We start from the raw sequence: 57,671 nt of genomic DNA, 5'->3' as shown, positions 1-57,671 counted from the left end.
GCAAGACCCCGAATTTCTCCGGCAACTACAGCAAAGCCGCGTCCATGTTCTCCAGCTCTCGCTGCTTCAATAGAAGCATTAAGCGCCAGCAGGTTCGTCTGTGTTGCAATTCCGTTAATCGTTGTAATAATTGTATTTATATCCTGAGACAGCTGCCCAAGGTTACTAATAATCTCTTGGCTCTGAGTTACGCCGGAGTCGATTTCCTTCATCTGTTCAATGATGTTATCTACGGCGATTACCCCTTGATCTGTTGAACCAGAAGCGACTCCCATAAGGTCGGACATTTCAAAACTGCTACTTTCTACGGCCGAAATATTATTGGTCATAGCTTGTATAGACTGAGAGGTACGATTAATACTTTCCGTCTGTTCATCAAACCCCGCTGCAATCTCTCCAGAAGCTTCGGCGATCATTTGCGAAGCCAGCGAGGTCTGCTCAGCACTAGCGCTCATCTCTTGCGATGAGGCTGATAACAATTCTGCACTCTCCGCAATGCCTTGCATCATCTTCCGTAAGCTCTCCAGCATATTGTTAAATGAGCTATTAATTTGGCCGATTTCATCCTTAGCGGTATATGTTGCTGTGACGGTTAAATCCCCATTTTCCGCCCGCTTCATTAAACCTTGCAGTTCCTTAAGAGGTTTCGTAATCAGTCGAATGATTGCAACACTAAGCACGATACAAATGATCCAAGAGAACGATATCAGCACTATACTTTTAGTCTTCATGCTCTTAGCGGTAGCCGTAGACTCTGAATTATGATCTCCAGCTCCCTTTAGCAGCGAATCGCTTATTCCTTTAAGCATATTGATCATTTTCTCACGAGAATTACTAAACTCACCTGTGAATACTTGAAAGGCCTCTTGACTACCTTTGCTATCCGCAACCTGAATAATACTATCTCTTTGTGCACGATAGTCTGTTAAGGAGGACTCATATTCCTTTATTTTATTCACTACCGCACTATCATTGTACTGGACGGTCTTCAACTTGTTCAAAAGATTATTATTTTCCTGAACTTTCTCCGTAATGCTCTCTTTCAGTTGTTTGTTCTTGTTTACATCAACGCTCATCAAGCGCTCCAAGAGAAAAGCTTCAATGGCCCGATTGTTTGTACGCATTTGTCCCACGTAAGAAACAGGCAACAAGTTTTCATTATACGTCTCTGTTGTTTTTTGGGCCATTTTGTCCATGGTGATAAAGCCAGTTACCCCCACAATGTTCAACATGACTACAGAAAATACCAATAGAATCCCAATTTTGAATTTCACTTTCATATTCTTCATCTGCACTCCGCCTTCACATGATCTTACTAACTATCTATTTTTATCGGTAAGAAAGGCGAATAGTGTGATGATTTTTAAATAAAATCATGAATAAAATGTCGAAAAAAAGTTTCTATTGTCAAATAATGCAACGAACGAAAACAAAAACGGACACTCGATCCGCTAATACTCCGAATCGTAGTGTCCGCCTAACGAATAATCAGCCCTACTTATTCACCCGATGAATAGTACCAATATAATATATCACCATTCTCTAAAATGTAGCTGTCCGCGCTGATACTTGGATCAGCATCTCTATTCGTCTTATACTTCCATCCACTGCTAGGTCCGCCATCAAATTCGGACAAACCATCTATTGATTTCACGTATTTACTTCCAGCGTTTCCGGATGATACTACCTTATCGCCCAATTGACTAATCAATAAGCTATAAGCCGTTTCGCCTTCTTTTAGCGATACTGTTGTACTGTTCAGAATCGTACCCTTCTTGTTATCCCCAACGACTGAAATGGTAGCCGTAGCTTTAACAGGAGCAATAACATCTGAAGCAATGTTTAGTGACTGAGTATAACGCGCCACACTAGGCACTCTATCTTTAGCATATCCGGTAACAATGATCGTATAGGTATTCGCTGGTAGACCTTGGTCAAATGCAGCTACACCCTTAGCATTTGTGATCACCTTCTGATCACCGATCAAGACCTGCACGCCAGCGGCTGGAGAAGTCACTGGATCGGAAGTAAAGGTATCCTTATTCCACACCCATTTTTTCTGAGAAACTGTTACTGTGAAAGCTTCACCCGGCTTCGGTTGTGCAGAGGATACAACCGCAGTATCAACAACCTGTGTGGTTTCTCCAGCATAATATACAAGAACACGGTCGGATTCCTGTAATTCAAAAGCGTCCATACCCACACTTGGATAGATCCATTCACCGCTACGCCATACTACGAAGCTCCACCAGCCATCATAAAGGCCTTGAGTAACTCCATGAATGCCCGATACAAAATTACCATACGACGATTTCGTGATATCTACTTTAAAATCATTGGATAACCCCAATTGCTGCAAAGCTTCAAGCGCATTGGAAGCCTTTAAAGTCCCCTCACCGATCAGTCCTTGCGGACCCTCAACGGTAAGTGAAGCCGTTACATTCTTAGGAATTACCTTTAGATCTTGAGTATATTTAGCTATCGATGGCGCTTTTCCTTCACGATAGCCTGTTACAGTCAGCTTGTAATCACCTGCTGGAACATTCCCTGAGAATAGCGCCTCGCCTTTAGCATTTGTTGTTACGATGCGATTTCCAATTTGGACCTGAACGCCAGATGCTTTGGCAGTTACCGGGGAGGATGTATTCGTTACAGCGTCCCATTTCCATGTCTTACTAGTCACTACTACAGTAAAAGAATCGCCCTCTTTAAGGCTTGCTTTGGACACCGTTACCGAATCTACAAGTTTAGTATCATCTCCAGCATAATAAACCAAGACCTGATCTGAATCTTTAAGCGCAAAATCACTCATTCCAACATCAGGGTTGATCCATTGAGAGTTACGGGATACGGCATACATCCATCCGTCATAGCCGCCATAGCTTCCGGCGGGAATGTTTCCAATTCCTGTGACATATGCACCGGAAGGATTCGTGATCGGCAAATTCGTCTGAAGAGCCAATTTCTCTAATGCACCAAGCACGTTGCTAGCATATCCATATCCTTGTGCTAAAGTACTCTTAGGACCCTCTACAGTAACAGGTGCATAGATTAAGGCATTCTGAACGGATGACTTAGAAAAATCGTATAACTTACTGTTACTGCCTTTATAGAGTAGATTGTAGGCTACAAGCGCCTGAAGGCCTTGCTCAGTAGCTAGAATATTACTGCTTCCGCCACGGCTATGAGCGAAGCTTCCGTCAGCTAGACGGTAGCTCAGCAGGTTACCGATCAGATTCACTTTATTCTTGGTATATTCTAATCCACTTGGATCTACACCGAAGGATGTGAGACCTAGAATAGCTTGTGCAGCACTCTCAGCACTATCTCCGTAACCTCCATGACTATCCTGAGCATTAGAGAGCCAAGATATGGCTTGTAGCCCTGCTGTGTAAGCTTCTGCATTACGCTTATGTGCCGCTAGAGCGGTCAAAGCTATCGCTGTCATATCTGGCTCACTAGCGCCTGTCGTTAAGGCAAAGCCGCCATCTTGATTTTGCTTGGAGAGAATCTCAGCAATGAGCTTATCCGCTGTCCATTTCGCGTTATATGGAATGTTATATTTACCAGAGTCCAGTGCGAGCAAAGCATATACTGGATTATTAAGTGTCTGTCCACTGATTTTGTCATGATTATAGATCTTCTCTATTAAGTTATAGCCAGGTGTTGTTCCGCTTCCAGCAAAGTTGGTAGGATCAGCACCTACCGCTCTTACTGCGAGTACAATTCTCGCATAATCCGTTACGTTCGCGAAATTCCCCTCTGCATCTTTCACCTTTTTCTCAAGAGCTAGACGGTAACCTGCTGGCAGTTTGTATCCCGCTTGAGCCAGCCCAATCGCTTGCCAATCCGACTGCACGCCACCCTTTAGAATAAATTCTGCAGCTGTATAGGTCGCATCCGCAACATTAATCCGCTCTGCCTGAGCAGCTGCATCGCTAGATTCATCTAGTCCGGTGCTAACACCCGCCTCTGCGAAGATGGTTCCTGCCGGAGCAAGGGATGTTCCTAAAATTGAAATGACCATGAATATGGCCAGTCCAAGTACAAAAAACTTGGAGGTGACTATTTTCTTCATTGTTCAACCTCTTTCTATAAAGGAATGGATACTACATAAAATAAGAGCGCACAACATAAAGACCGCCCCTAGAAAGGGCGGTATAACCTTATTTTCATAATCATATCTATTAATACATAGCATGTCTATAGAAAAGCTTTGTATGAGTAACAAAAAAAAAGAACAGCAGAACCAACCTTTCGGTATTGTTCTGCTGTTCAGAAATTCCTTTATTCAGCTGTTCCTTCCGGACTTGCAGTTGGAGAAGGTTCAGCACTTGCGTTAACACCCAGTGTATCCTTTGGAGCGGGATCTACAATCAATGTAAATCTTCCCGCCTTGATCATACTTTTCTCTACGATGGTCGCTCCCGGTTCTAAGGTAACCTCCACCTGATAGGATGGCTGTACCCCTTCTGTGACAGCTGTCGCGGATGGATCAACTGTGTTATTCTCCGCATCAGATGAAGGCGTTGGAGACGGTGTGGCATCGGCTCCTGCGTTAGCAGCGTCCGCACCTTCAGCCGGTTCAGAAGTAGTGCCTGTTGCATCCGCTGACGGAACTGGACAAGTTCCATGGCTAGCAGCGACTTTAAAGCTCTTATCCACCACATTGGAAGAAGTCATCAGACTAATCTCCGGCGGATTAAATTGCACACAATCATCAGCTTTGGCAAACGTGAACACCAATATGCTGCTCCCCTTATCTCCTTCGACGCTCTGATCCTTCAAGTATACTGAAGCCGGAGGCAGCTCATTGCCTGCACTCTGAACGGGTGTCGGCTCAGGGCTTGTCCCCGGCAGAGCCGTCTTTGGATCATCCGGACGCAGCATACTGAATACGATAATTGCGATAATCACCAGAATGCCCGTGATGGAACCGGAGATCAGGAGTCGAAATCGACTGCGGCTGATCCAGCGCGCCAGCGGGGAAGCGAGCTGGGAGCGAGCTTCATTGTACACATTTTGAAGAGCAGGGCGTGCTGTAGCAACATAGCTTTTACGGAACTCACGATTCTTGAAGGCTTCGCGGTCACTGCTCTGGAAATACTTCAGAATCGCCCGGCGGTAACCCGGATAAAGCTTTTTATTCGATATCGTAAATAAAGAATTTCCTTGAGACCATGCAAAAAATCGATAGATAACATCCTTATCGGTACCGGCTTTATGCTTTACTAATTCCAAGAGTGCGTCATAATCCAGTGGACCACCCTCGCGCTGACTGGTGTAGTAGAAAGCTAGAGGCAGACGTTCAAAAGGCTCTAGCACTCGGGCTTCCTTCAGTAAACGGCGACCGAGCAGTTGTACATCGTCCAGCTCCTTTGGAGATAAGCCTGCAAAAATCTCTTCATTCGGCTTCTCTTCACCAAACCAGCGATAAGCAGCGCGGAGCGCATTTTCTTTCTGCTTGCTAATTCTATCTAGTGGCGGCTGCCAATCCACGACATTGCCATAACGTAAGAAAACAACCTCCAGTAAGTCCTCCTGCGTCATTTCAGTAAGGGATAGCCGGTTCAGCAAGAATCTGTCTGCAGATGCTGCCAGATCCTGCATGAGCGAGAGTACTTTAGGAGATACGCCTGTCCCTCTACGTCGATCTTTCTCCGCTTTATCTACAGTGCCATGAATTTCCGCCACCGCAGCAACCGGATCAGTCTCCAGTTGTAGCTTTTCTAGCAAGTAATCCCTTACTGCATCCTGAGCAAAAGGTTGCTCTAACGCAGCCGGCAGAAAACGGCCCCAATGGAGTACAAAATTCAGAATGTCCATAGATTTAGATGCAGCAACTAGTCTTGATTCCATATAAGGTTCTAATAACTGCTTACGGAAATACGCTTCAGACATTACCCGTTGAAAAAAAGCAGCGCTTAGCTCATCATTACTCTCAATGATACCGTAAGCTGCATTGAGAACATCTTTGCGTCCCGCTTCCACGCTATGAAGCATACCATTAATGAAATAATCAACAATTCTGACTTTGTAATTATGATCCTTGAGCACAAAATAATCCTTAAAGCACTCCATAATTGCAGGATCCGGGACATTCCTTTGCCGGACTAAATCAAATTCTCGGTCGAACCGCTCCAAGAAAATATCATTCAGTCGGATTCTGGAATGAATCGCCCCCTCCGCTTTAAGATAAGAGAGTAAACCACTCAGCACCGCGCTCTTGTTCTCTGTATATAAGTGCTCATTCCCCTGCTCAATCTCATAAAATACGGCTAACTCATTATAGAGAGCGAGCGATAGTTTATGCTCAGGACTTTCTCCGCGAAGGATCTGATCAGCAAAACTTACGAAATCGTCGAGATCCCCTGGATTCAGAAGTAAAAGCTTCCAAACCAGATCAGCATACGGCTGACGGGACTCGCCAAAATCTACATTCCCCATCCGACCCGAAACCAAATCGAATGTGAAGTCCTTCTCGATGCTGCGATCACCGGGACGGAGCGAGCCTTTTTCCACAAAGCTAAGATGAATATATTTACGGCTTTGCGGTTCATTCGCATACGTAATCACGCCTAATCTGCGGCGGAATTCATACGGCAGCACGCTATATAAAATCTCTGTAAGCTCCACCGCACGTGCGGACAGCTCCGTGATAGGTACATTTAGAGCGATATAGATTTTTTTCTTACCTGCCACAGAGAGCATCACCGCTTGCAGCAATGCCTTAAATATCCCTTCATCAATCCCTAACAAGCGTAAACCCGCTATAGGATCAGGGCGACGATCCGTACGTATAACTGGAATAGCTGACAGCTCCGGTAAGGTTCCGCCCAGCTCTCCTTCATAACTTTTTGCGAAATCAGCATGCAGAAAGTCGCCGTAGCTCTGAATAATCTCCTCTGAACGTGAGGCCGGAACTACAAAGTTATGTGCAAAAAAGGCGCTCCGCTGGCCCGTAAAATCCGTTGCTTGATAACGACTCGTCCCAAGAACCGTGTCGCCATTCTCTGCATGGAACAGGTGCAGCGCACTAGGATATAGAGTCTCATCCTTCTCCCCACGCGCGGCCAGCTCTGCTGGAGCATCGTAGAGACAGAAGGGATGCAGTGTTTTTTTGATAAAATTATTGTCCAGACTGTCCGATTTCGCTACTGTATCAAAACCTTCAGTGGAACGAAATAATCCGCGGCGTTCGCGGGTATACATTTGTTGGGCGATCTTGGACCCTGAGAAAACATTCACGGGCCGTCGCTCCCCTCAATATACTTCAGCTTATGCAGCAGCCAAATAAACGGCTCGTCTACACGAATCGGGCTTACTACACCCTCAATCTTCTGATTCACAGGATTACTGCCCAACGCAGATACCGCAAAATAGCCCGTATTCGAGAAGTACACATCCATCGTATCTTTAAAAGGTCTGTCCACCTTACCAATAAATCTGCGGATTTCTCCGTCGATGTTATGGAATTCATCCATATTCAATGTTTTGCGATGGACATAGTTATTGAACACATTACTGTTGGACTTGATGTAATCGCCATCCTCATCCTTTAGCGAATGCAGCATATCACTTTTCGCAAGAACGACTGCTGTTGGAATGTCAGTTTTGCTCTTTTCCTGATAAGCGATAAAATCACCGAACATCGTCAGCACAACATCACGCGGCTCGTCATATTGCGAGACCCATTCGCCCGGGCGATCACCGATGTTAATATGAATCTTCTCACGGATCGAACGGATTTGCAGCGGATCGACCATAAACAGAATACCGGCAGAGTTCTTAATATGTTGACCGTGTAGTCCGAGATAATCCTGATCCACCATGCCCTCACCCGCTACATCAAAGAACACAAGTGTCAGCGGCGGCTTTTCTTCATCCTTAAAAACAAATTGAAAGATAAACGGCTCCTGCATTTTCTCCTTCTGTGTGGAAGCTAGCAGATCCCCGCGTTCAAACAGCGGTTCTTCATAGAGCGTACGGAACTTACGGCTAATCTCCGCGTTGAGCGGCATACAAGCGGCATCGAAATGACCTGCTGTCGTATGCTGCAAGGTATGAATCAGCGCGGTCATATATACCGACTTCCCGACTTGGGAAGCTCCGATAATCGAGATAATGTTACTTGGAACCTTACCTGCAGTCACAGGCAGCTCGTTATGGCAAGATGGACATAGCCGTCTGCGTGTAAGCACTCCATAACGATCCGTAAGCCCTGTTAACACATGATCGGTATAATGATGGTATTCTTCCGGAATATCCGCCGGATTAATGATTGCTTCTATGTCATCCACCGTATCGAGCCCAAAGCGCTCACGGTATTTATTCAAGGCATCATCCTCGCCCAGCGCGTAATTCTCATCGTCCTCTCGGCTATGCATAGCCCGAAAGACTACATCCTCCGGAGAGAACTTAGTGAAGCAATACGGACACACAATATCATAAAAAAGCGGCCTTGGCTCCGGCTGATTCTTTTTCATAAAACGGCTAAAAAAAGACATCTACTCATCCTCCCAAAAGTTGTATCTGCGTATCTTGCTATGGACAGGCATTGTCCAACACTCGCTTGTACGCATAGACTGATCTTACTCCGGCACCAGCTCGTAATAAAGCCCATACTTAGGACCGTCGGTGAAAAAGATGCGTACAAAATCATCCTTACCGATCTCAATCGGCGGGAGTACATTGCGTCCAGGGGCGAAATCCTGTACAAAGGGAAAGAGAATACCATCCTCTTTCCCTGCCGGATGTCCTCCCCGTTTCTTAACATAACAGAGGACATCTCGAGCCACTGGAACTTCTGCCGTAATCGCCATATGTACGGTCTTTTGTTTTCCGAATAATCCTCTTTTTTGTTGAACGGAATAATAGATTCTGGCTTTGCCTGCACTGACCACCACACGGTTCGCACCGTCACTTTGCCTCACCAGCAGTGTCTCTCCGTTCTCAGCAAGGCGAGCGTATATGGTATAGGAGACTAGGCCGATCTCATCCAATCGATCACGGTATCCATTGTTAGATTTGTATTCCTCACGAGTGTAGAGCTTCATTCCGACCGGAGGAATATCCCCGGTGCCAATAGAAGCCTCTTCTGCGGAGGTCTTATGGATGTACACCGCCTGCACGCCGTCCGGCCATCGCCATCTCAGCGTACAGAACCGTTCATCCACTTGAGATGTCACATCCGTTATTACCAGAGCGGAAGCATTATCCTCGGCGTACCTCATTACTGTAAACCCCTTTCAACTACTAGAATCCTTTGCTATTCCGATTTCTCCGTCGATCAGGAAAGCTTTCTGACGATGGATTAGGAGCTGCATTATTTCTTCTATTACGGTAAATACGTCCTTCACCTACCGGAATGACGCCTGTAAATAATGAGATGATTGCAGCCAATATAAGAACAGCAAGGAGGCGAATTAGGCCGTCAGTGAAATTGTGCCCGCTAAGTCCAAATTCCAGAATAAGCCCTGCGAACAACCCTGAGATTACGCCGCCAATCCCGAAGCTTTTTGCTAAATGACGGTTATCAAACATAATACCAAGACCGAGTCCAAGTGCAGCACCGATTAACATCAGCGACAAAATACGAACTGCAGCATAGTATGGACTATCTGCCGTAGCATCACTACGCACCGTAAGCAATGTCCGATCTCCCAAACGATCATAGATTTGCTGGAATACATCACCCAAAAGAGCCGTATCTGTCACATCATAATAGTGACCGCCCGTTATTTTCGCAATATCCTGCAGCAACTGGGTACCGGCAGGATCCTGCATCCCCAGACCAATGGTATTTACGGCAATTCCACGATCTATATAGGTCTGTAGTTCTCGTGAGGTGTCGAAATTACTGACTCCGTCCGACAGCAAGATGACCATAGCGCCTTGATTTTTTCTGCCGTCACTGTCTATCTCCTTAAGTGCTTCCGAGATCGCACCACTAATGTTCGTGCCACCCTCAGTTGGTTTCAGATTATCAATGGCAGTCAACACCTTCTCACGATTCTGCGAATCCGAGAGTGGTGTTAACGGCTGGACGACTACAGCTTCGTGGTTAAATGTCACCACCGCTACCTGATTGTCATTGTCCATTCTCGCAATTAACGCCTTAGCGGCTGAATAACGGCTGTTATCAGGATCACTCTGCGCCATACTGCCAGAGTCATCGATAGCCATTACAACATTTTTAACCGGTTTAGCACCGCCAAAATTCAGCTCATAAACGAATTCTGTTAATGCTCCAACTCCAAGTGCAAGGACAATCATCAGAGGCAGGAGCTTCCAGGATAAACCTAGGTAACGCTGCTTCCACGAGGCTCCGTTCAGCCGTGGCGAGATCATTTCTGCAAGCAGACAACCGATGCCGATACCGAGTGCTACTATGGCAAAATAAATGCCAACGAGCAAGATGGAAGGCAGATCGTTGTACCAGCTTAGCAGCCACTCGCCAAAAAGAAAGGCGACCCCGCCGCCGATCAGACTGAAGAAGAGCAGGAGCAGATTGATTTTTCTCTGCATCGTTATACTTCCTTTCCGGGAGAAACCTGAATTGTACTCTTATGGCCTTAACATTGTTCGGGGGTTATGTAGCCCGATTAACGGGCTGCCCGGATGTGTAATCATCCCCCAGATTGCACTTTGTGCAATAGAATGGAATAAAAGAAACATCTATTTCTATTCTATTGCATAATGTGCATTGGAAATAAGGAGAAATGTCCCTATTCCAGAAATCTACTTAAATCTATTGTATCAAATACAACAGAACTCTAATTAAAGGTTATATCCGATGATTCTATTGCACAAAATGCAATAAAGAGACTCAAAGTGAGGGTACCCATCTATTACGCCATCAGCGCATCTCGGGAAGCTGCTCTTCACTCACCCCATGAAGCTGATAGCCATTCTGAGCATAGGTTTCATAATAAACCTTACCATTACGGTAGTAGAGCAGGTCTTCTAAATGGAAACCACCCATCAGATTTAGCTTCTCCACTCCGCTCCTGCGCTGTTCATGCACAAAGCCTAAGCGATAAATGCGGGTCGTCTCATCCACACCAAATGCATAGCGCAGGAATTCAGATGCGCTGTCTCCGAAGAAATATTTTTCCTCATGACGATGCTCTTGCGTGTATTCGAACAGACGAACATTGATCGTCGCGCTATCCTCCAGATTATGGTACAGACGCTTGAACAACTCTTCCTTGGATAGAACCTGACGGTTCTCATAAGCAGCCGCAACATTTGCACGCCGCAGCAATTCTTCTTCGAAAGATAGAGCAAACGGATCAGCCGTTAATATTTCCCGCTGACAAATGCCAATCAAACGCTCCGCTACCGCTTCTTTGCCTTGCTCTAAAAGCTTAGAAATGCTACCCATGTACTTGTCACTAAAGAATATCCCTGGCCCACGCCGGGTCTCGATCTCTTTCATTACATCTTCTGTGACAACTCGATAGTATTCCATCACGTTCTGGCCAGTGGTTTCGTTCGTTCGCCCAATGCTGTCCATCACAGTAATACGTAACTCTTCTTCGAGCGTCTCCATAGCTTTCACACGGGCCACACATTCCACGTGAAGCTGCTCAAGCGCAGATTCCAAACGACTGCACAGCGCAAGCTCACTTTCCATACATAATAGCTCATATTTTTTGCCATATACCGCAGAGAATAAGTAATGAATGAAGTTGCGTACCGTTCGTTTGTCAAAAAGCGGCACACGCTGGAACGGTTGGCGCTCCACACTTTCCGCATAAAGATCCTCAAGCTCATCCTGCGCGGAGACAAGTGCTGAACGCAATCCAGTCATATGCTGACGCAAAGCATGCAGCACACTGCCACCCTCATCGCGATCAGCTGTCCACTCCGCAAGCTGATAGAATGTTACTGCTGGCGTAGCTGTTTCCTGTGCCGCCAATAGGGTGCGCCATCCACGAAGAGGATGAATACCTTCTACTCTCCGGTTAGACTCTGCGACAAAATTATTACGGAAATAAGCTTCGCCCCCATCACCGAACAGCTGCTGTTCAGCTTCACGAAGTGACAACTGCTTCAGCTCATTGTAGGATGGACGTCCATGGCTCATTAGCCCCGTCATTTCACCAAGGCCGTCTTTCTCTGGGACTAGCTGCTCCCTATGCTCCCGCAAACTATCAGGATCCAGCCCTAATAGAGATTGACGCTCGCGCATAGTCCATGGACTACCTTCACGCATATCCGCTGCAAGGCGCCGGAAGGCGTGATACAGCACCGCCAAGGCAATTTGGACATTAGGTCTTCTCACGCCAGAAAAGCCTGCGGAGGCGTAGCCTTGTCTTCCTGTGCTACCTCTAATACCGCTTTTGAAGGTCATATTGTTATAACCACCGTGTCCTGTAGCTTGATCAGAAGTCGGGCGGACACGATTCTTAAGTAGGCTAATATGGGAGATGATCTCATAGTTATCATCCATGCCGTGAGCCGACATCATGCCGCGCTCATTCTTATCGGAGAGCAGATACACAAGGTCAAATAAAGCGGAAGGACCATGACTCACTGGAATCGACAGACCATCCTCGGTTACAAGCAGCGGTGCATTAAACGTATAGTCCGTAGCTTGCATTCTGTCCAATTCACGCAGAAAAGCCAGCCCTACTGAGCTGGAATATCCAAAATTATCCCCTTGCTCCCGCTCATTGATTAAAGCGTAGAGATCCGTCTGTACCGACTTAAAGGACTGGCTGAGTATTGCTCGAGCCAGCAGTGTAATTTCTGGCAACAATACATTAAGCGGGTCATCGACCCGCGTAATGATAGAGAGATGGATCACGTCAAAAGATGAATATAGCCGTCCATAATCCGCTATACTGTTGCTCAGCCGCCGAATAACTTTATTCATTTCAGCAAGATAACGTGTATCCTCATGAAACTTGCGGTAAAGTTCATGACGCACAATGCGTGGATCTGACCCTGCCATATCCGGCAAGGCCATGGCCAGCACCCGGTCTTTTCCTCCTGCATCAGAGCCCCTCTTGCTTCTGTCTGTGTCCTCACTCTTCGTGCCTGACACAGCATGTAATGCCATAACACCGCCGGCGTTATCCCATTTTCGTTCGCAGCTATCCAGCACCGGACCGATGGCCGGAGCAACCTTGTCGCCTACGAACAGAAACAGGGCAGGGTAATGGATGCTGCTGCGTCCATCCCCTTTGCTGCGCTGTGCCTCTTCCTGTACCGCATATTGTTCACCATAAGATAATGCCAGTGTTTTGATCATAGGCCTATTTCAACTTTCTGCGGATGCTGCCGAGTTTGCTAGTCATACTCTTGTAGAAACTATACATCTCATCGCCGCTCTCATACTCTACCCGTTCATACTCCAAGCTGTCGCGTGCTTCAAGGAAGGATACATACAGCCCTTCCAGCTTATAGAGCAATGGGGTTACGTCTTCAGCGGCAGTCATTTCACTCGCACGACGAGCTGCCTTACGCAGCAGAACGCTGCGGCTCTTCTCATCCAGCTCCCGGAAATGACGGTACACGGCATATTCCACGTAGCTACGTTCTTTCATCAAGTTGGCAAACGGCTCCCAAGCGTCCTCTTCTTCATCACGATCATAAACGTAGAGTGCGCCTTTCTTGATAATGCTGTCCGTATACAACGCCTCGATGAATTGGTCCATCCACTTGTCTTCGTCCAGATATTGATGGAGCAGCCCTTCAAGCTCCGTTGCTTTTGCAGTCAGTTCAGCATATTTGGCTAGCTCAACACGAACACGAGAAATCAGTTGCGGTGAACGAATTAGATTCTCCTGTGCCATTTCTTTGTTAATGCTGCCAAAAATATCTTTAATGCCTTCGCGTTCCAAGCCCTTCTCGCGCAGATTCTTAAGTTCATCAGCCGCCTTCTTCACTTCTCCGAGATTCGGACGTGAAGAATTTAACTGCATATCAAATCCACTCAATAGAGCATCCATATCAAATGGTTTCGTGAACACAACAGAGTATCTGTTGCTTGTGTTCTCGTCTACACCTTTTTCGATGATCACTCCGCTTGCCAACGCCTTTGCAAAGTCTGCACGCACACGTGCGTTATAATCACGTACACGAGAATTGACGTAGGTGTCACCCCATGATTTTTCCGGAATCGGAGAAGGCAGATACGTCCAGTTGTTCTTATCCGTCATCACCAGATGGCGGCCGATCCCTTCCTTATCGAGAATGGTCCGCTCATAGTTCTCTTCAAACACCCGCAGCGGCGTGTATACGAAGAGTGGCACACCATTACGTGTGTTAAGCCAGAAAATACGGTTTTTTACTTGGCTTTCTTTGATCGTAAATTGCGACTTGCCAAGCGCATTATTCTGATAATTACGAATCCCTTTCAGGATGCCAGGTGCTTTAACAGGTACGGAAACGAAGCCCCATGATGGGAAATGCAAGCTGCCCGAGCTGTTGCTAAGGTGGAAGGTAGGCACAGCCTCTTCGTCCAATTTACCGGCAATAATCCGCTCTACGAACTTATCCAGCGGCTCTTCATGGCCGAATTTCATCACAAGGAAATCTTCCATCGAACGGGTGATCAGATCCCCGAACTTATCACTAAGGAACTCTGAAATCGAGCGAACGATATCAATCTCCTGTTCCTTAACCCAGCGTCCGGAATGCTTCAGCATTTCACGGGTGAAGTCGCGAATCAAGTCGTCGCCGTCCTTCTGATCCATGATTTTGGAGATCGTCGCCGAAATATCCGGCACATTAACAATGTTCCAATAATAAGTTTTGTTTCCTTTATAATCCGCTTGCTCTTCACCATTGATAAGGATGTCCCCATTCTTGGCAAAAATCGAGCTAAGCGCACTAAGAATCTCCGTAAACACACCATAAATCCGGCTGTTTTCATCGTTTAAGAGCTCGTATAAGTCCTCATAAAATTGAATCATTTGCTCAGTACGTTCTACATCGGCATGCAGCCAATACTCATTGATTTTAGCGTCAATATAGGCATTTTTCTTCTTCTCTTTGGATACAAAAGCACTGCGTGCATCGCTCAGCTTCTCATCCGCACTGTCCTGCGCCGTCTCAATATCGCGTGGCAAACGCAGCAAGCTTTCACGTAAAGCCTCAATATAAGACTGAATCAGCTTCAAAATACAGAAGCCCTTCTCGGTATACAGCAGGCGGGAAACGTAGAACGGCCCTTGCTCTGGGTGCAGGAAGATGCGCTCCAGCTCTTCACTGAAACGTCCTACAATTTCGCCAGGCAGCTGCTTTTTCGATTTGATATATTCTTCACGGGCACGAGCCAGGAAGTTCTGCTCCAGCTCTGTATCCATACTTACCACTTGATTCTTGACTACATTGGCATGACTCAGACGTTCGCTGTTCTCGTAACCTGGCAATGGCTCAGGCACTCGGGATTCAAAGGTTTTAATCATACTGTCGAGATCAATCCCAAGCTTACGTGCGAATTTCTCTACATCCTCTTGACCAGGCGCCTGCTGGAACATTTTTTCCATTTTATCAAACAAGCGGAAAGCCAGATAAGTCGTCATTTCCTCAATCGGAAGCACGGCAGACGAGGCACCGATAATGTTGTACTCATAGTTAGCTGGATAAGTCTTATTCATCTGCGCAATATTGGTGCGGATATTACTGATATAGTCATGGATGGCGAATTCTTCACCAGACTGTTTTTCTTCACTTGCCATAAAGTTCGTGATGTTCTCAGCCGTTACGTTCATACAGTAATCATACGCATTCTCTAACAGCTTACCTTCGGTATTCGTTGCAGAGATCAAATGGCATAAATTAAACGGAGGCAGTGGAGAGTTTACCGTCAAAATATTCCCGTATTGCTGCTGGAATCGCTCCCCACGACTATCTACATTCATCCAGTAATCCAGCTCTTTTAGCGCCGCATAACCGTTCTTGCGAATATATTCACGCGTATGCTCACTTAGACTTTTATTAGACAGGTTCACGTCCGGTGTAAAGAGATAACCCAGTGTGTTCACACGGTCAATACCGGCTGATCCATAATCACGTTCAATAATACCGCGTACGATATAGGCAATATCAAGGAACGCTCCACTACCTGTACCCCCTGACAGACCTGTCAAAAGGAAGACCATCAGCTTTTTGTTCGTGCCTACAGATAAGGTCTTGATCTTCTTATCAATCGCTCCTACAACCTGATTAATCTTGGTGAACAAGAGCAGACGCCCAGCCTGCCGCACACCAGCGGCACCGTTCATACCATCTGTGATACTCAGCTCGGGTGACAGCCAATCCGTGATGTACGAATCAAGGATACTGCGGTTCTGCAGCAATCCGCCGATTTCAGCATTCGCCAGCAATACAAATTCATTCTGTGGATCGAGTCCGATCCCTTTGTATTTCTTTCCGCGATCCTGTTCATTCGTTTCAAAAGCTAGAAACTCTACATTATCCGGCTTGTCCCGCTTCTTCTTGGATATCGGATCTTCCGGCAGCTTAAAGCGGCGGTTGATCTGATATTTAAGACGCAGCAGGGCATCAATGCCCGTGCCGCCTAGTCCAATAATCAGGATCGGATTATCAATCGTATCCACCCTGATCTTATCGCTGACAATCCCGCCGCCTAGTGATACATCCAATTGCTGTATATGCTCTCTTACTACTGGTTTCATATGCTTTATCCTCCTAAAAGTTTTGCGGAAGCTGTACTTCAGATTTCTTGCAAAACCACTTCTATACTAAATATTCGAGATAAATCGTCTTATCTACCGTGTGCAGGGACACTGAAACGCGGTCACCACTCTTCAGCTCAAGACCACGCGAGGCATCCGCAGCACGTCCGGATCTCTCTACAGTAATACCTTCTCCACTGCGTAACAGCAATCGGTCATTCTTAGCTGGTGTGAAAATAATGCTCTCGCTTTCCTTCAGCTCAGGCGCTAATTGCAGCAGCTGATGAAGGGTGAACTTGCCTTTGAATCCAGCAAGTTTCTTATATTGTGGGTAGGTCTTCTCACCCGTATTGCCGTCTTTAACCTCAATTACCAGCTGTCCAACAAAACCACGTGCCGATTTCTTATTCAGCACATACCATGCGGCAGCGGCTGCCAACACCAGAAGAATACCACCAATAATGTAATACAAGGTATTGGATGAAGCTTCTTTCAGAGGTTCTTCTTTGCCCGTTCCTGTCGAAGGACTGGTAGTTGCAGCGCCACCTGCCTTCGCGCTGATTTTTACAGGAGCACTTTCACGATAGAAACTGCTTTCCTCTGCACGAACCTTCAGCTCATAGTCATGGCTTTCTTTTACCTCGAAGGTGCCCTTAAAAACATCCCCGGAGTTATCCAGTTCGATTTCCTGTACATCGCCTGTATCGATATCTGTAGCAAGCAGTACCGCCTTCATATCTTGATACAAATTACTGAGCGTTACCTGAGTACCATTGCTGAACAGGTGAGAGGTAATATCAATTTTATCACCTTTTTTATAGGTTGCTGATGGCAACGCATCGATCTTAAGCTCCAAATCGTAGTTAAAAACTAGATTAATATCAATTTTATCCTTTGGCACACCTTTGACCTGAAGCTTCCAATCTCCTTCTTGCGGTGACAACAGCTTGATCAAGCTATAAGTAGAAGACTTCGACAGCACAACATCCTTGGACGGGATGGCGACAGCATTTCCTGAAGGATCAGTTAGCTTCGCGGTCACAGGCTGTGACGACATAATTGAGATATTGGCTTCCAAAACACTGCCGTTAGGCACGTTAACGGTCACATCCTGATAATCCCCATTTGCAGTGATCGACTGCACAGGTACTACCTTTAGCTTCAGATGACTAGCAAAAATTTCACTAAGTATTTGCGGAAGATCATCTGCGGAGTCCGTCGAAAATGCTTTACCACCTGTCTCAGTGGACAGATCAGCGAGTTTCTGTTTATTCAGCTTGCCGTCTGCGTTAAGACCAATCGTATAAATGGGATAGCCATTCTTTTTAGCGACTTCCACGGCTGCATTCAATTCTTTATCCGATTCGCTTTGCGTCCGGCCTGTTGATTTGTTGAAATCGTTATTGCCGTCAGCTAGCATTACGATGATTGGCTCATGTTTCGGATCGCTACCATTCTGGAGCACCTTCACAGCTTCTTCCACACCGACAGCAATGTCGGTATAAGCTCCACGGTCCAGTCCATCAATAAAATCCTTCAAATCCTGTTTATCTGTCTCTGAGTTAATTTCCAGCAGGGCCTTCTCCCGCTGCACTTTGTCGGTATAGGCAACAATACCTACTTTATCACCTTGAGTGGATAGCATATCTATGAACATTTTCATCGCTTCGTTCGCGACCTTGTTCTTGTCACTAGTCTTCATGGAGTTACTGACATCGATAAGAAGCACCGCATCAATGTGAGATTGCGCCGACGTAGCCGCATAGGCCTTAACAGCTGCAAAAGGCGAGGCAGCTAGACAAAGAGCCAGGAGCAATGCCGGAAAGATACGTAGAAAGAGAGTCTTGGTTGTTCTAATACTTTGATATTTACGAAGCATAAATAGGGCTCCTCTTGTGTTATATTAGGCACATATGACAGCTTCAGCACTGTCGCTAAAATCTGTAAATAGTATGCCATTATGATATAATTAAACCTTGTAAACTTCAACTTTAGGACCGCCGGACCAAAGTAGCAATGATGCATAGAGTGATCATTCTATGAGACATCCGATCTGCAAGGCGTCCATGAGAAAGGACTGTTCCATGATTTCATACGTCATTCTTGGGATTACGTTCCTAATTGCCGTAATTCAGATTTCCATTTATGCTGCACATCAGCGCAAACCACTGACACGTGATGATATTAACGATCGACTGCTAGCCGCTTTGAACGGAGGCGATAAAGGCCGTGAATAAGAAAAGACCCGTTACCTTCCGGCCTTTCAAGGCCCCGCGTTATGCTTATGACAAGCTTCGTATTTGTCGCCACTGCGGACAATACACCGCTCTCGGTGAAGATCGATGCACCAAATGCGGTAAAGACTCACTAATTACGGTAGAAAAGCAAGCTGCATCTATTGCAGGAAGAAAAATGCATACGCGCCTCCTATTCATCTTACTGCTTACACTAGCCTCCGTCTATTTTGGGAATAGCATAGAGCAGATGATGTTATGTGGTGCCGGAGGGATTCTCCTCGCTGGACTATTGTACTATACGCAGCGAAAAGCACGGCAGAACGAGAATCTTCGTTCTCTTAACGAGCTGCTTGGACGAGGGATTGGCATCATCAAAGAGGGACTGGAGATCAACCGTCAGGAGGCTGTCTCCGTACTCCGTGAGGATGATGTGCTTGCCTACGAGAAGCTGCGCGAACTCTCCATCCTGCTTCGTGGTGACCGGATCGCACGGCAGCGTATCGCCTTGCTGCATGGATTTTTGCTTCGCAAGGATATGGATTTAGAACTGGAGCAGCTTCTTCTTAAGGATTTCGAGCCGCTGCTAGCCGAATATATCGGCGAGATCGCTAAGGTCCGTCCTGATCTGATCAAAGATCGTACACTACGATACGTAAAGAACTATGAAGTAGAAATTCGTCATATGAATAATGGTATGACCATCCTTACGGGAGTTGCCGGAGCTGCAGTAAGAATGAAGCGTTATGCCCTGCTCTATTCCAGTATGATCGGCCGATACGTGCAAGATCTGCCTAAAGACCGCTTTATGCGGTTATCCAAACTCATTGCTGCGAATCCCCATGAACCGTGGAACGGCTTGGACCAAAGAGTAGCTGACATTCGTGAAGCCAAATACCGCTGGGACCCCGAAGTTCAATAGAATAAAGAATGATGTGAAACTATGCTTTCTTATATTTTGAAAAAGAGGCTACTCTATATGACGTTCAAACAATTAATAACCCTGCGAAACTTTATGATCATTTTGTGTATAAGCATGTTTGTGATGCTTGGACAGAAGGTTATTCTCATCGCCGACAAAATACAAATAACCAAGGAAGCCGACCGTCTCTATGCTGCTGGCGATCTGATAAGTGCAGAGAATCAGTATCGCCTAGCGGCGGCAAACCATTCCATTCTTTATATGGAAGAAAAGGTTACGAAGCGACTTGATGAGCTGTCACCAATCACGGCCATCCGCCAAGGTTTGAATGCCTTGGTATCTTCCACTAAAGCACAAGCTGCGACTAAAGATTTCACCGGATTTATGAAAAGTTATGATACTCTCCTCAGCTTAAAAGCTACATATATGAAGCCCGGTGGTCCTTATGAATCCTATTATCGCCAGTTATCGACCGATTCAGGCATTTCTGACCAGTTCACAACCTACTTCCGAGAATTTAAGGAGCAGTTTCTTACCGAACTTGCTCAGAGCCAAGATGGAAACAAGAGTGAAGAAGACACTTTTAAATGGAATCTGTTGCAGATTCCCGATGCCTATTACGGAAGCGCTGCATCCAAGGAGGAGTTGCTAGCCTCCAAGTTCAAAAGTCATGATACAGCTAAACTAAAAGCCTTAGCAGGCACAGGAAACTTTACAGGCATGCTGGAGAGCACCCTCTCCATGATGAATGCTTACAGCCAGCATAGTTACGAAGCGCCATGGGTACTTGGGCAGGCAGAAAGTAGCGGAAAGATCATCCTGAACAAAGATCTAGAGAGCGATAACATCACCGCCTTTGCTGGGCATGCTGTTGCTTATCGTAATTTTGCAGGATCGGCAGGAATTACTTCATCCAAAGTACTAACCTTAGTAGATACTAGTAAAGCTAAACTACTTAAAAATGCCAAGCGCATGACCAGTAAAGGTCAATATGCTGAAGCTATTCAACTATACAGTGATCTTGCTCCGTTAGAGGATACTTCTTCAATCATTGCCGCTACAAGATTGGCTTGGAATATTGCCGAGCCTGTGCGCCTTCTCCCGGGCGGTGAAGAGCAAGGCAGATATGGGAACATCATCTCCAGCAAGGGACTACACGATAAGAAGGTCATTGTGGCTGGAACGGATAGCAATGGTGTCCTCTATTATGCAGCAATGAATAGCGACGAAAGTGTCATAACTTTAACTGGAAATATTTTACCAAAATTCGAGAGTCTGCGCAGTCTAACTTTTAATGACCAGCTTGCTGCCTCTTCAGGTTCTGGTGCCCCCGTGGTTCTGGCTGAATCTGAGGTCGAAGGTGGACGTACCCTTTTTACAGCATATGAAATGAAATCGGATGGTATTTCGCAGTTGTTTTCAGTGTCTGGAGATAGCTATGAACTGCAGTCCGATGATTCCTTACTCGTATCTAACGCGGATCTCGGAGACGGTGTCGTTGGACAGACGGCACGTTATCGTAAAGTAGATGGCAGCTATCAATTTGCTGAGATTGTTCAGGAGTATGCGGTAATTTCAGCTTCCGATGTAGCGCTTCATCCTTTTGAAAAGGTATCTTTTCACTGTGAAATCGTCGCAGATAACTTCGGTAATATGCTGGCTTATTCGAATGGGGTTTATATTTTGCTTCAAGGAGACTTGGGTTCCGTTACAGGTAACGCGTTAGTTAGTGGTCAATATCAGAACGGTTATCAGCTTGTTGGAACGGACATGGGAGAGCAATATGTACCTGTGTTTGTGGTGGAATCCGTGGGTAGTATGAGTTTTGGACAGTAGAATATATGAGATAACTGCTTAGTCGAATTGAGAGATCGCTCATCGTGACGAATGAGAAACTTTATATATACATGAACCTAGGATCACCATGTCCGCTTAGTTTTTTTGTCCAAGGGGTGTCGGTAGCCCGTCTATACTTGTGGTGTTCTTCTCTTGTCTATATTCTTTCAGACCTGCTTCGCCCTTTTGGATAGACCAACGTTGTAACGTCTCTCGCTCACCGTCATAACTCATGAATGGGACCGAAAATCCGCAGGAAGTCTGTACCTTATGAACATCAATTAAAATGATCTGTCTAGCTCCAGGCAGAGGTGTAAAAATAGGGTACAGTGCTTCCCATTCAAATGAACCAGGCAGGATTACTGTCCCTGTTCCATACAGTCTCAGAATATTCGGCGGTCCTTCAAACGCACAAAACATAACCGTCACTCTTCCATTTTCCAGCAGATGTGCGCTCGTCTCATTACCACTACCGGTCATATCGAGATAAGCCACTTGATTAGGAGACAAAATCCGCAAGCAATCATGACCCTTAGGTGAAAGATTAACATGCCCTTCTTCAGAAAGCGGCGCTGACCCTACGAAAAAAAGATGCTGCCGAAGAATAAACTCCTGATGTGCAGGTAATATAGCCGTGAATTGTTTTCCCATTTGGTGTTCTCCGTTTCGTTTTGGTTTGTGTGTGATTTGTATGTTGGGTCTGTCATGCTCCATCGAACATATAAACTAAACCAGCTACTTCAGCTACACTTCCTTAGTTCAACTCCATCAAAGCTCATCCACTTCACTCACTCAACAAGTTATTTCATTTACACTCCACTTGCTCCATCTCCTTCCAAACGGTTTGGAGCATCATTAGAGTAATGTAGGGTACTTTTACCCCTCTTACTTGCTTTTTGGGCTCTTTCCGGTAAATGTAGGGTATTTTTACCCCTCTTTCTCGCTATTTGAGCTCTTTAGGGGAAATTAAGGGTATTTCTGCCCCTCTTTCTTGCTTTTTGGGCTCTTTGCGGCAAATGTAGGGCATTTCTGCCCTTGAAGATTGCAACTTCGGCTAGACGCAGCTAATGTGGGAGATTTTTACCGTTCTGTTGCACCACTTCAGCCTAACACAGCGAATGGTACGAAATTTTTACCGTTTACTGGTTAACGACACATCCGCATTTAAATATGAAGCGTATTTACTCATTCCTTCTATTGATATATATTCGTTTTAATCGTTGAGTAACCCTTCACCCTCACCCAAGGGATTCAGCTCATCCGCGAAAAAAGGAACTGCCTCTCGGCAGCCCCCAAATCCCCACGAAACATTTCTTTTAGCTAAAATATCTTTCACCCGATCTACTCAATCGCAATATAAATCTCAACCTGCGTGTTAGCAGGATCAAAATTCCGCGAATCGTAAATTTCAAAATCGCCCGTATAAGTTCTTACCTCTGTAGAGCCCTTAAAATAAGCCCAAATCTCCCCCCATGCTTGCGAGACTACTTCAAATACCGGACCTTTTTTCGTCGTAAATACCATATACTTGCTCTCCGGAACAGCCGCACTCACGATGCCGCTATCCGCTAAATGTCTCTCCCCAGCCACTTCATGCCCAATCACAACGGTATAAGCTCCTGACGCATCACTCTCATAATCTGTATACAAGGCATAGATATACTCAGGCTTAACCGTATCCATCTGCCCCGCAATATTACTCTGAAAATACGTTTCCCACAGCCATGACAAGCCCCCATCAGGCCCCATTTCCACTTCATTTGTCGTACGTATGCTAACCCCAGCCAAGGTCATTTTCGGTTTTTGTACAAAATAAGTATTCATTATTCTCCCTCATTTCCTGTAATTGAGTTCAGTATACACAAGGGAAGTGGACATCTGTCTGTCCAGTTAGAGCAGAATTATCGATTTGGGTTATAAAAGCATCAATGGGGTAATTAATAGTATGGAACTACACTCGAAGGGAATGACTCCAGCATGTCAAAAATTAAATTAGCCGTCATCTACTACAGTGCCACAGGAACTAACTACCAGCTAGCACAATGGGCCGCGGAAAGTGCCGAGAAAGCGGGAGCTGAGGTAAAACTGCTGAAGGTGCAGGAGCTGGTTCCCGAGGATAAAATCGCAGCAAATCCGGCCATGAAGGCCCTGGCTGAGAAGACAAAAGATATCCCCGTTGCAACACCCGATGATATTGTGGAGGCCGATGCGATTATTTTCAGTTCTCCAACCCGTTACGGTAACATCGCTTCTCAAATGAAGCAGTTCCTTGATACGACCGGAGGGATTTGGGGCAAGGGACTAACCGTAAACAAAGTCGTCAGCGCCATGAGCTCAGCACAGAATCCACACGGTGGACAGGAAGCTACGATTTTGGCACTCTACACATCGATGTATCACTGGGGAGCGATTGTCGCTGCACCTGGTTATACTGATCCCGTCACATTCGGTGCGGGAGGTAACCCTTACGGAACAAGTGTCAGTGTAGATGGAGACGGTAAAATGATCGAAGAGCAGGATCGGATCCGTGATGCTGTTTTTCATCAAGCGAAGCGTACTGTTGAAGTGGCTGGATGGGTCCAAGCAGGCAAAAGTAAAAACGCCAATAGTCAGAACTAGACGCCCACCTTCGATCGATATAGCAAACACCCCTCGGAGCTACCTTAGTAGCACATAAACCGAGGGGTATTACTATTTTTAAAATTTACTCTCCAGGATACTTAAGACCCCACTGCGCACGTATTTGATCCAGCAGTTTCAGAATCGCTAACGATTCATCCAGTGACATAACTGGGCTTTCTGTTAGCCCTGCTTGTAGACAACGTCCTACTTCCTCTGCTTCAAAACAATATCCAATAGAAGCTCGATCATCCACAAAGCTCTCTACCTTCTCATCCCCTATATAAAGCGAAGCAGATTTCGGGTTCACTAACGTCCCTTCAACAATTATACGGCCCTCTGTTCCAAACACATGCGCTTCCTCCAGCGTATTAAGACGAATACCACCGTTCAACGAAGCGGTTTTTCCATTGCCATAATTCAGCAGAATGGAGAAATGCTCGTCCACTCCGGTCTCACCAATATGCACCGTACTGGAGATAGATTCAGGATGAGGTCCAAACACCATCGAGGCAAAAGAAACCGGATAAATCCCAACATCCAGCAGCGCGCCTCCGCCCAGCTTCGGATTCAGCAATCTGCTTTCCGGATTCCAGTCGGTGCGAAATCCTAAGTCTGCCTTCACCAAGCGAACTTCACCGATTCTACCCTCGGCGATCCATTCTCTAACCTTCACAATCGCCGGGATGTAACGACTCCACATGGCCTCCATCAGGAACAACTTATGATCTCTAGCGTAGGCCACCACTTCTTCCAATTCTCCGCTATTCACGGTAAAAGGCTTCTCACATAGGACAGCTTTGCCTGCACGTAGCGCCAATAATGCATTTTCTTTGTGAAAAGGATGTGGCGTTCCAATATATACCGCGTCTACATTCGGGTCATTTACCAATTCCTCATAAGTAGCATAAGCATGTGGTACTTCATGATCCCTCGCGAATTTATCTGCACTTTCCTGTGAACGCGAACCCACGGCATATGCCACGCCATTGCTGGCGTGAGCTAAATCAGTAACAAACTGATGGGCAATCCAGCCTGTACTGAGAATTCCCCATCTTACCTTGTAAGCGTTATCCATTTTCATATGCATGTTCCTCCTAATCCTTCTGCTAAGTCTCTTTTAATTCTATCAGACCATTCTAATAAATGTATAGGAACTGATGCCAGCAAACACCACCGTCACCACCAAAATAGCAATATTCCAGATCCTGCTCAAAGCCGCTGAATGCTCGTTCGAGCTCTGAATAAACGCTTTTTGCAAAAGGAACTGCAGGAGTTTCATGATTATAAATCCCAAACATCCAAGCCCGCTTTGCAAAATAACCTCCAGACTAGACTTACTTACAAATCTATCAGCCATGTTCCCATCGTAATGGATCGGGACCCTATCAGGCATTTTGGAATATAGGAATAAATAAATAGCTACAGGAATTAAGGCTACCACACCGCTTAAGATCATCATCAGTTTGGTTTTGGACAACATTAATAACCTCCTTATACGGAACAATAATCTCTAGTTATTCTCCTTCCACTTCAATTAAAAATATCCGTTCCTTAAATCCACCACGACTTTCAGCTTTCTCCGCACGAAGCTCCTCCAGCTCTGCGCTATTACTTCCATGGGTCTCCGCCAGCGCTTGAATTACTTCCAGCATGTCGGCAAGCTCCTCTAGAGCTTCTTCATTACTCACTGCCCGAAAATACTCCTCCGACTCTTCTTTCAATTTTTTACGTAGTTCAGTTATGTATTCTTTGGACTCTAATATTCTTGTTGTAAAGTCTTTACCTTGAGAAGCTATCAGGTTAGGGATTCCATCACGCACTAGCTTTTCATATACGGGCACTTAAGTTCTTCCTTTCTACTTGATGTTCAGACTGCCTTCACACTTGATCTGACCCCACCATTAGCCGTACTACAAAAGGAATATCTGCAGGAGCAAAAGTGAACTGACCGAGTGCAGTTGGAAACACCCACCTATATTCATCGTGATCGAAAAGTTCAATTACACCTCCCAGATATCGGGCTTTCCAAGCAAACAGTCTGATCTCGACACTTCCATAGTTGTGCTCGTTCACGCCAAAGCTTTCATAGGGAAGGATTGTTATCCCCATCTCCTCCTGAAGCTCTCTTTGCAGACAATCTGCGATGCTTTCATCCTGCTCTATTTTGCCGCCAGGAAATTCCCACAGACCTGCCTGAGATTTACCTTGCCTGCGCCGAGCAATAAGAATCTGTCCTTCTTCATTATGTATAATCGCTGCCGCCACCTGGATCACAAGGAACACCTCCTTTATTGCTTTTTATTAGACAGATACTTCTATTAAAACATACATTTCATTCCAAACCAAAGAGACTCTCCCAAAAGCTATTAGGCCCGGGAAAGTCTCTTCCGTACAGTTTCTCTATAAATTGACAGCAACATCTTCCTTAAGGAAAGACTGCTGCTATTTCTTCAGCACAAGCTCTAATCGAACCTCAAGATTGTTCTCCGTATCCAGCACAACGGTGTGTGGATTGCTTAAGCCAAAATCAGAAAAAGCCACTGTTGTTGTACCCGACAGCATCAGCTGTCCACCACTGTACGCTGCTTGAGACTGGAAGGAAACGTCCTTTTCCACACCCTTCACTGTAAGCGTTCCTTGCATTTCAACCGGCACAGCGGCTCCTTCGGTCCATTCCGTTGGCAGCTCCGAGAATGATTTAACGACAAACGTAGATTGTGGAAATTCCGTAACGGCTAGAAAGTCTTCCCCTTTTACATGCTCATCTCTTTGACCATTACCAGAGTCCAGAGCGCTCATATCTACTGACCCTTCTCCAACCATCGAAGTAGAATCTTCTATATTAACTTTCCAGGTACCTTGAACTTTGTTATCCACGAAGTTTACTGTTTCTTTAGAGGTGGTTACTGACCAATATACTTTAGAAGCATCCGTAACCGTCCAATCACCGTTTAATTGGTCGGCTGTGACCGCCATACCTACTGGTGCTCCAGTGTTAGTCGTGTTTTCTCCATTACCGGCTGTTGTGGCTTGCCCTGGAATCACGGACTCGATCTGTACATTATTGCCCAGCGATTTATCCAGCAATGTATAACCTGTGACTACTCCTACGATAATGACTCCGGCCGCGATCAAGGCTATTCTTTTTCTCTTCATCCTGTTCCCTCCAATATTCAAAATATTCTGTATATTTTCAAGCTCGTCCCTCATTCTAACAAAGCAATAAGTCGGGAAGAAGTCAGAGCAGAGCGAGCTATGATGTGTTAAACTTGTCGTAATTTTATAGATTGGAGGACCACCACATGATGAGATCCATTCTAATTGTTGAAGATGAGGAAGCTATCTCCAGGGTCCTCAGTGCCTATCTGAAAAAAGCAGGCTTCCATGTCACCCGTGTAGCCGACGGACGTGCTGCGCTGGAGTCTTTTGCTATAACACCTCCCTCATTAGTATTACTCGACATCATGCTGCCAAACATGGACGGCTTTGAACTGCTAAAGCTGATCCGTGAAAAAAGCAGCTGTCCCGTGATCATGCTCACCGCAAGGGACGGGATCAATGACCGACTAGCCGGTCTCGACGGTGGTGCGGATGATTATATGTCTAAGCCCTTTATTCCTGAGGAAGTGGTGGCACGCGTGAATGCTGTGTTACGCCGTCCTTCGCAGTGGTCCGATGGCAGCCGCAAACGGCATTATGGCAGTTTGTTTATCGACTTTACTGCACGAGCTGTCTTTTTAAACGGGGTTGAGCTGAGTCTTAGTCCACGTGATATGTCGGTCATGTTATTTCTGGCTGAAAGACCTAATCAAATATGTACTCGCGAGCAATTAATAGAACATGTCTGGGAGATGGATTACGAAGGAAGTGACCGAGCCGTGGACTTGTCTATCAAAAGACTTCGCCAAGCGCTGTCGCATTGGCCAGTAGATGAGGGGGAAATCCGTACCCTGAGAGGGACAGGATATCAATTATGGACAACCTAAAGAAAAGCAGCCCCAAACGTACTTCGATTCTCTCCTATTGGACGATTCGTTACCTGCTCATCATTAGTGTTGGCCTCCTGCTAACTGCACTAACGACGTTCTGGTGGATCCAACAAGAAGCTATGAGTAACCGGATGCAGACTACTGGATTATTAGCACAGGAGATTGCCGACCGGAGCGTAAATCGTGAGGGTTCAATAGAGATCAGCCAAAATCTTGGAATGCTCATTGAAGACCGAAAACGATTCTTCAAGTTAACCGTAGAAATGTGTGTAATCATTACGGATCAGCAAAATCAGATGCTGTTCTCTATGCCACCACTAACTGAAGATGAGATGAGGCATAAACTTAATGATAGTCTTAACGACTCTCGCAGTCCGGAATTCAAAGCTGCAGTAGCGTCCATAAAATCGGATGGAGAAGCACTGGGACAGGTGATTGTCCTTCAATCCAAGAAATCGCTGAGGCATATCCCGCAGGAGGAGATCATTTTTTTCTCCATTCTGTTGCTATTTCTAATCATATTAAGTTGGCTAACCATTTACCTCTTGTCTCGTAAACTGGCAAAACCGATCCAGAAAGTAGCCAAAGCAGCCGCTCAAATCAGCCATGGCCGTTATGATATCGTTCTGGATAAGGACGCCAAAGAACGAGAAATCCATGAACTGATGTTGTCTTTTGAAGAGATGGCAGGCAAGTTACAACAATTTGAGCAGTCCCGTGCGGTTATGTTAGCCGGTGTATCCCACGAACTAAAGACACCAGTGACCTCTATTAAAGGCCTAATCCATGCCGTTCGTGAAGGGGTCGTCGAAGACGATGAGGCGGTGGAATTTCTAGATATTGCTTTGCAGGAAGCTGGACGATTGCAACGGATGGTTGCCGATCTTCTGGATTACAACGCACTGACTGCAGGAATCGTCTCTGTCCGTCACGATCGACTGGATGCCGTGCCACTGTTATCTGAAATCGTGTATCAATGGAAGCTGACACAAGCGGATGAAGTTGCGGAGCCTATGCTCCATATGCCAAGAACTCCCTTATTTTTGTGTGGGGACCCGCTACGTATCCAACAAATCATCGTCAATTTACTTAATAACAGTGTACAAGCCAAAGCCCCAGACCGAATGGTGCAGCTTACAGTAGAGTTGCTTGAACAGCAAGGTCATGGCATGGCGGAGATTCGTGTTCAGGATAATGGGCTGGGCATCTCATCAAATCATAGTGAGCATGTCTTCGAGGCTTTTTTCCGAGGTAGCGACAAACAGAGCACACTACGTGGTCTGGGACTCGGTCTCACCTTCAGCCGTCTTTTGGCCGAATCTATGAACGGAAGCCTTGTGCTTGAGAAGCACTCCGGGGAAGGCTGTACCTTTGTGCTGTCTCTGCCGCTTGATCACTAAAAAATAGTCTGCGGGCCATCGTCATGGTATAATCATGTGCACAATCACACCGAAAACCGGAGGCTGTATATGCTTACTTTTGAACAAAAATTAGCGATTCTCGACTCTTACCCCCAACTGGAACGTAAAAACGTATCCCTTGGGCGCGTGAACTATCACTACGAGGAAAGCCAGCATGATAAGAAAACCGTTGCTTACCATCTGCATCCTAATGGGAATGGTTATGTGTTCGCAGGCTTATTGCGGGGCTATGAGGCAGATGATAAGGGCTTTGTGAACATTCGCGACTACTCGGAAGCCGAGCTGCGGAGTCTGCTGGATGCCTCCATCACCTCACTGTCTATCTACATTCCAGACGCCCCTGTAGCCAGCAAAAGAAAGAAAAAGGCTGCGGCAGCCGCCGACTCACTCTGGACTAATGATGAGGGCCATACACTGACTCTAAAGCTTGAGGATGATTTATGGTATGTCTATGCCGACCTTAATCTAGAAATGGCCTTTGAGACCCTTGAGGAAGCTAAAGAATATTTAGCAGAAGAGGGATTTACAGCACAGGAGTAAGCAGGGGTAATAATAACTCCTATCAGAAAAAAATAAAAAGAGGTGTCCTAACAGCCATTTATTTTGGCCATTTGGACACCTTTTTTCAGTTGCGCGCTTGCAAGCTCTACCCAAAACTTCGCTAATAAAAAACATTAATATCCCCTCTAACTACCGAGACCATCATTCAATAATTTGTAGTATAAAAAGAATACTACCACTAAAACCCAAATTATGGTTAGATGAAGGGGAAGCTATATCCTAAAGGGAAAGAAGCGTGAACGCACATGAGTTTTGAAATCGTAGAAGCCACTATACCGGAGATCCAAGCTGCATTAGAAGCCGGAGAACTTACGTCAAAACAACTAGTTCTCATGTATTATGAACGCATAGCTGATCATGACAAAAATGGCCTGACGATTAACTCTGTGCTGGAGATCAATCCTGATGCATTATTTATCGCAGAATCTCTAGATGTTGAACGTACGATCAAAGGCTCCCGGGGACCCCTGCACGGCATACCTGTGTTATTGAAGGATAACATCAATACAGGGGATAAAATGCATACTAGCGCGGGCTCGCTGGCTTTGGCGAATTCTTTTGCCGGGGAAGATGCGTTTATAGTTACCAAACTGCGTGAAGCCGGAGCAATCATTATGGGTAAAGCCAATATGACCGAATTCGCCAATTTTATGACAACCGGCATGCCCTCCGGATACAGCTCCCGCGGCGGGCAGGTCCTTAACCCCTACAATATATCTACACCAACAGGTGGCTCCAGTGCTGGTTCCGCGGTAGCTGTCGCTTGTAACTTTTGTACAGTCTCTGTCGGCACAGAAACCTCGGGATCGATCCTTAACCCTGGCAACTTGGGCTCCATTATTGGCATTAAGCCAACCGTTGGACTGCTCAGCCGTTCGGGAATCCTTCCGCTATCCAATACACAAGATACTGCTGGCCCTATGGCCAGAACCGTTCGTGATGCCGTTCTGCTGCTAAACGCTATGCTCGGCAATGATACTCAAGATGCAGCAATGGGAACGAATATAGGTAGAATCCACAAGGATTACACTGTATTCCTAGACCAGAATGGCTTGCAAGGCGCTCGAATAGGTATCCCGCGTGATTATTATTTCGAGGAGCTGACAGAAGAACAACTTGCACTGTTCAATGCTTCTGTAGATAGAATGAAAGAGCTTGGAGCTACTATTATTGATCCTGCGGATATTAAGACCGCCCGGGAAATTAGTTATTCTTCTGTGGTATTGAATGAATTCAAAACAGCTTTGAACGCTTATTTATCTCGTTTGGGCCCTGGGGCACCGATGCGAACGTTGAAGGATATTATTGATTTTAATCATGAACATCCTGTGGAGACTTTGAGATATGGTCAAGCTACGTTAATAGATGCGGAATATACCTCTTCCGGCACACAAACCGAACCAAAGTATTTGCTACACCGTGCGACTGACCTAAAACTATGTAAGGAAGAAGGCATCGACGCCACCATGAAGGAGCACAATCTGGATGCCCTGCTGTTCCCTGCCGATTTCGGCGCCAGAATTACCTCCAGAGCAGGATATCCGTCCATCGTTGTGCCTTCCGGTTATACATCAGCCGGCGCCCCCTTCGGTGTAACCTTCTCAGCGAAAGCTTATCAGGAGCCTACACTCATCAAGCTCGCCTATGCTTATGAACAAAACTACAAGGTGCGAAAAGCACCATCGCTAAAGAGTTTTATCTGATCACTTCTTATATCAAAAAGCCCGTAAACGGTGATGGTCTCATTCACTGTTTACGGGCCTTTACTTTTCCAAAATCTACATATACTTACTCATAGTCACGTTGATTCTCTTCATCGGCAATATTCTGAATTTCATCAGAGTGAATTAGAAACAACTCATACTCTCCTTCAGCATGCAGCTTCAGCGCCCGCTCTTTAAAAAACTTCGGACTCCCCTCCGCCGCATCCTCATCATAAAAGAGCAATATTCCGTCACTTTTGCGGAACAACAAATCGTCTCTAGCCCGAAACTGCCAGCTACCGTCATAAGGAGCATTACTGACCGCCCCGAAGAAATCCGCACCCGCAATAATACGCCGATAATCGTTCTGCTTTTCTTCTTTCCATTTCTCTTCCTGACCAGTATGCGCTGTAATGATCCCAAGCTTCAAGTCCGGATATTGCAGCTTAAGTTCGCTCACCACTTCGCATGCCCACAGATCCACACCATACTGGCCGGGCGTAATCACCCATTCCACGCCTTCTTCAATCAAAGGTTTTAATCGGTTAGCTAGTGCCTTTTTGATATAAGGAATCCCTAGATGCTTATTGTCAAAAATACCGAGCTCGTGCGCACGATACCCCGTTACTAGTAAAGTCTTCATGTGCTGCCTCTTTCCTGGTCGTTGGCTTATCCTTTAAGTCTACATATTTGTTCATTATATAACATTTGCATATTTCATTTCTTTAGGCAAACTCTCAGCGGAAATTAAGCAAACTTTCAGAACTGTTTGTTATATTTCTCCTAATCTATCTTTAACCTACTAAGGAGGAATAAAAAATGAGAAAGTTCGTCCCTATTCTAATATCTGGAGGCCTACTCGCTTCTCTATTATTGGCTGGCTGCAGCGCGAATTCAGAGGCCGAAGGAGCAACTGCTGCAAATAACCAAGCAGACAGGGGTTCAGCAGCCAAACAACCACAAGCAAACGGCGATCAACAGAATGGCGGACCTAATATGTCCATGAATTTCGGTAAGATTAAGAGTGTAAGCGATACTACCCTTACCATCTATAAATCGGACATGTCTATGCCCCGACAAGGTGCTGGAGAAGGTGACGGGCAGAACAGTCAAGGCGGTACCCCACCGGAAAGACCTGATGGCGATCAAAGTACAGGAAATGGCGCTGCGCCCGAGGGTGGGATGCCACAAGGGGAAATGCCGGAAGGTGGCGGAGGACAAGGCGGTGGGCCACAGGGAGGTAGAATGCAGCAAAGCTTCTCCGATGAAACCACAGACATTACCATTGATGCGGATACTAAAATCGTAGCGGTTACCTTCGACAATGGCACGCGTCAAGAAAATGCGATCACCTTAGCAGAACTGAAGGCTGATGATATTATCCAATACACACTTAAATCAGATTCCACCGTGGCGGAGAGCATTACATTAAGTAATGGCAATCCGGGTGGAGCTACTCCAGATGACAGCGCGAGCAGCAGCAGCTAATGAAATGCTGCACCACAAAAAAAGATCTCCGGGGAAAAGCTGGTTCCCCGGAGATCTTTTTATATATACTACGAATTAGTTCTTATCTGACAAAATCAATACTCCACGGGCTGGCACAACAGCAGAACCGCTAACCTTATTGCCAGTCAGAAGATCCGTACGCTCAGTAGCACCAATATCCGCACTCAAATCACCAGTGGTGTGGTTCAGCAAGAATAGGTAGGATACGCCTTCCTTCACACGTTGCACAGATTCGATACCTTCCGGTGCAGTTACTAGCGGCTGAATGTTTTTGTCGGCACACAGATTGGCTAAGAATCCTTTCAAGAATCCCGCTTCTGGGCTGGTAGCCACGTAATACGCTTTACCTTCACCAAAGTTATTCACAGTCAAGGCTGGCATTCCTTTATAGAAATCAGATCCGTACTCTGCCAAAACCTCAGCGCCTTCGGCATGAATCAGATCGCAGAGCAGATCACATTTGTAAGAACCACTCAAATTCCCCCACGTTTTGTCCATCACAATCTCATTGCTCATCCCTGGCAGCAGTGCATCAATTTCCTCAGCCCAGATCCCGAGTACGTTGCGCAGTTCCCCAGGGTAGCCACCTACGGTTACGAGGTCGTTCTCATTAACAATTCCGCTGAAATAAGTCGTAATGAATGTACCGCCTGCTTTTACAAAAGCTTCAACCTTCTCAGCAAAACCCGGCTTAACCATATACATCACAGGTGCGATTACAATCTCATATTTGAACAGATTCTCTTCTACACCGATCATATCGGCTTCGATATTTTGTTGGTAGAGTGCATCATAATATTTATGAATCTCATTCACATAATCCAAAGCTACGGATGGTCCGCTTGAAAGGTTGATGGCCCAGCGGTTTTCCCAGTCATAAATAATCCCTACTTTAGCTGCACTACGCGCATCCAATAGCTGATCTCCAAGCTGTCCCAGCTCTTTACCTAGCTCAGCGCATTCACGGAATACACGCGTATGCTCATGTCCGACATGCTCAATAACAGCTCCATGATACTTCTCACATGCACCAATTGAACGACGCAGTTGGAAGAACAGAACAGTGTCTGCACCACGCGCAACAGCCTGATAACTCCACAAGCGCATAACCCCTGGACGTTTCAAAGAGTTATAGGGCTGCCAGTTCTGCTGGCTTGGCGTTTGCTCCATCAGCATGAACGGTTGTCCATTCTTCAATCCACGCATGAGATCATGCGCCATGGCTGTGAAGCTGACCGGTGTATCCAGCGAAGGATAGTTGTCCCAAGAAATGACGTCCATATGTTTAGCCCACTCAAAATAGTCCAATTCATCATAAAAGCCCATCAAGTTAGTGGTAACAGGTACGTTAGGACTGTGCTCCTTAATCGCATCGCTCTCAATTTTGTAGCATTCCAGCAAGCTATGAGACATAAATCTACGGAAGTCTAATGAAATGCCTTGGAAGTTGGTGCGGTTGCCATCCCATTCTTCACTCAGCTCACTAGGCAGTACAATTTCTTCCCAATCATAAAACGTATGTCCCCAAAAACGTGTATTCCACGCTTTGTTTAATGCATCCAGAGAACCATAACGATCCTTCAACCAGACACGGAACGCCGCTTCAGATAAATCAGAATAATCATAATTACTGAACTCATTCGAAACGTGCCAAGCTACAAGCGCCGGATGATCCTTATAACGTTCAGCCAGCTTTCCTGCCAGCTTCGCTGCAAACTTGCGGTAAACCGGACTGTTTGGATTCGAGTTATGACGTCCACCGAACTTGCGTTTTCTGCCCTTCACATCAACACGAGTAACTTCAGGATAACGATGAGCCATCCAAGCTGGGTGCGCTCCTGTACCTGTTGCCAGACATACGTAAGTACCATTTTTATATAGTCTATCCATTAATTCATCTAGTGATGAGAAATCATAATTGTCTTCGGAAGGTTGGATCAGCGCCCAGGAAAACACATTAATTGTGGCAACATCAATTCCTGCCAGTTTAAACATACGCTCATCCTCTGCCCATACAGGCGCATCCCATTGCTCTGGATTGTAATCTCCACCGTACCAAATCTTAGGTAATTTATCGTTAATCACACTTCGCACATCCTTTATAGTATAATTATATATATATTGTAATCGGTTAACCTGACGCTATAAATATAAAATAATCTTCCCAGCATATAAGAATATGGAACTAAGAGGAGATGGAGTCATTGAAGGGAATCGTGCATCGTAGAATTGTGTTCCCCCATGAGGGTGGACAGGATCTACCTATCACATTAGACAGTATCGGTCACAATCATCAACAGGAAAAAGTATCCCGCTTAGATGGCTACGAAACCTATCATTGGCTCCAAACGGCGTCTGGTGAAGGGGTGATTCATTTTGAGAATAAAAGCTTCTCCCTTCCCGCAGGCAGTGGTGTATTACTTCTCCCCTATACTCCACATCGATATGAAGCTTCGGCTGCTAACTGGAGCACCTCTTATTTAACGTTCGGAGGCAGCTCTGCAGGGTCTATTTTGGAGACACTGGGGATGAATATGAATTCTTTTTACCGCTGGGAAAAAGAGGCGCCTCTCTCCAAGCTGCTAAGAGAAATACTTGATCAATATGATGCCTCACAGGACATGTTTGGTCTGACTGCCTCCACTGATGCTTATCGCTTTCTGCTTACTTTAAGCAAATATGGGCAACTGCATAACAATACTACGATATCCCGCAATGTGGATAAGCTGCAGCCGCTACTGAAATGGATGGACAGCCATTATGGTGATCCTGATCTCGGACTTAACGATCTAGCCGATCAGCTTGGCGTCTCAGGGCGATATCTCAACAATCTATTCATACAAACCTTTGGGCTATCTCCTTATGCCTATTTCGTACGGCTACGTATCCGTAAAAGCAAAGAAATGCTTGTAAGCCAGCCGGATCTTACCGTAAAAATCATCTCGCAGAGAGTAGGCTTCCGTGATGTTAGCCATTATGTTGCCACCTTTCGCAAGCAGTCAGGGACTACACCGGAGCAGTTTAGACGACTTCACTAATACTCTAAGGCGTAAAGCTTAATCGCCTCCTGCGTGGTGAAATGCTACATAAGGTTGCGTATGACAGAGCTTATCGCTGTGTGGATCTCATTAGTATGGCATGTGTGTCAGAGTAACTGCATTTTGTACACTTAAATCAGCCTGTTCAGCACAAAATATCCATATAAGTGTATTCTGTGCAGTTATATTCTCAGCATTTGGCTGTGAACCGCGATACTTTGCATTATAGCTGCACTAAATACAACTAAATCCATTTCATAGGCCGAGAGCATAAAATAAGTGTAGAAAGTGCAGCTATTCCGCACCGTACAAACTCACCCTTCACTCCAAACGCAGCATTCTTCACTGCACAAACTGGCTTGTCTCGACAGCTCTCCCGACCCAAGGAGTACATTTAATTGCACTTCATGCAATCACATATCACAAATCTCAATCTCAATCACAAGGGTTAACCCCCCAGGAGATAAAGCCCCCTCACCATCAACGGTTACTTAGAATCCTACATCTCCAGAATTTCCACACCATACGGCTCAAGCTGCAGTTCTCCTGAACAAATCGATTGATTCAGCAGACTGTTATACTCCTGTGGTAACGGGATCGTCACAGACTCCCGGCTCAAATTAAGCAAGAATAAGAAGCTTCCTTGATCTCCCGAACGTACAGAGGCCTGTACTCCATCCGGCAAACCCTCAAATCTAAACAGCCCCTGCTGTTTGGAAAGGCGCTCCAATAAAACTGACCAGAATCTCTCTTCCATATGAGTCCCAAAGTAATAAACCTGACCTTTTCCAAAAGCATTGACGGTTACAGCCGGAGTTCCACTATAGAAATCATCGCCATACCACGCAATCGGCCATGCCACAACAGGTCTCAGGATGTCGCACCACTGCGTGCATTCATATTGGTTACCCTCAGCATCAACGACCTTATGGGTTTCAGCACCTATTGGATCATACTCCAGCACTTCAACCCCTGTGCAATAGCTCAGTAGCCCCGGTAGTGGTTGCATGACTGCGATGTTATTTGTAGTTTTCACGCCACTTCGATTGGTAATAAGCAAAGTTCCGCCAGCTAGTGCAAAATCCTCCAAACTACGTACGATCTCCTCATCCAGCAAATATAAATTCGGAGCAATCACTACTTTATATCCATCCAGCGATTGTCTAAGATCGATAACATCGCAACCCATACCGAGCTTCGTCACCGCACGGTGTATCTGTTTAATATTCTCATAATAATCGAATCCTTCAGCCTGAGGCTGAATATCCATCGCTGCTTTCTCTTCATGAGAATGGAGTATAGCTACTTCATTCTTTAGCGTCGTTCCAGTTAGCTTCTCCCCGAGTGTATTAACCTCATGGCATAACTGAGTGAACTCCGCAAACCTTCGTCCTGGGACATTGCTGTGATCAATCAGTCCGTGCCAGAATTGCTCTGCTCCCGCGACTGCACTACGCCAGCGGAAATGAACGACGGTATCCGCACCTCTGGCTATCGTCTGCCACGCATAAGCACGAATCATCCCAGGATACGGCATTTTCCACATCGGCATCCAACAACCTGGTGAACCACTTAGCTGCTCCATGATCCAGAAGTTTTGACGTTTAATACCACGGGTTACATCTAGTGAAAGTGCTCCGCTATATGGTGTTGTCGCTTGCTTGGTTGGCGAAGTATTCGGATAATAGTCAAATGCAGCGACATCCAGATCAGCACCGACTGCGTACATATCCAGACGCTGTGGATAGCTATGAAAGTTATGAGTGATAAAATGCTGCGGACAAACAGACCGCAAAATATCAATCTGGGTCTTCTGGAATGCTACCACCGAATCCCACTGAAACCGCTGATAATCTAGCAGGAATGATGGATTCTGATGTGGTGATCCGCCCAGTGGAACAGTAAGCTCATTCCAATCGCTATATTCTCCACTCCACACAACCGTTCCCCACTCTGCATTCACCCGATCAAGGCTGCCATATTTGGCTTTCACCCAATTGCGAAACGCTATATTACAAGCATCACAATGACAATCTAACATCCCGAATTCATTATCAGTCTGCCAACCAATAACGGCCGGGTGTTTACTATAGTGCTCCGCAAGTCGCTGCGTGATACGACTTCCGTATTCGCGCAAAGATGTACTATTATAGCAGCGGTGTCCGCGTACCCCTGGATGAAAGGTCTCTCCCTTCGCAAATACCGGCAGCACGTCCGCAAATTTCGTAGTTAACCATCTAGGAGGTGTAGCTGTGGGCGTACCAATCACAACCTGTAATCCATACTTATGAAAAAGATCCAGCGCGCGGTCCAGCCACCTAAACTGGTAATTGCCCTCCGCTATCTCTAACCGGCTCCATGCAAACTCGGCGACTCGAACTACCTTGACACCTGTTTCCTTCATTAATTTGATATCTGGTTCCCACATGGATTCTTCCCAATGCTCCGGGTAATAGTCCACACCTATCTGAATAAGATCATATCGCTTCACCGGCGTCCTCTCCCCCTATCTTGTTATCACCAAAATAAAAGGCGCTCCCCGTCTCATAATGATGAGGTATACGGAGAACGCCTTTGTTAACCACTAGTCCATTTTAATCTTCTTTATGAACGAGCTTCACTTATTTCTTAAGCTTGTCCCAAGCTGCTTGCATGCCTGTCATCCAGCCATTCACATCAACCTTGCCAGCGATCATCTGTTGAATCACACTAGCAAATTCTTGAGTTACACCATCAGGGAATTTAGAGGATTGCAAACCATATACTTTGTCTTCTTTTACATAGTTCCATACGTCAGATCCAAGCTTACCGATATCTTCAGGAGTTGCTTCGATGGTGGACAACGCAGGGATGAATTTCCATTTTTTAACGATGTACTCTTTACCCATATCTGAAGTTACCAACCAGTTCAAGAATGTTTTAGCTTCTTCTTTAGATCCGGAATCTTTGTTGATAACAAGGTTTGCAGGAATACCTACAGTCATTTTGTCATTCTTTGCAGCATCTTCATTGATTGGCATAGGGAACATACCGATGTTCATGTCAGGTGTAATGTTATCAACAAGGGTTTGTGCCCAGTTACCTTCTTGCATCATTGCAGTTTCACCTTTAGCAAACATAGCCAAGTGAGTGTTAGCATCTGTAGTCAACGGATTTTTTTGTCCGTATTTCAAAGTCAAGTTGAGCAAGTTGCTCCAATCTTCAAACACTTTGTTACCTACGATTGTACCGGTACCATCATTCAAGCTCTTAATGAAGCCATTTACATCATCTTGTTGAGCGAATGCTACGCTGATCCCTTGGTTACCAAGGAGCCACCATTCTTGATACGCATTACCAAAAGGAGTTACGCCAATCGCTTGCAATTTCTTAGCTGCATCTTCTAGTTGTGACAATGTTTTAGGAGTTTCAGTGATGCCTGCTTTTTCGAACAGGTCTTTGTTATATACAAAACCAATTCCTTCAAGGTTCATTGGCATACCGTACACTTTACCGTCTTTAGTCATTGGCTCTGCTGCCATAGGAATCAGATCTTTCACCCAAGGTTGATCGGACAGATCTTCCATCTTATCTCCCCAAAGCTCCATTTCAGCATATCCACCATTTGAGAAAATGTCAGGCGCGTCGCCGGAAGCAAACTTAGTCTTCAGTGCTGCAGCGTAATCGGCACCACCACCAACGGTTTGAATATCCAGCTTGATGTTAGGGTGTTCTTTTTCAAATTCAACCTTAAGCTCATTAAGACCTTCAACGATTTCAGTTTTGAATTGAAAGATCTTAACCGTCTTTACTTCACCTTTATCTGTGCCAGCGCTTCCATTTTGTGAGTTACTAGAAGCGTTATTGCCTCCACCGCATGCTGTTAATGCTAAACTCATAGCCATTACTGCCGAAAGTGCAACTGCCGAGCGTTTCTTATTCATTATATTTTCCCCCTTAAGATAGTGGACTACTTATGAAATATTTGGAACGGAGGGCTCGGTGTTAACCTTTCACCGAGCCAGCCGCTATTCCCTCAACAATGTAACGCTGCATGAACAGATAGAAAATGATAATTGGAGCAATCCCGATTACGAGAGCCGGAAGCGCCATATCCCATTGTTTGGTGTATTGACCAAAGAAGGAGAAGGTCGCCAGCGGAATGGTCCGAAGTTCTGGTGCCTGAAGAATCAAGGAAGGCAGCAGATAATCATTCCATATCCCAAGTGCATTAAGCACAATCGTTGTCATTACCATTGGCTTCAGCAAAGGAAGTACTATGCGGAAGAATACGGTAATTGGATTACATCCATCAACTGTAGCCGCCTCTTCAATTTCAAGCGGAACGGACTTGATAAAGCCGTGGAATAGAAAGATTGCCATTGGAACACTGATCCCTAGATTCGTGATAATCAAACCCAGGAAGGAGTTGTTTACTCCCATTACATTTACAACTTTCAAGATTGGAATCATGATCGTTTGAAACGGAACAACCATTGCGGCTACGAACAACAGTAACAAAAACTGATTAAATTTCGTATTCGCCCGAACCATACGATAGGAAGCCATCGCACTAAACAGAGAAATTAGAATAACACTGATAACCGTTATGATGACCGAATTTCGGAAAGCTTCACCGAAACGTGCCAATTTCCAAGCACTTGTATAGTTCGACCACATAAATGTCTGTGGCCAGCTTGCAGCATCACTCAGAATTTCACCGAAGGATTTCACTGAGTTTGCTAGCAAGAAATAAAATGGAGAAAGAAAGAGCAGGGCCAGAAGAATCATCAACACTTCCACGCCGATATTCCATCTGCTTTTTGTCTTGGCGTTCATTAAGCTTCTACCTCCTTGCTCTTCGTAATACGGACTTGAATCAGGGTGATAATCGCCACGATAACGAAGAACAGCAGCGCTTTAGCAGTACCCAGACCGTAACGATTGTTCAGGAAGGCTTCATTGTAAATATTCATAGCAACCGATTCAGTAGATTTGAACGGTCCACCTTTCGTTAAGGAAAGGTTAAGGTCGAACATTTTGAAGGACCAAGAAATGGCCAAGAACAAACCAATAGTTACAGCAGGCATTATTAATGGAACTACAATGTTGCGTAGTACCTGCCAACGAGAGGCACCATCAATATCAGCCGCTTCCAGGACTTCTTTCGATACGTTACTGAGAGAAGCGATGTAGATAACCATCAGATAACCGGAAGACTGCCAAACAAAAACCATTACAATCGCCCAGAAGCCGGTTGTTGCATCACCCAGCCAAGGAAGATTAAAGAACGACCAGCCTGTGAGTTCTCCCATTGTTGCGAACCCTTTGATGAAGATAAATTGCCAGATGAACCCGAGCAACAATCCCCCAATAACGTTCGGCATAAAGAAGATCGTCCGAAGCATGTTACGTGTCTTTAATGGTTTCGTTAACAGATAAGCTAGGAAAAACCCTACCACATTAGTCAAAATTACACCTAACACAGTAAATCTTACTGTAAACCAAAAGGAAGACCAGAAGTCGGGGTCATTCGTAAATATAGTGGAGAAGTTTTGAAATCCGACCCAACTTACATTACCGGATACACCGTTCCAGTCTGTGAAGGAGTAATACATCCCCATGATAAATGGGATAATCGTTATTAAGGTAAAAAACAAAACTGCAGGACCAACGAAGAATACCTGTTGACCTAACTGGGACAACTTAGTGCCGCGCATTTATTGTCCCCCCCTTTCTTTTGCTCACTTACTTGTTTATGCTTTATACACATATTATCTGTTTTTTTGAGCGTACCTCACACCTACGGAAGTGATCTTTCAGGTGTAAAATATTGATCGGATGTGACAAATTTCGATGAAATGGAACACGATTCGCACAAAAATGATCGTTTTCATCCTACTTCCAACACTAATTTGTATTATGGCCACGATGTTTATAAGCTACCACTTTAGTACTCAATCCTTAAGAACAAGAGCAGTAGATGAGAATACGAACCTTCTCTTTCAAGGTACTAGAAACATTGAAAGTCTGATTCAGGAAATCAATCGACTCTCCCTTATCGTCTATTCAGATTCAGAATTCTACAGATCTCTCGAAGCTGGATACGAGGATATGCTAGCAAATGCACGAATTTATTCTTCTCTGAATTACATTTCATCATCTATGCCTGACATATCTCAGGTCTATTTATACGGTGTCAAGGACAGCAAAGCCACTCTGCTCACCCAAAATACACCGAAACGTTGGCAGGGTGTTCCACCTTATCCTGATTCCAAGATCACTACCGATTCTGCGGTATCCTTACAGAGTACGCATTTAAGTCATAGCTACGGCCTAACGGCACCGATCCCGCAATTTATACCGGAGCCAGTGTTTACCTTACACAGAAGAATCGAAAGAGTCCCTACCACAAAAGCGCTTGGTTACCTGTCGATTGATGTCAAGCTAACGGCTCTAACCGACATCATCAGTCAGTTATATGATCAGAAGCAGGAGAAAATCTGGCTGCTGGATGGCAACGGAAACATTGTCTACGGGGACAATAGTGAAGAATACGGCAAGAAACTGAATGCAGCTTGGTACGATACGAACATCAGGGACAAGCAAAGCTCACAAGGATACTTTGAAGAGGATAAAGCTATGTTTATTTACCAGAATATCGAAGGTCCAGGGTTAAATTGGACGCTGGTGAAGCAGATTCCCGTATCTTATCTTTTCCGAGAAGCCAATGAGGCGGCAACGATCAATATAGCACTGATGGTCCTGCTGCTGATTACAATTACAACGCTAACGATCCTAATCTCTTTTCGAATCACCGCCCCGATTAAGCAGTTGACCCGCTATATGAATCAGGTCCAGACCGGGAAGCTTGATATCGATATCCGTCCCATGGGCAAAGACGAGATCGGTGTTGTTACAGAACGGTTCCGCAGTATGATGGATACGATCAACAATCTGATCCTAAGAGAATACAAGCTGGAATTAACTAATAAAACGAATGAATTGCGGGCTTTGCAAGCGCAAATCAATCCGCATTTCCTTAACAACACCTTGCAGATCATCGGTACGCTTGCCTTGGAACTTAAAGTACCCCAAATCTACTCTCTTCTTTCTGCACTAGCGAAAATGATGCGCTACAGCATGTACAATGAGGAGAAGATTGTCACGGTTAAGGATGAACTGGATCATGTCAAAGCTTACATCGAACTACAGAAGGAACGTTTTGAAAATAAATTCAGTTTCCGTTACGATATGGAGGAAGCTCTTTTAGAGACATTTATGCCTAAGATGATTCTGCAGCCTATTGTAGAAAACTATTTCAAACACGGTTTTAACCATTCCCGCTCAGACGGATTTGTTGAGATCACCGCGGCCAAATTGGGCGACAAGCGAATGGAAATCTGTATTCAAAACAATGGAAATGCTATCCCTTCAGCGAAACTGGATCTTTTGCGGCAGAAGCTTCAACATTCCACTAGAACAGATATAGATTTATTAAGAAATACAGAGCAAGACAAAGAAGCTACAGGATCTGGTATTGGTCTGCCGAACGTTCTGGCTCGGCTCAAGCTCGTATGCGGAGATAGCGCCATCTTGACGGTGGACAACCTCAGAGCAGGTGGAGTGGTTGTAAGACTGGAAATAGACATTATAGCGGAGCGTGAGACGATATGAAGGCGTTAATTGTTGATGACGAGGCGAGAGTTAGAAAAGCTGTTAGACTTCTTGTCGACTGGGACGCACATCAAATCAATGAAATTCTGGAAGCCGGAAACGGAAATGAAGCTATTGAGATCATTCGGCAAGCGAAACCAGCCTTGGTCATTATGGACATGATGATGGAATCCGGTAATGGCGTAGAATTAATGACATGGGTTAACGAATTTGCCGGCAACATCAAATTCATTGTGGTCAGCGGACATAATGATTTCGAGTTCGTGCGCCAGACTGTTCGTCATGGTGGAATTGATTATATCCTTAAGCCCATTGAAGCGGAGGCAATCAATGTAGCAATTTCTAAGGCAGTGGCTGCTTGGCGTTCAGAGGAAGCTGACCGTAGCGAACGACAGAAGCAGAACATTCAGCTTAATGAGTTCAAGCCCATCTACGGAGAAAAACTGCTATCCGCGCTAATCGATGATCCGATCAACTCGGAATTATCTCTTCGAAGGTTGCGAAGCGATGGCATTATCCCGGAAAACGTCCTCTCTTCGCGCCTAATACTGGTGCAGACAGATACAGGAAATAATCTCCTACTTAACCGTTTTGGAGGAGACACCGGTCTCCTGAACTACGCTATCGTCAATATTTGTAATGAATTTTTGCAAGGTCAGCGTAAGGGTGTGGCTTTTCGTTACTGGGGAGGTCCTTCGGAGATTGCCATCATTCTATGGGATATCCAAACGTCTGTTGTCGAGCTTATAGGGAGAATTAATCAGGGTATCTACTCTACTTTGCAGGTCCGAATGCATTTCGGAATTAGCTGCATCGGTAACCTGCCTAAGCAATTATCTTATCAGCGTGCAGAGGTGGCTGAGGCCTTACAGCGTAGAAATTTATTAATTCATGAGGATTACTGCCATTTTTCTACTTCCTCCGAAGAGTTTAAAGAGCGCAATGAAACCGCAAAGACAGAAATTCAAGGACATGCATCGCCGACGATCTTCGCACATGTGAAGGAAGATTGGAAAATGGCGGTCATCAGCGGAAGCACTGATGTATTGTCCGCGGCAGCACAGCACTGGGTGGACGAGCTTAGCCGATGCGGAATTGTTACACCAGAGATTCTAAACTCGTGGAAGAATGATGCACTCTTATTTCGTTCCCAGTTGGTACGGGAAACGTTAGGCCCTGATGCCGATAGCGCACTAGCCGAGTTAGAACAGGCCGACCAGCTTCACCCAGCTCCTTATACGAATGGTTACTCGTTCTCCTTATTTGCTTGGCGTGACTGGTCATTTGATCTGATGGAGCGAATATCAGAAGTGATAGCCGCTAAACAAGCTAAAGAAAGCAATCCTATGCATGATATCGTGAAATATATCGAACTTAATTATGCCTCTGATCTATCCTTGCAGGAAATTGCCGGAAAGTTCTTTGTTAGCCGCGAATATATTTCACGCCGATTCAAACAGGAATACGGCATTAATTTCTCCGATTTCATCGTTAACGTCCGGATAGATAAAGCTAAATTACTTATGCAGAACCCTCGTCTAAAGCTGTCGCAAATTTCCGAAATGGTGGGGTTTCATGATGTGAAGTATTTTAGCAAGGTATTCAAGAAACAGGTTGGTGTATCACCCAAGGACTATCGAAACCAGTTTAAAATTTAATTAATACCACGCTACGAGAAAACGGTTGTCTCCTTTATGGAAGACAACCGTTTTCTCGCAGAAATATAAAGATAATGTATAGCGTGAAACTTATATTTTCTTATATTTTTAAAAAGGCGTCCGCGACCGTCTTACCGGCTATGCCGTTCGGATGCGGGTCGTCTGTTCCACTCATAAACTCTGGTCTGATCCGGTGATCGTCTGGTGCAGGCAATGACAATAGGCTTGCTATATCAAACACCCGGCTCACACCTATAGGCGGATTAGACAAAATCTCACGATTCACCTTGCGCCAAGTTTCTTCTCTTTCACCCTGAAAATTGAACGGTGGCACCGTACTTAGAATAATATTAGCTTCAGCATTTGCCCCCTTGATCTTAGAAATAATGGTCTGCAAGTCACCAAGAAGCTCGTCCGCCGAACGGCAGCCAATATCAATATCATTTACTCCGAGTACGATCATCACTTCATCACTTTGCTTAGTTTTGTTTAGCCATGGACCATCTGCAGCGACATCATAAGCTCTAGCCCAGCCAGAGCCGAGATTCCATACACCAATATCCGTGCCAAGACCATCCGCAATTCTCGCGACCCAATATTCGTACTCATCCTTTAATGTCCGCACACCTTGAGTAATCGAATCCCCCAAGAATACTAGTTTCTTGGTAACAGATCTCTTATACCCAATGAAGCTTGGCAGTACCAAGAGATTATCAGACGCTGTAAAACCATCCGCTGATTGCTGTGCGGCAAGATTTCCGGGCGCGTCATAAGCTGAAACCAGCATCCCTTCAACATTGAAAGGAATCGATTTACCTGCAGTGAGTGTCTTAATCGTCCACGTAAACGCCAAGTAATGACCCTCCGGCAGAACAATGCTTGTCTCATCACTCCAGAAACATTCGCCAGCCGCAACGGTTTTTGAGGCTTTGCCCTCAAAGGTAAGTGCATGCTGTGTATTCTCAGCTATTGTTCCGTCTGGTTCTGTTCCTCCGTCAGCGATATAAGCTGTCTCGATAACCCAGTCGCCTCCAGGTTCACTGCCTACAGCTTCTTGCCCTTGATCCCATGTAGAATCCACCGCGTTGCTATGCCAGAACTTCAACTTCAACGTACCATTTTCCCTTAAACGAATATAAGTCCGGAAGGTATGCGTAAATGGTTCTTGCCTATTCATTATAAAATTCGCTGCAGTTGAAAGAACCGTTGCTGAGGTATATTCCGTCTGGTTCAATACTCCACTTCCCTTTGTTAAATTAGTATCCATAACGTTCCCCCGTTATTCAGTAAGATTGTAACACTAAAACCTCTCTAATAAACCAAGAGAACAGATCGTCCACCCAGTTTACAAGAGAGGTTATGGCTATATCAATATGCTTTAAGAAACAATCTTATTTCAATGTAATCGTAAACGATACGGTTTTTGCACCTGCGTTTACTTTTACTGTAGTTTCATCTACTTGCTCTGCACCTTCTACAGAAGCGATAGCTCCCAGATCTTTAAGTGAAAGCGAGAATTCTTTACCGCTACCTTCCGCAGTAACTGTTACCGTACTGCCTTTACGGTCAGCCTTCACAGTCAATTCAGGAGTACCTTTGAGATCACGAACGGTTGCAGAAGTCGTAGTGCCATCTTCAAGTGAATATAAGCCGAATTTAACGCCATTCGCATAGTCGTAATCCGGTTTGTTATCCACACTGCCGATTGCCAGCAAGGAATTCTGGCGAACGAATAGTGGCAGGCTAAAGAAATCATATTTCTCTTTGCGCCATGATCCACCTTGTACGGTTTCACCAGTAAGCAAGTGAGTCCAGCGACCAGCCGGCAAGTAGTACTTCGCCTCGCCGTTTTCTTGGAAGATTGGGGCTACAAGCAAGGATTCACCTAGCATGTATTGACGATCCAACACTTCGCAAGTAGGATCTTCCGGGAATTCCATAACCATAGCCCGCATAGAAGCCCAGCCATGTTCATGAGCCTGTCCTGCTACATCATACAGATAAGGCATCAAGCTACATTTGAGTTTGGTGAAGAAACGGGTAACATCACAAGCTTCATCATCATAAGCCCAAGGCACACGGTACGAAGTGCTACCATGCAGACGGCTGTGACTGGACAATAGTCCAAACGCCAACCAGCGTTTAAATACATGTGCCGGAGCCGTGTTCTCAAAGCCACCGATATCATGACTCCAGAAACCGAAACCAGACAATCCTAGAGACAATCCACCGCGAAGGCTCTCTGCCATGGATTCATAATCTGCGTAGCAGTCACCGCCCCAGTGAACTGGGAACTGTTGGCCACCGGCAGTTGCAGAACGTGCGAACAATGCCGCTTCATTTTTACCAAGCTTCTCTTCTAGCACTTCAAATACAACCTTGTTATACAATTGAGTGTAGTAGTTGTGCATTTTCATCGGATCAGATCCGTCGAAGTAAACTACATCTGTAGGAATACGCTCACCGAAGTCTGTCTTGAAGCTATCTACGCCCATATCTACCAAATCACGCAGGTAGCCGGCATACCATTCACAAGCCGCAGGGTTGGTGAAGTCCACCAGTGCCATACCTGCTTGCCACAAATCACATTGATAAACGTCACCGTTAGGTTTTTTGAGCAGATAACCATTTTTCTTGCCTTCTTCAAACAAGCGGGAACGTTGCCCGATATAAGAGTTGATCCATACGCAGATCTTCAGCCCTTTATCTTTCAGTCGTTTCAGCATGCCTACTGGGTCAGGGAATACGCGCTCATCCCACTGGAAATCGGTCCATTGATATTCACGCATCCAGAAACAATCGAAGTGGAATACGCTCAGCGGCAGATCGCGCTCTGCCATACCATCTACGAAGGAGTTTACGGTTGCTTCATCGTAGTCGGTAGTGAAAGAGGTCGTCAGCCACAGGCCGAATGTCCAAGCTGGAGGAAGTGCAGGTTTGCCAGTAAGTGATGTGTAGTTGCTGATAACTTCTTTGATGGTAGGACCATCAATCACGAAGTATTCTAAGCTTTCTCCAGCTACGCTGAATTGCGCTTTTTTCACTTTTTCCGAAGCGATCTCATAAGAAACCAACTCAGGGTGGTTAACAAATACGCCATAGCCTTTGCTGCTTACATAGAAAGGAACATTCTTATAAGCTTGCTCGGAGCTAGTACCACCGTCTTTGTTCCAAAGATCTACGGTCTGTCCATTCTTTACAAAAGCGGTAAAACGCTCGCCCAAACCGTAAACGAATTCACCTACACCGAGATCCAGCTCTTCACGCATATACGTGTTGCCGTCTTGATCCGTGATATAAGCCATGGACTTGAAACCGCTGCCTGTAATTCTCTCGTCTCCACGATAGAAATCCACAGCCCATTGTTGGCCTTTGCGAATCACTACACGCAGTCCGCCGCTGATCAGCACAGTCTCGGAATCATTTTCTTCAATCTTAACGTGATCTCCAGTACCTTTCGTGAGTTCGAAGACTGGACCGCGTTCTTGTACGCCATCATGATGAATAATCTTAACCCCTACCACACCTGGAAGCGGGGAATGAAATTTTACAGTAAGCAGGGTTGAATTCAGCGTCGCTGAACGCCCTGTGATTGGAGTTGTTTGAGTAATTGCTGTTAATCCATCTGGAGTCTTTTCTACAACATAATTTTGAACTGCACCGTTAATCGTGATACCATCACGCACCAGCCAGAGACCATCAGTAAATTTCATTGTGTACTTGCCACCTTTCAATTTGGTGTTTATAGTTGCATTATACCGATAAAAAATAAACAAAACTAATACTATATAGCTCGTTTATAACACTATTTTGATGTTTTATCCGAAAGGAGTGGCATTTATGGACCGTACAACCCAGAGTTTGCTAAAAGAAGACAGAGTGCATGGCGATAGCATGTTTCCGCTTGCAGCTTATTGGATAGAATTACCAGCTGGAACACATGTCCTCGATACCCATTGGCATGAAGAAGCGGAGTTTTTTATGCTGCTCGAAGGAGAAATTCTGTTTCAGGTGGATACCGAATATTTCCCACTTAAAGCCGGTGAGGCTGTATTTATCGAGTCCGGTGATATTCACGCTGCCTATGTACTGAACGAAGATACGCCTTGCAAATTTTGTGCGCTCGTGTTTCTTCCTGATCTTCTCGCTAGTGCCCAATATGATACGATCCAGCAGAACACCATCTTACCCCTTCAGGAGAAAAGACAAAGCTTTCCTCGCCACCTAACACCGGCTGTGAAATGGCAGCATGAACTTCTCGGGCACTTAGAACGCATGATGGACGCCTACGCCGCGCAATCTCCCGGGTTTGAAGCTTTTATTAAAGGCACGTTACTCATCATGCTCTCGCTGATTGCTCCAGAGGATCGTTTTGTAAACCGCAGCCAGCTGGATGACGCTGATACTACTAAGATCAATCGACTTAAGAAGATTATTCTCTATATTCAGGATAACTATCAGGAGCCGATTAGAACTCGGGACCTCTCCGACCTTATCCCCATGAGTGAAGGACAGTTCTGCCGTTTTTTCAAAGAAATGACCCGTAAGACTCCAGTAGATTACATTAACTCTTACCGAATTCGCCAAGCCGCCGATCTACTGCAACAAAGCAACAGAAAAATATCCGACATCGCATTCGAGGTCGGATTTGATAATGTGAGCTATTTTATTAAAGTGTTTCGCAGAGCGATGAAATGCTCGCCTTCGGAGTTTAGGAAGGGGTCCTGTTGACATCTTGTTGTTCGACTTCTATTCATCGGTCGTTCTGAAGCTAATGGCTCTCTTTATTAATTCTTCCTGTTCATCTACCGATATATTATAGATAGATCTTATCGTCGTAGGAGGAGAATGAGCCATGCATATAACGAATATGACCTCTGCTATGGGAACGAGACTTATTGTAGCTGTTAGTCACCAAACTAACGATAAAACCATAAATTCAAACAGCAAGACAAGTGGTAGCGGAGACCACTTATCGATAAGTAAATCTGCAAAAGCAGCTTTTCAAAATCAATCTCAAATGAGCGGAATGGTTGATTCTCTACTTAAACAAAAACAGAGTATCATCGATAACAAGAACAGCCTAATTGAAAGAACCACCAAAAACTCACATAACCTTGATTCTATTCAAGATCAACTCAAGGAATTTGATAAACAGCTCCAAACGATTGACCAACAAATTGCGAAGTACACCTTTGAAGAGCAACAAAAGAACTTAGAAAAAGCTCAAAAAGAAGATCTATCGGATGAACCTAAAACCGAGCAAGAGATACAAAACGAAAGATTGAATACGATTGTTGCTATAAGCCAAAATGTTTCACAAATGGAGGTAGTTTCTTCTACCCATTCTAAGATGCATGGCGATGCAAGAGTTCTGACCAAGGAAATCGAATCGGATGAAGCTCGTTCTACTCATTCTGCAACAGCCAAACGTGAGCAGTTATCCAAAATCGAAGATAGAATATCGGAAATGAATGAAACGTTAGGCGATACCATAAAAGACACCGGAGATAAAATTAAAGATCAGGAACGGACTGAGAAATTAGCCACCTACCAAGAAATTCAGCGTTTAGCCGAAGATTCTGATAAGTCGCAGCTAGAAATACTAATCTAACAAAGACAAAATTCTCTATATAGAAAAAGCAATCGGACCTCTACCACATCAAAGGGGTTGCCGATTGCTTTTTTATATGCAGATGATGTTATCTTTCAACAACTATTCCTTCCGAATCACGATAAAGCAGGTGCTGTCTGGCAAGGCCACTTCCTGTCCGCTCTCATCCATGAACCTTACTCTATCGCGCAGCGCTTCGGTATAACCTTCTTGCAAGTAATGCCGGAAGACTTCAATCTTCGCCTGCTTTCCTAAAGTCTGTTCAATAAATGAGGCAAACTCCGTAGGGGTAAAATAACCAAACTGTTCCTGTACTTCATGAATGTAAGCCTCTTCGCCCCAGGTATACGTATATAAAAACTCCATGGCATCATTAACAGGCATGAGTACTTCTTCTTCCCCTAATCTCTGATACTGAAGCTGACGTCCGGAAAAATCCTTCGCATAACGCTCCAGCCACGCCATACCGTCATCCTCCAGAAAACGAACTTTCCGCAGCAATGCTGTGGGTTCGGTCATTATCCCATCGCGGATAATAATAACCCCGCCCACTGACAATACATCAAAAGCACTTCGCAGGGCGGCCGAGACGGTGTCATGATTGAACTTTTTACCATTAAGCGGCACATAAGAATATAGCTCATGCAAAATCGAAGAAAAAATTACCGTACCCACCGTTCCAGCCTCCACGAAATCTTCAAGGTTCAACGCATCTCCCTGCAGGACCTCCCACTGACGACCTTCCCGTTGCTTGCGCTGCCGCAGAGCTTCCACTACATTGCTCGATATATCAATGCCGATAGGGGTAATCTCTGGCATCCGCTCTTCCAGCAAATCCAGCAGCACACCGCCGCCCGGGCCGATATCCAGCACTTTTTTCCCAATGACATGCTCCAGAATCACAGCCTTATAATCTGCTGTATTATTCATTTGACTTAAGTAGGTATCTTCATTATGAAAACGGTCGAAGGCGTCCCTGCGTAGCTCGAACAAGTCGAATAACAGCAATACAGCACGTTCATACAAGGGCGATTTTTCAGCTTCCATACAGAATTCGATCAGCTTCTCTGCCGCTGCCGAGAATTGAAACTGAAAAAACACCGTGTCTGGCAGATGTTCCTTAGCGTATGGACGAAGCATTAGATGAGGATTCTCATCAGGTAAAGTCCCTTTTTCGATATCCTCCCATCTAAGCTCCGATAAATATTTTTCTATAATCCGCTTCTTATAAACATTGATCTTCTTAACACCCTTGTAGTCATAGTAAATGCTGTTCATAACCTGCTCGAAGCTGATATGACGTAGGGGTTCATTCTGAGCCCTTTGAGCTGCAAGCAACATCACCTTCAGAAATTGCTCCAACGAGAAAGTCTGCATTGCAGATTCCACATACCAGAAGATAGTGTTACTTAAAGACTCCAACCGTTCCGCATGGAAGCCTTCCTGTGTCAGCTTTGCCCATTCCGTAGTGAAATCCTCTCCTCTAGAGATCGGACCTAGCCGCATTCTGCGCAGTCTTTCTTTCATCGGCATTGGACTAGCAAGTTCACCGGTTGCAATCAGAGTAATAAGCTGTTTCACTTCATGCTCTACATTCAGCCATAGCTCGGGGGATACAGCTCCGATGATGCAATAATTGAGTACGGTTAGCAAACGTTCAAGTTCCTCGGCAGTCAGTAACTGTTCCTCCACAAGATCACGAAGCGGCTTATTTACTTCCGGAGGCACCTCCCCACGGATTTGCTGTCCTATCAGTCCATGGGTTTCAATAAGCCGATGAACCAGTGCACTTTTGTCAGAGACCGTACCGCTCAAATGTTTCCCGTATAACTGTGCGGAGCCAATGTTATGTACAAAACAGTTAATGCCTTCCTCCTGCCAAAGTAACCGCTCCTTCAATGTGCCACCCTTAGCTGTTTCTGACCAGATTAATGTTTCTTCCACAAGCTCTTTGATCCAAATCGAACGGGGAAGCTGGTCTAGCAGCTGCAAACTGCGTTCCACATAATCCAGCACGGGATTCCTGCGGTCCAACTCCTCCAGAGATTCCACTCGCTCCAAATTTACAATCTGCTCCTCGGCTTGGACAATAAGCTTCAGCCAGAGGTTATCCTCCAAATGATCTTGTATTCCTTCACGGTATAAGGTGATGGCTTCCAACGATTTCAGCATATACTCCTCCTTCGCTCCAAAGTGGAGACTATAAAGACTTATTATTATATATACACTCCCGTTAATTAAAAAACAGAACCAGGATTCATGAAATTGCCATGTCCCGATTCTGTTTATATTCCAATCCTCAAGTTCCGAACCGTTGCCGATATCCGCACTTGCGGCACAGCTCTTCTACTGCCTCTCTACGAGAGAACCCGTAAAACAGATTGTTCGCCCGCTCACCCTCTACGATTTCTGAGAAAGGAGTCTCATGAATGTTTCCTAGGTTAATGACTCCTTCACCATCCAGACAGCACGGTACAACGGTACCATCCACAAGGATTGCCGCTTGGCTGCGTAGTGCATGACAGAACCCTTTTCCATCATCTTCCGGCTCATTCAGTGCAGGCCATCGGAACTCATGGTCCTGATTGAGATATACCCGTGGGGCAACCTTGACGCCGCTGCCAGGTACAACCTTTTCTTCGATCTTGAAATCAAGGTTAAAGGCTTCCTCCAGCACAGCAAGGGTCTCACGGTTCCGATTCTTCTCCAGATTGGTCAGATTATCCTCCGTCAAATTCCACAGCCGGAAGGAAATAATGACCCCTTGCGCGGAGGCTTCCCGTACAAAAGAAATAATCTCCGACAAATACCCTTCGCGGTTCTCAGATCCTTCATGCCCATCAAAGCTATGCAGAGAGAAGTTCATCTGTCGAAGTGCAGGTTTGCCGAGAATCTTAGGGCCAGCCTTATGAATTAACGTACCGTTGGTAGTAATATTGACCTTGAACCCTTTGGCATGTGCCGCATCCAGCAGCTCACCAATCTTGGGATGCAGCAATGGCTCACCTTTTACGTGAAGGTAAATATGATTACTATGTGGCTTAATTTCATCTAATATCGTATTAAAAGTATCGAGCTTCATAAAGTTCTTCGTTCGGGCGGTTGGTGGACAAAAGCTGCAGGCCAGGTTGCAGACGCTTGTTATCTCAATGTATACCTTTTTAAAAGTCTTCAAGTGCTGCTCCCCATTCTATTTATAGATCTGCGGCATAGCGGAGGCCGATCTGTGCTCTGGCTTCCTCCATAACTTCTGCTACTGCCAAGGAATTCGCATGTGTATTAACTCTGCTTTCCCGTTCACCATTCTTAATTAAGTTGATAAATTCCTCAACCTCATAATACATAGACTCGAATACTTGAGGCTGCGTAAGCTCCTCGACGGTTCCGTCGCGATAATGAATCTTCACTTGGTAGGGTTGGTTGATCTTATCGATCACCATTGTACCACTTTCCCCTTGAATCTCGGCTGGCAAATAGGAATCAGCGATCTTGGAATGCATCACAACTGCATCCATATCATCATATTGCATGACAATACTTCCTTCTCCATCCACTCCAGAAGAGAGCATTAGACCCACGGCCTTTACAGACTTCGGTTTCCCGAACAACACTACCATAGGATACAGGCAGTAAACACCAAGATCCATCAACGAGCCATTAGAGAAGGCTGGGTTAAAAGCATTTAATACCGTTCCCTGTCTATAGGCGTCATATCTCGATGAGTATTGACAATAGCTTGCAAAATAACGACGTACTTGGCCAATCTTATACAAATTGTCTCTGATCACTCCGAAATTCGGCATGAAGGTCGATTTCATTGCTTCTACCAACAACACATCATTGTTCTGAGCGGCTTCAATCATTGCTCTAAGCTCCGCACTGTTTGAGGCAGCTGGTTTCTCACAGAGCACATGTTTGCCATGATTTAAGCACATAATCGCCTGCTCAGCATGCATGGAGTTCGGGCTTGCAATGTAAATAGCATCGACATCTTTACTGGAAACCATATCTTCCAAATTCGTATAAATTGTAGCTCCAGCATATTTTGCAGCAAAGGCCTGACCTTTCTCCATTGTGCGGGAGTACACGGCTGTCAGGATAAACTCCTCATTCTCCAAGCCGGCTTGCACGAAGCGGTCTGTAATAAAGTTTGTTCCAATGACCCCGAAACGAATTGTCATGATAATCCCGTCCTTTTTAGTTCTTACTAAAGCTCTATATGCTATTTTCTCACTCTCAGGGTAGTCATGTCTACTTTTCAGGACAAATTTCCGACAAATTCCGATAGATCCACTTTGTGAAAAAAAGCACCACCCCTTCATCTTTTGTCGATATCAAACTATTCATAGTAAACAGCGACATTATTTGTCGAAAGATGCAGTAAAGAGGCTCCCATTCTTAACTTAAGAACAGGAGCCTGCTGAGCCATATGGACTTACAACTTATTTATAAAAAGCCTGCAATTGACGCACAATTTCATCCTTGTCATGATCCACTACGGTTTGGTGTTGTGGCATCTCGAACAACGCTTTAATTTGTGCCGGGAATTCCTGCTTAATGTCAATCAGAGTAATCGCCTCATCAAACTTAGCTGGATGTGCGGTCGCGAAGGTAATCCCAATCTCATCCGAGCCATTAAAAGCTTCGTAAGCTGCGATTCCACATGCAGTATGCGGATCAAGTAGGTAGCTATATTCTTTTTGATACTTAGCAATTGTATTCAAGCATTGATCATTCTTCACGCCAAGCGCTGCAAAATCCTTCTGCACCTGCTGAAGCGCCTCACCTTCAACCGTAATCTTGCCCTCGGTTTGCAGCTTGGACATATACGCGGATAGTTTCTCGGAATCCTCGCCTACCAAATAATATAGATAACGCTCAAAATTGCTCGCCACTTGGATATCCATCGAAGGACTGTATGTGCTTGTGAAGCTGCCCGGTTTGTATTCACCCGTGTTCACGAAACGCTCCAAGATGTTATTTTCATTCGTAGCAATAATCAGTTTGTTAATTGGTAATCCCATTTGCTTCGCCAAATATCCGGAGAAAATATTACCGAAGTTGCCGGAAGGCACGCTGATGTTAATCTTCTTCTCGCTGCTGCCATCGACATGCAAATAAGCATAGAAATAATAGACAGTCTGTGCCAGAATACGTACAAAGTTAATGGAGTTGATCGCACGCAGATGATAGCGACTCTTAAAGTCGAGATCCGCGAACAGATCCTTAATCACCTTTTGGCAATCATCAAAGTTACCATGAACAGACAGGTTCAGTACATTGCTGTCATCAACCGTAGTCATCTGCAGCTCCTGCACTTTACTAACCTTACCATGCGGATGAAGAATACAGATCTTGATTCCTTCTTTACCGCGGACACCCTGAATCGCAGCCGCCCCAGTATCCCCCGAGGTTGCTCCGAGGATGTGGATGATCTTGTTCTGCTTTTTGGAAATATACGAGTACAGCTCACCCATAAACTGCAGTGCTACATCTTTGAAGGCAAAAGTAGGGCCATGGAACAATTCCAAGACATATAAAGAATCATTCACTTGGTGAATAGGCGTTACTTCCGGCGTGCGGAAATTGCCATAACTAGTATTGACCATTTCCTGCAAATCTTCTAAAGGAATCTCATCATTAGTGTAATAGGCGAAAATCTTCAGGAACAATTCCTGGTAGCTAAGACTTCTCCACTCTTCTAAAGTAGCTGCTGAAACGACAGGAATCTCGGAAGGAACCATCAATCCGCCGTCATCGGCAAGTCCCATCAACACCGTATCGATAAAGCCTTTAGGTTCCACATTGCCTCTTGTGCTTATATACTTCATGCTCATCCTCCTGAACCCCTCATATACTATATATAAATATAAGTTTCACTTAATCGTTGCCTGTTTTCCCTATATACTACCACGTTTACGCGCTAAAGTCCGTTAATTCTTTGTCTTATTTTGCAGCTCTTTCCAGACGGTTTTGTTGCTGTACTGCCGTTCCGTGCTGACATCCTTGCCGAACCATTCCGGCGCCTTGAAGCTTTCCGCTTCCTCCAAAGATTCAAATTCAACCTCCAGAACGGACAATTTCAGCTGAGAATAGACGTCGATCTCAACCGTTGTGCCATTCCACACCGCCGTAATCCGCTCTTTGACCAAGGCTACCGCATTAACCGCTTCAATCATCTGATTATATAAACCCTCTGAGATAAAATATTCGATCTCTTCGCGCTTGATCCCTTTGCCATCCTTAAACGTGT

The 57,671-nt window shown here is 45.3% G+C and carries 43 protein-coding genes (2 of these 43 cut by a window edge); 14 read left to right on the top strand and 29 right to left on the bottom strand.

Features of this window, described 5'->3' with window-relative positions:
* From MKX41_RS29080 to MKX41_RS29040, 9 genes are all read right to left on the bottom strand, one after another.
* On the bottom strand, positions 1–1,289 hold the 5' portion of the coding sequence (locus tag MKX41_RS29080; RefSeq protein ID WP_340974243.1) for a methyl-accepting chemotaxis protein. 418 nt of this gene lie to the left of the window's left edge; only the first 1,289 of its 1,707 coding nucleotides appear in the window; the start codon lies at positions 1,287–1,289; its stop codon lies off the left edge, out of view.
* A gap of 209 nt (positions 1,290–1,498) precedes the next feature.
* A complete protein-coding gene (locus MKX41_RS29075; RefSeq protein WP_340974241.1) occupies positions 1,499–4,078 on the bottom strand; it encodes a DUF4430 domain-containing protein in 2,580 nt (859 codons plus the stop codon).
* Between the two features lie 209 nt (positions 4,079–4,287).
* Entirely contained in the window at positions 4,288–7,248 is a 2,961-nt protein-coding gene (locus MKX41_RS29070; protein ID WP_340974239.1) for a GAP1-N2 domain-containing protein, read from the bottom strand.
* Complete coding sequence (locus tag MKX41_RS29065; protein WP_042124368.1) at positions 7,245–8,507, bottom strand: TRAFAC clade GTPase domain-containing protein; 1,263 nt, start codon at positions 8,505–8,507, stop codon at positions 7,245–7,247. Before MKX41_RS29065 ends, MKX41_RS29070 begins: the two co-directional genes overlap by 4 nt.
* A gap of 84 nt (positions 8,508–8,591) precedes the next feature.
* On the bottom strand, positions 8,592–9,233 hold the full coding sequence (locus tag MKX41_RS29060) for a hypothetical protein (protein WP_042185104.1): 642 nt from the start codon (positions 9,231–9,233) through the stop codon (positions 8,592–8,594).
* Positions 9,234–9,255: 22 nt separating this feature from the next.
* Positions 9,256–10,527: a vWA domain-containing protein gene (locus tag MKX41_RS29055; RefSeq protein ID WP_340974238.1), complete on the bottom strand. Its 1,272-nt coding sequence runs from the start codon at positions 10,525–10,527 to the stop codon at positions 9,256–9,258.
* Positions 10,528–10,858: 331 nt separating this feature from the next.
* Positions 10,859–13,261, bottom strand: coding sequence for a transcription initiation factor TFIID (locus MKX41_RS29050; protein ID WP_340974236.1), 2,403 nt, complete (start codon positions 13,259–13,261; stop codon positions 10,859–10,861).
* Between the two features lie 4 nt (positions 13,262–13,265).
* On the bottom strand, positions 13,266–16,655 hold the full coding sequence (locus MKX41_RS29045) for a tubulin-like doman-containing protein (protein WP_042185099.1): 3,390 nt from the start codon (positions 16,653–16,655) through the stop codon (positions 13,266–13,268).
* A gap of 61 nt (positions 16,656–16,716) precedes the next feature.
* Entirely contained in the window at positions 16,717–18,534 is a 1,818-nt protein-coding gene (locus MKX41_RS29040) for a vWA domain-containing protein (RefSeq protein WP_340974234.1), read from the bottom strand.
* 205 nt (positions 18,535–18,739) lie between these two features.
* Between MKX41_RS29040 and MKX41_RS29035 the strand changes: the two genes are divergently transcribed.
* From MKX41_RS29035 to MKX41_RS29025, 3 genes are read left to right on the top strand one after another with little or no spacing between them, the layout of a single operon-like run.
* Complete coding sequence (locus tag MKX41_RS29035) at positions 18,740–18,892, top strand: hypothetical protein (protein WP_155986556.1); 153 nt, start codon at positions 18,740–18,742, stop codon at positions 18,890–18,892.
* Positions 18,885–19,811: a hypothetical protein gene (locus tag MKX41_RS29030; RefSeq protein WP_149646435.1), complete on the top strand. Its 927-nt coding sequence runs from the start codon at positions 18,885–18,887 to the stop codon at positions 19,809–19,811. The genes MKX41_RS29035 and MKX41_RS29030 overlap by 8 nt, the downstream gene beginning before the upstream one ends.
* Before the next feature lie 57 nt (positions 19,812–19,868).
* Entirely contained in the window at positions 19,869–21,647 is a 1,779-nt protein-coding gene (locus tag MKX41_RS29025) for a hypothetical protein (RefSeq protein ID WP_340974233.1), read from the top strand.
* A gap of 96 nt (positions 21,648–21,743) precedes the next feature.
* On the opposite strand, the gene MKX41_RS29020 is transcribed toward MKX41_RS29025, so the two are convergent.
* Together MKX41_RS29020 and MKX41_RS29015 are read right to left on the bottom strand one after the other, a co-directional pair.
* A complete protein-coding gene (locus MKX41_RS29020; RefSeq protein ID WP_340974232.1) occupies positions 21,744–22,298 on the bottom strand; it encodes a pyridoxamine 5'-phosphate oxidase family protein in 555 nt (184 codons plus the stop codon).
* A gap of 690 nt (positions 22,299–22,988) precedes the next feature.
* The gene (locus tag MKX41_RS29015) at positions 22,989–23,471 is read right to left on the bottom strand and encodes a GyrI-like domain-containing protein (RefSeq protein WP_340974230.1); all 483 of its coding nucleotides are present in this window, start codon (positions 23,469–23,471) and stop codon (positions 22,989–22,991) included.
* A gap of 153 nt (positions 23,472–23,624) precedes the next feature.
* Here MKX41_RS29015 and wrbA point away from each other — a divergent pair, with 153 nt between their 5' ends.
* Positions 23,625–24,266, top strand: a complete 642-nt coding sequence (gene wrbA / locus MKX41_RS29010; protein WP_340974228.1) for an NAD(P)H:quinone oxidoreductase type IV — start codon at positions 23,625–23,627, stop codon at positions 24,264–24,266.
* Positions 24,267–24,351: 85 nt separating this feature from the next.
* Here the strand turns inward: wrbA and MKX41_RS29005 are convergent, their stop codons facing one another.
* From MKX41_RS29005 to MKX41_RS28985, 5 genes are all read right to left on the bottom strand, one after another.
* Positions 24,352–25,350: a Gfo/Idh/MocA family protein gene (locus tag MKX41_RS29005; RefSeq protein WP_445671332.1), complete on the bottom strand. Its 999-nt coding sequence runs from the start codon at positions 25,348–25,350 to the stop codon at positions 24,352–24,354.
* Positions 25,351–25,395: 45 nt separating this feature from the next.
* On the bottom strand, positions 25,396–25,749 hold the full coding sequence (locus tag MKX41_RS29000) for a DUF1648 domain-containing protein (protein WP_339800679.1): 354 nt from the start codon (positions 25,747–25,749) through the stop codon (positions 25,396–25,398).
* A 34-nt stretch (positions 25,750–25,783) separates the two neighbouring features.
* On the bottom strand, positions 25,784–26,110 hold the full coding sequence (locus tag MKX41_RS28995; protein ID WP_340974227.1) for a nucleoside triphosphate pyrophosphohydrolase: 327 nt from the start codon (positions 26,108–26,110) through the stop codon (positions 25,784–25,786).
* A 37-nt stretch (positions 26,111–26,147) separates the two neighbouring features.
* Entirely contained in the window at positions 26,148–26,543 is a 396-nt protein-coding gene (gene mutT / locus MKX41_RS28990) for an 8-oxo-dGTP diphosphatase MutT (RefSeq protein WP_340974226.1), read from the bottom strand.
* A 168-nt stretch (positions 26,544–26,711) separates the two neighbouring features.
* Positions 26,712–27,425 (bottom strand): YceI family protein, encoded by a 714-nt coding sequence (locus MKX41_RS28985; RefSeq protein ID WP_340974225.1) that lies wholly within the window; start codon positions 27,423–27,425, stop codon positions 26,712–26,714.
* Between the two features lie 149 nt (positions 27,426–27,574).
* On the opposite strand from MKX41_RS28985, the gene MKX41_RS28980 reads away from it, so the two are divergent.
* The 4 genes from MKX41_RS28980 (at position 27,575) to MKX41_RS28965 (ending at position 31,943) form a co-directional block, all read left to right on the top strand.
* Positions 27,575–28,255, top strand: coding sequence for a response regulator transcription factor (locus MKX41_RS28980; protein WP_042193322.1), 681 nt, complete (start codon positions 27,575–27,577; stop codon positions 28,253–28,255).
* Positions 28,243–29,658 carry a HAMP domain-containing sensor histidine kinase gene (locus MKX41_RS28975; RefSeq protein ID WP_340974224.1) on the top strand — a complete coding sequence of 472 codons (1,416 nt, stop codon included), beginning with the start codon at positions 28,243–28,245 and terminating at the stop codon, positions 29,656–29,658. Before MKX41_RS28980 ends, MKX41_RS28975 begins: the two co-directional genes overlap by 13 nt.
* Before the next feature lie 69 nt (positions 29,659–29,727).
* Complete coding sequence (locus MKX41_RS28970) at positions 29,728–30,219, top strand: hypothetical protein (protein WP_042185078.1); 492 nt, start codon at positions 29,728–29,730, stop codon at positions 30,217–30,219.
* A gap of 266 nt (positions 30,220–30,485) precedes the next feature.
* Positions 30,486–31,943 carry an amidase family protein gene (locus MKX41_RS28965; protein ID WP_340974222.1) on the top strand — a complete coding sequence of 486 codons (1,458 nt, stop codon included), beginning with the start codon at positions 30,486–30,488 and terminating at the stop codon, positions 31,941–31,943.
* Positions 31,944–32,028: 85 nt separating this feature from the next.
* Here the strand turns inward: MKX41_RS28965 and MKX41_RS28960 are convergent, their stop codons facing one another.
* Positions 32,029–32,586, bottom strand: coding sequence for a DUF1273 domain-containing protein (locus MKX41_RS28960; protein WP_340974221.1), 558 nt, complete (start codon positions 32,584–32,586; stop codon positions 32,029–32,031).
* Between the two features lie 176 nt (positions 32,587–32,762).
* Between MKX41_RS28960 and MKX41_RS28955 the strand changes: the two genes are divergently transcribed.
* Entirely contained in the window at positions 32,763–33,431 is a 669-nt protein-coding gene (locus MKX41_RS28955) for a hypothetical protein (RefSeq protein WP_340974220.1), read from the top strand.
* A gap of 75 nt (positions 33,432–33,506) precedes the next feature.
* Here the strand turns inward: MKX41_RS28955 and MKX41_RS28950 are convergent, their stop codons facing one another.
* Positions 33,507–35,537 (bottom strand): beta-galactosidase, encoded by a 2,031-nt coding sequence (locus MKX41_RS28950; protein WP_340974219.1) that lies wholly within the window; start codon positions 35,535–35,537, stop codon positions 33,507–33,509.
* Between the two features lie 119 nt (positions 35,538–35,656).
* Between MKX41_RS28950 and MKX41_RS28945 the strand changes: the two genes are divergently transcribed.
* Positions 35,657–36,490 (top strand): AraC family transcriptional regulator, encoded by an 834-nt coding sequence (locus tag MKX41_RS28945; protein WP_076283846.1) that lies wholly within the window; start codon positions 35,657–35,659, stop codon positions 36,488–36,490.
* A 499-nt stretch (positions 36,491–36,989) separates the two neighbouring features.
* Here the strand turns inward: MKX41_RS28945 and MKX41_RS28940 are convergent, their stop codons facing one another.
* The 4 genes from MKX41_RS28940 to MKX41_RS28925 all read right to left on the bottom strand — a co-directional run bounded on the left by MKX41_RS28940 (position 36,990) and on the right by MKX41_RS28925 (position 42,189).
* The gene (locus MKX41_RS28940) at positions 36,990–38,981 is read right to left on the bottom strand and encodes a beta-galactosidase (RefSeq protein ID WP_340974218.1); all 1,992 of its coding nucleotides are present in this window, start codon (positions 38,979–38,981) and stop codon (positions 36,990–36,992) included.
* 130 nt (positions 38,982–39,111) lie between these two features.
* Entirely contained in the window at positions 39,112–40,413 is a 1,302-nt protein-coding gene (locus MKX41_RS28935) for an ABC transporter substrate-binding protein (protein ID WP_042185065.1), read from the bottom strand.
* A gap of 61 nt (positions 40,414–40,474) precedes the next feature.
* Positions 40,475–41,308 carry a carbohydrate ABC transporter permease gene (locus tag MKX41_RS28930; protein ID WP_042185063.1) on the bottom strand — a complete coding sequence of 278 codons (834 nt, stop codon included), beginning with the start codon at positions 41,306–41,308 and terminating at the stop codon, positions 40,475–40,477.
* A complete protein-coding gene (locus MKX41_RS28925; protein WP_149646419.1) occupies positions 41,308–42,189 on the bottom strand; it encodes a carbohydrate ABC transporter permease in 882 nt (293 codons plus the stop codon). The genes MKX41_RS28930 and MKX41_RS28925 overlap by 1 nt, the downstream gene beginning before the upstream one ends.
* A gap of 136 nt (positions 42,190–42,325) precedes the next feature.
* On the opposite strand from MKX41_RS28925, the gene MKX41_RS28920 reads away from it, so the two are divergent.
* Positions 42,326–44,146: a cache domain-containing sensor histidine kinase gene (locus tag MKX41_RS28920; protein WP_340974215.1), complete on the top strand. Its 1,821-nt coding sequence runs from the start codon at positions 42,326–42,328 to the stop codon at positions 44,144–44,146.
* Positions 44,143–45,804, top strand: coding sequence for a helix-turn-helix domain-containing protein (locus MKX41_RS28915; RefSeq protein ID WP_340974213.1), 1,662 nt, complete (start codon positions 44,143–44,145; stop codon positions 45,802–45,804). Before MKX41_RS28920 ends, MKX41_RS28915 begins: the two co-directional genes overlap by 4 nt.
* A 100-nt stretch (positions 45,805–45,904) precedes the next feature.
* Here MKX41_RS28915 and MKX41_RS28910 read toward each other — a convergent pair whose 3' ends face one another.
* Together MKX41_RS28910 and yicI are read right to left on the bottom strand one after the other, a co-directional pair.
* Entirely contained in the window at positions 45,905–47,071 is a 1,167-nt protein-coding gene (locus MKX41_RS28910) for an SGNH/GDSL hydrolase family protein (RefSeq protein ID WP_340974211.1), read from the bottom strand.
* Positions 47,072–47,195: 124 nt separating this feature from the next.
* Positions 47,196–49,517 (bottom strand): alpha-xylosidase, encoded by a 2,322-nt coding sequence (gene yicI / locus MKX41_RS28905; protein WP_340974210.1) that lies wholly within the window; start codon positions 49,515–49,517, stop codon positions 47,196–47,198.
* Positions 49,518–49,644: 127 nt separating this feature from the next.
* Between yicI and MKX41_RS28900 the strand changes: the two genes are divergently transcribed.
* A complete protein-coding gene (locus MKX41_RS28900; protein WP_340974209.1) occupies positions 49,645–50,535 on the top strand; it encodes an AraC family transcriptional regulator in 891 nt (296 codons plus the stop codon).
* Positions 50,536–50,659: 124 nt separating this feature from the next.
* Positions 50,660–51,418 carry a hypothetical protein gene (locus tag MKX41_RS28895; RefSeq protein WP_340974208.1) on the top strand — a complete coding sequence of 253 codons (759 nt, stop codon included), beginning with the start codon at positions 50,660–50,662 and terminating at the stop codon, positions 51,416–51,418.
* 102 nt (positions 51,419–51,520) lie between these two features.
* Here the strand turns inward: MKX41_RS28895 and MKX41_RS28890 are convergent, their stop codons facing one another.
* The 5 genes from MKX41_RS28890 to MKX41_RS28870 form a co-directional block, all read right to left on the bottom strand.
* Entirely contained in the window at positions 51,521–53,590 is a 2,070-nt protein-coding gene (locus MKX41_RS28890) for a class I SAM-dependent methyltransferase (RefSeq protein ID WP_340974207.1), read from the bottom strand.
* A 127-nt stretch (positions 53,591–53,717) separates the two neighbouring features.
* Entirely contained in the window at positions 53,718–54,593 is an 876-nt protein-coding gene (locus MKX41_RS28885) for a radical SAM/SPASM domain-containing protein (RefSeq protein WP_042124302.1), read from the bottom strand.
* Between the two features lie 19 nt (positions 54,594–54,612).
* A complete protein-coding gene (locus MKX41_RS28880) occupies positions 54,613–55,599 on the bottom strand; it encodes a Gfo/Idh/MocA family protein (protein WP_042185046.1) in 987 nt (328 codons plus the stop codon).
* 261 nt (positions 55,600–55,860) lie between these two features.
* Positions 55,861–57,249, bottom strand: a complete 1,389-nt coding sequence (gene thrC / locus MKX41_RS28875) for a threonine synthase (RefSeq protein ID WP_042185043.1) — start codon at positions 57,247–57,249, stop codon at positions 55,861–55,863.
* A gap of 102 nt (positions 57,250–57,351) precedes the next feature.
* Positions 57,352–57,671, bottom strand: partial view of a CYTH domain-containing protein gene (locus MKX41_RS28870; protein ID WP_076283838.1) — the 3' portion only. 184 nt of this gene lie beyond the right edge of the window; 320 of the gene's 504 nt are visible here — the last part of the coding sequence; its start codon lies off the right edge, out of view; it ends in the stop codon at positions 57,352–57,354.

The sequence above is a fragment of the Paenibacillus sp. FSL R5-0475 genome, from assembly GCF_038004585.1.
Lineage (GTDB): Bacteria > Bacillota > Bacilli > Paenibacillales > Paenibacillaceae > Paenibacillus_AQ.
The sequence above is the reverse complement of the archived record's forward strand: the minus strand, read 5'-3'. Positions and strand labels throughout refer to the sequence as shown.

Bases quoted from the DNA above. Each gene is read 5' to 3' on its own strand.
- MKX41_RS29075 (WP_340974241.1), bottom strand. From the start codon at position 4,078: ATGAAGAAAATAGTCACCTCCAAGTTTTTTGTACTTGGACTGGCCATA.
- MKX41_RS29065 (WP_042124368.1), bottom strand. From the start codon at position 8,507: ATGTCTTTTTTTAGCCGTTTTATGAAAAAGAATCAGCCGGAGCCAAGG.
- MKX41_RS29060 (WP_042185104.1), bottom strand. From the start codon at position 9,233: ATGAGGTACGCCGAGGATAATGCTTCCGCTCTGGTAATAACGGATGTG.
- MKX41_RS29055 (WP_340974238.1), bottom strand. From the start codon at position 10,527: ATGCAGAGAAAAATCAATCTGCTCCTGCTCTTCTTCAGTCTGATCGGC.
- MKX41_RS29050 (WP_340974236.1), bottom strand. From the start codon at position 13,261: ATGATCAAAACACTGGCATTATCTTATGGTGAACAATATGCGGTACAG.
- MKX41_RS29045 (WP_042185099.1), bottom strand. From the start codon at position 16,655: ATGAAACCAGTAGTAAGAGAGCATATACAGCAATTGGATGTATCACTA.
- MKX41_RS29040 (WP_340974234.1), bottom strand. From the start codon at position 18,534: ATGCTTCGTAAATATCAAAGTATTAGAACAACCAAGACTCTCTTTCTA.
- MKX41_RS29035 (WP_155986556.1), top strand. From the start codon at position 18,740: ATGATTTCATACGTCATTCTTGGGATTACGTTCCTAATTGCCGTAATT.
- MKX41_RS29025 (WP_340974233.1), top strand. From the start codon at position 19,869: ATGACGTTCAAACAATTAATAACCCTGCGAAACTTTATGATCATTTTG.
- MKX41_RS29020 (WP_340974232.1), bottom strand. From the start codon at position 22,298: ATGGGAAAACAATTCACGGCTATATTACCTGCACATCAGGAGTTTATT.
- MKX41_RS29015 (WP_340974230.1), bottom strand. From the start codon at position 23,471: ATGAATACTTATTTTGTACAAAAACCGAAAATGACCTTGGCTGGGGTT.
- wrbA (WP_340974228.1), top strand. From the start codon at position 23,625: ATGTCAAAAATTAAATTAGCCGTCATCTACTACAGTGCCACAGGAACT.
- MKX41_RS29005 (WP_445671332.1), bottom strand. From the start codon at position 25,350: ATGAAAATGGATAACGCTTACAAGGTAAGATGGGGAATTCTCAGTACA.
- MKX41_RS29000 (WP_339800679.1), bottom strand. From the start codon at position 25,749: ATGTTGTCCAAAACCAAACTGATGATGATCTTAAGCGGTGTGGTAGCC.
- MKX41_RS28985 (WP_340974225.1), bottom strand. From the start codon at position 27,425: ATGAAGAGAAAAAGAATAGCCTTGATCGCGGCCGGAGTCATTATCGTA.
- MKX41_RS28980 (WP_042193322.1), top strand. From the start codon at position 27,575: ATGAGATCCATTCTAATTGTTGAAGATGAGGAAGCTATCTCCAGGGTC.
- MKX41_RS28975 (WP_340974224.1), top strand. From the start codon at position 28,243: ATGGACAACCTAAAGAAAAGCAGCCCCAAACGTACTTCGATTCTCTCC.
- MKX41_RS28970 (WP_042185078.1), top strand. From the start codon at position 29,728: ATGCTTACTTTTGAACAAAAATTAGCGATTCTCGACTCTTACCCCCAA.
- MKX41_RS28965 (WP_340974222.1), top strand. From the start codon at position 30,486: ATGAGTTTTGAAATCGTAGAAGCCACTATACCGGAGATCCAAGCTGCA.
- MKX41_RS28960 (WP_340974221.1), bottom strand. From the start codon at position 32,586: ATGAAGACTTTACTAGTAACGGGGTATCGTGCGCACGAGCTCGGTATT.
- MKX41_RS28955 (WP_340974220.1), top strand. From the start codon at position 32,763: ATGAGAAAGTTCGTCCCTATTCTAATATCTGGAGGCCTACTCGCTTCT.
- MKX41_RS28935 (WP_042185065.1), bottom strand. From the start codon at position 40,413: ATGAATAAGAAACGCTCGGCAGTTGCACTTTCGGCAGTAATGGCTATG.
- MKX41_RS28930 (WP_042185063.1), bottom strand. From the start codon at position 41,308: ATGAACGCCAAGACAAAAAGCAGATGGAATATCGGCGTGGAAGTGTTG.
- MKX41_RS28925 (WP_149646419.1), bottom strand. From the start codon at position 42,189: ATGCGCGGCACTAAGTTGTCCCAGTTAGGTCAACAGGTATTCTTCGTT.
- MKX41_RS28920 (WP_340974215.1), top strand. From the start codon at position 42,326: ATGAAATGGAACACGATTCGCACAAAAATGATCGTTTTCATCCTACTT.
- MKX41_RS28915 (WP_340974213.1), top strand. From the start codon at position 44,143: ATGAAGGCGTTAATTGTTGATGACGAGGCGAGAGTTAGAAAAGCTGTT.
- MKX41_RS28910 (WP_340974211.1), bottom strand. From the start codon at position 47,071: ATGGATACTAATTTAACAAAGGGAAGTGGAGTATTGAACCAGACGGAA.
- yicI (WP_340974210.1), bottom strand. From the start codon at position 49,517: ATGAAATTTACTGATGGTCTCTGGCTGGTGCGTGATGGTATCACGATT.
- MKX41_RS28900 (WP_340974209.1), top strand. From the start codon at position 49,645: ATGGACCGTACAACCCAGAGTTTGCTAAAAGAAGACAGAGTGCATGGC.
- MKX41_RS28895 (WP_340974208.1), top strand. From the start codon at position 50,660: ATGCATATAACGAATATGACCTCTGCTATGGGAACGAGACTTATTGTA.
- MKX41_RS28890 (WP_340974207.1), bottom strand. From the start codon at position 53,590: ATGCTGAAATCGTTGGAAGCCATCACCTTATACCGTGAAGGAATACAA.
- MKX41_RS28880 (WP_042185046.1), bottom strand. From the start codon at position 55,599: ATGACAATTCGTTTCGGGGTCATTGGAACAAACTTTATTACAGACCGC.
- thrC (WP_042185043.1), bottom strand. From the start codon at position 57,249: ATGAAGTATATAAGCACAAGAGGCAATGTGGAACCTAAAGGCTTTATC.